This window comes from Bifidobacterium commune, assembly GCF_900094885.1.
GTDB lineage: Bacteria > Actinomycetota > Actinomycetes > Actinomycetales > Bifidobacteriaceae > Bifidobacterium > Bifidobacterium commune.
This window is the reverse complement of the sequence record NZ_FMBL01000002.1, coordinates 1-55,714: the sequence shown is the minus strand read 5'-3', so window position 1 is coordinate 55,714 and position 55,714 is coordinate 1. Positions and strand designations below refer to the sequence as shown.

Below are 55,714 nucleotides of genomic sequence, written 5' to 3'. Positions count from 1 at the left end.
AAGATTATGGAAGCTAAAGCAATCGCTCGTCACGTACGTGTGACGCCGCGCAAGGCTCGCCGCATGGTCGACCTCATCCGAGGCAAAAAAGTGAGCGACGCCGTCACCATCTTGAAATTCGCCCCGCAGGATGCCTCTGAGCCCGTGCTCAAGGTACTGCAGAGCGCCACCGCGAACGCACGTGTCAAGGCTGAAAAGGCTGGCGAGGCGTTTCGTGAGAATGACCTGTATGTGAAAGAGACCTATGTGGACGAAGGCGTGACGCTCAAGCGTTTCCGTGCTCGTGCACAAGGCCGTGCTGGACGCATCAACAAGCGCACCAGCCACATCACGGTCGTTGTCGCCAGCAAGGAAGGAGCCCGCTAAAGATGGGTCAGAAGATCAATCCGTTAGGCTACCGCCTGGGCATCACAGAAGACCACCGTTCAAAGTGGTTCTCCGATTCCAACAAGTCTGGTGAGCGTTACAGCGACTTCGTCCTCGAGGACGACAAGATTCGCAAGGCCATGAGCAAGGACCTTGAGCGTGCGGGCGTGTCTCGCATTATCATCGAACGCACCCGTGACCGTGTGCGCGTGGACATCCACGCCGCTCGCCCGGGTATTGTCATTGGCCGTCGTGGAGCTGAGGCCGAACGTGTTCGCGCTAAGCTCGAGAAGATTACGAGCAAGCAGGTTCAGCTCAACATCTTTGAAGTCAAGAATGCCGCTCTGGACGCCCAGCTTGTTGCTCAGTCCATCGCCGAGCAGCTGACCAACCGTGTCACGTTCCGTCGTGCCATGCGTAAAGCTCAGCAGGACGCGATGCGCGCTGGCGCAAAGGGTATCCGCATCAAGCTTTCCGGCCGCCTTGGAGGCGCCGAGATGAGCCGTTCCGAGTTCTATCGTGAAGGTCGCGTTCCGCTGCAGACCCTCCGTGCTCTTATTGATTATGGCTTCTTCGAAGCTCGTACGACCTATGGTCGCATCGGCGTGAAGGTCTGGATCTACAAGGGCGATATGACCGAGCGTGAATTCGATGAGCAGCAGGCTCAGCAGGACAACAACCGCGGACGTCGCGGTGGCGATCGTCGCCCGCGTCGTGGTGGTCGTCCTTCCGGCCAGCGTGGTTCGAAGACCGAAGCCAAGGCAGCAGCCCCGGCTAAGGCCGAAGAGCCCGCTGCAGCAGCACCTGCAGCCTCGGAAGCAAAGGAGTGAGCAGATATGCTTATCCCAAAGAGGACTAAGTACCGTAAACAGCAGCGTCCGAAGCGTCGCGGCATGTCCAAGGGCGGTAACGAGATTTCGTTCGGCGATTTCGGCATTCAGGCTTTGGCCCCTGCCTACATCACCAACCGTCAGATCGAGGCTGCTCGTATCGCCATGACCCGCTACATCAAGCGTGGCGGTCGTGTGTGGATCACGATCTTCCCTGATCGTCCTTTGACCAAGCACGCACTCGGAAGCCGAATGGGTTCCGGTAAGGGCACACCCGAGTCCTGGATTGCCAATGTGCATCCTGGTCGAGTGATGTTCGAGATTGGCGGCGTCGATGAGACTGTCGCAAGAGAAGCCCTTCGCCGAGCTATCGACAAGTTGCCGATGAAGTGCCGCATTATTGCACGTGAAGGCGGTGATCTCTGATGTCAGTCGGAACTGCAGACTACACCATCAAGAATCTCAATGAGAAGACCAATGACGAAATTGAAGGCTTCCTGAAGAAGTCTAAGGAAGAGCTGTTTAACCTGCGCTTCCAGAACGCCACTGGTCAGCTTGACAATTCCGCAAGGCTCAAAGCCGTCAAGCACGACATCGCAAGGATGTACACCGTCCTGCGTGAGCGTGAACTCGGCATCAGCCAGGAACCTGAGTCGGGCGACACGAAGACTGAGGAGAAGTAAGCATGGCTGAAAAGCAAGAGCGCAACTTCCGCAAGACTCGTACTGGTTATGTCGTGTCCGACGCAATGGACAAGACCATCACCGTCGAGCTCGAGCAGCGTTCGACCCACCCGCTGTATGGCAAGGTCGTCCGCTCCACTCGTAAGGTCAAGGTTCATGACGAGCACAACGATGCCCACAGGGGTGATTTGGTGCGTATCATGGAAACGCGGCCTTTGAGCAAGACCAAGCGTTGGCGTCTCGACTCCATCGTCGAACGCGCCAAGTAACAAGTTCGGCAAGGCTCCGCTGCACACCCTAACCGGTGGCAGGGGAGAACCAGCGCGGCTAAGGAGAATCAATGATTCAGCAGGAAACGCGGCTTCATGTCGCCGACAACACGGGTGCCAAGGAGATTTTGGCCATCCGAGTGCTCGGCGGATCGAAGCGACGCTATGCCGGCATTGGCGACGTGATCGTCGCCTCCGTCAAGGACGCGATCCCTGGCGGGTCGGTCAAGAAGGGCGATGTAGTCAAGGCTGTTGTCGTCCGTACGGTCAAGGAGCATCGTCGTAAAGACGGCTCATACATCAAGTTCGACGAGAACGCTGCGGTTATTCTGGGCTCCGGCCATGAACCGAAGGGCACTCGTATCTTCGGACCGGTCGGTCGTGAATTGCGTGACAAGCGCTTCATGAAGATTGTGTCCCTCGCCCCGGAGGTGATTTGAGATGGTAGCCAAGATTAAGACCGGCGACCAGGTCAAGGTCATCCGCGGCAAGGATCGCGGCAAGGAGGGCAAGGTCACCCGAGTTCTCCCCAACGATCGTTTGATTGTCGAGGGTGTGCAAATCGTCAAGAAGCATGTGCGCGCTACCCAGCAGGGTCAGCAGGCCGGCATCGTCTCCGTTGAGGCGCCGATTCATCGCTCGAACGTGATGGTCATCGACCCGGAGACCAAGGAACCGACCCGTGTTGGCGTTAAGATCACGACTGAGGCCGTAGACGGCAAAGTCAAGACCGTGCGCACACGCATCGCAAAGAAATCAGGAAAGGAGCTGGCATGACCGATACATCAGTCGAAGCGCCGGCAACACCGCGCCTGAAGCAGCAGTACATCGACAAGATTGTGCCCGAACTCGAGAAGGAATTCAAGTATTCCAACCCGATGCAGGTCGCAAAGGTTCAGAAGGTCGTTGTTTCCATGGGTGTTGGCGCCGCGGCTCGCGACTCCAAGCTCATCGAAGGCGCGGTCAAGGACCTCACCGCGATTACCGGCCAAAAGCCCAAGATTACCAAGGCAAAGAAGTCTGTCGCGCAGTTCCATCTGCGTGAGGGACAGGCCATCGGTGCGTATGTCACTCTTCGTGGTGATCGTATGTGGGAGTTCCTAGATCGGTTGCTCGTTCTGGCTTTGCCGCGTATTCGCGATTTCCGCGGTATCAGTGGCAAGCAGTTCGACGGTCAGGGTAACTACAACTTCGGTCTGACCGAGCAGTCTATGTTCCATGAGATTGATCCAGATCAGATTGATCATCAGCGTGGTATGGACATCACCGTAGTGACCAGCACCAAGGATGACAAGGAGGCTCGGGCATTGCTCAAGCACCTTGGATTCCCCTTTAAGGAGAACTGATATGGCAAAAACTGCTCTCAGAAACAAGGCTGCTGCCAAGCCAAAGTTCAAGGTGCGCGGTTACACGCGTTGCCAGGTTTGTGGCCGTCCCCACTCCGTATATCGCAAGTTCGGCCTGTGCCGCATCTGCCTTCGTGAGAAGGCACACCGTGGCGAGCTGCCCGGAGTTACGAAGTCCAGTTGGTAAACATCGACGCTGAAGGTCCTCGGCCGGGGCAGATCATTACGATTTGCTCCGGCGGAGGAAACCACGGCGAGAAAGGGCGTTAGCCCACATGACAATGACAGATCCAATCGCAGACATGCTTACGCGTCTGCGTAATGCGAGTACAGCGAAACATGAAACAGTTTCCATGCCGTACTCCAAGTTCAAGGCGGCAATTGCCGAGATTCTGAAGCAGGAAGGTTATATTGAAAACTTCACTGCTACGGATGCTCGTGTTGGTCAGAATCTCGAGATTACGTTGAAGTATGGTCCTAATGGCGAACGTGCCATTCAGGGAATCAAGCGTATTTCGAAGCCAGGCCTCCGTCGCTATGCCAAGTCGGACGCACTGCCTATGCCCCTCGGTGGCATGGGCGTTGCGATTATCTCGACCAGTGCAGGATTGTTGACCCAGAAGGAATGCCTCGACCGGGGCATTGGTGGCGAAATCGTCGCCTTCGTTTGGTGAGGAAGGAGAGCTAAACATGGCATCACATATTGGCAAGCTCCCCGTCGCCATCCCGGCTGGCGTGGAAGTGAAGATTGATGGACAGAACTTCAGCGTCAAGGGCGCCAAGGGTTCTGATTCCTACATCATTCCCGATGGCATTACTGCACGGATCGAAGACAACACCATCTTCTTCGACCCGAAGGATGAGCAGGTGCAGACTCGTGCAAATCACGGTCTCGCTCGTTCCATCGTCGCTTCGAAGATTCAGGGTGTGAACGAAGGCTTCACGAAGACCTTGGACATCGTAGGCACGGGTTACCGCGCTCAGATGAAGGGCCAGGGCATCGAGTTTTCGCTTGGTTATTCGCATACCATCACCGTCAACCCGCCCGAGGGCATCACCTTCGAGCTGCCGAACGCAAACCAGGTTGTCGTCAAGGGTACTGATAAGCAGGCGGTCGGTCAGGCTGCGGCTAATATCCGCGCACTGCGTAAACCTGAACCCTACAAGGGTAAGGGTATCAAGTACTCCGATGAGCACATCCTGCGCAAGGTTGGAAAGGCTGGTAAGTGATATGACAGTCAAGATTTTCGGTAAGGGCAAGACAGTCGCAAGACTTCGTCGTCACGCCCGTCTGCGCAAGCACATCAACGGAACCGCACAGCGGCCGCGTCTCGTGGTCACTCGTTCCAATCGTCACATGGTCGCTCAGATCGTTGACGACACTAAGGGAACGACGCTGGTCAGCGAGTCCACCATCACCCATGATTTCGATGGGTTCAAGGGCACCAAGACTGAGGCTGCCCAGAAGGTTGGCGAGCTGATTGCCAAGAAGGCCAAGGATGCTGGTATCGACTCCGTGGTCTTCGACCGTGGCGGTAACAAGTATCATGGTCGCGTCGCAGCTGTTGCTGAAGGCGCCCGTCAGGGAGGTCTTGCACTTTGAGCGACAACGAGAAGGAAACCCAAGTGGCTGAAGAAAATCAGAACACGCAGGCATCCAACGACAACAAGCAAGGCCAGCGCAATGATGACCGTCGCGGTTCGCGTCGCGGTGGTCGCGGTGAAGGTCGTCGTGGAGAGCGTCGTGGTCGTCACGAGGAAAATCGTGGCGATGAGTTGCTCGATCGCGTGGTGACCATCAATCGCGTTTCCAAGACCCGTAAGGGTGGCCGTAGCATGAGCTTTGCTGCTCTTGTTGTGGTCGGAGACGGTAATGGCACCGTGGGCATTGGTTATGGCAAGTCCCGTGAGGTTCCTGCCGCAATTGCCAAGGGCCAGCTTGATGCCAAGAAGCATATGATCACGGTTCCGCGCGTTCGCGGCACTGTGACTCACCCGGTCATCGGCCATGACGCTGCAGGTACTGTTCTGCTTCGTCCGGCTGCACCTGGTACCGGTGTAATCGCCGGTGGTGCTGTTCGTGCCGTTATGGAATGTGCAGGCATCACCGACATCCTTACCAAGTCGATGGGCAGCGCCACCGCAGTCAATGTGGTTCGTGCCACCATTGACGCATTGAAGCAGCTCGAAGAGCCGGAAGAGATTGCTGCTCGTCGTGGTCTGACGGTTGAGGAAGTTGCTCCTGACAACCTGCTTCGTGCTCGCGCCGAAGGCATTGCCGAGGCTCGCAAGGCCCGTGAGGACGCCAAAGCCGAAGCTGAACAAGCTAAGGATGGTGAGGAGTGATGGCAGATTTGAAGATCACGCTCATAAAAGGTCTGGTCAACCGTAAGCCGGCTCAGCGCGACTCCGTTCGCACGCTTGGTCTGCACAAGATCGGTCAGACGGTCGTTCGTGAGGACACCCCCGCAACCCGCGGTCTGATCAATACGGTTCGCCACTTGGTCACGGTTGAGGAGGCCTGATATGGCAGAACAAGAAGAAAACACGATTTTGCAGATGCATGATCTGCGTCCTGCTCCGGGTGCCAAGAAGAAGCGCACTCGCGTGGGCCGCGGTGAAGGTTCCAAGGGTAAAACCGCGGGACGTGGCGCGAAGGGTACGCTGAAGCGTTATCAGGTTCGCCCAGGTTTCGAAGGTGGACAGTTGCCGCTGTACATGCGTTTGCCCAAACTTCGTGGATTTAAGAGCCCCTTCAAGAAGGAATTCCAGGTCGTTAACGTCGCTACTCTTGCGGAGCTGTTCCCCAAGGGTGGAGAAATTACTGTTGAAGATCTGGTCAAGGCTGGCGCGGTTCGCGACGGCTATCCGGTTAAGGTCTTGGGGGATGGCGAGATTACTGCTGCTTTCACTCTAAAGGGTGTGAAGGCTTCGAAGACCGCTCAGGCTAAGATTGAGGCTGCAGGCGGCACCATTTCCGAATAGTTTTCGGAATCCATGTTCTCAAGCTGTAGTTTGAAAGCATGGTTTGCATGGTCCTCTTTGCGAGAGCAAAGAGGACCATCTTGCTGATAGTGGGAAAGTATATTGTGCTATCGAAACTTTCGACAGGATTATTGGTAGCGGTGTTGTGGTCGTAACATATGATTGGTAGATGGATAACGCTACCATTGTCATTTAGTATGTTTGCATTGGCACATAAGGTGTGCTGAAGAGGGGGAGGAAATCCAGGTGAGGACGTTAATCCAGGCCCTAAAAACGAAAGAACTTCGCCATAAGATTTTCTTCGTGCTAGGTCTTATTGTCATTTACCGTATCGGATCATTCATACCGACACCGGGAGTGGACTACAGAGTGGTTCAGCAATGTGTTGGCACAATGAAGACGACGCAGGAGAATTTCGTAGGGTTGGTCAACCTCTTCTCCGGTGGAGCTATGCTTCAGATTTCCATCTTTGCGTTGGGTGTGATGCCGTATATCACCGCATCCATCGTCATTCAGTTGCTGCGTGTCGTTATTCCGCGCTTCGAGGCCTTGCATAAGGAAGGCCAGTCTGGCGAGACGAAACTGACGCAGTACACTCGTTACCTCACCATTGGTTTGGCGATTTTGCAGTCCACCACGATTTTGGTCACCGCTCGTTCAGGTGCGTTGTTCAACTATCGCTGCGGACAGGTCATACCTGACGGTTCTGTATGGAATCTCGTCGTCATGGTGCTTGTTATGACAGGTGGAACTGGTCTGATCATGTGGATGGCCGAGTTGATTACTGATAAGGGCATCGGCCAAGGTATGTCCATCCTGATCTTCATGTCCATCTGCTCCGGATTCCTTCCTCAACTTTGGGAGATTGGCTGGGGCACCGACGGGAAAAACGGTAACTGGCAGTACTTTGGTATCATCATCGCGGTTCTTGTCGTTATTCTCGTGTTTGTTGATTTCGTCGAGCTCTCGCAGCGACGTATTCCGGTGCAATATACACGCCGTATGATTGGACGCAAGATGTATGGTGGTTCATCCACCTACCTTCCTTTGAAGATCAATATGTCCGGTGTCATCCCGCCGATCTTCGCTTCTTCGATACTTGCTATTCCTACATTGATCGCTCAGTTCGGTAAATCCGATAAGGAGTGGGTCAAGTGGATCAACACCAATTTGGCCAACACCACGTCTGTCTGGTACATCTCGCTATATGCCCTGATGATTGTCTTCTTCTGCTTCTTCTACACCTCAATCACGTTCAATCCTGATGAGACTGCAGATAACATGAAGCAGTATGGCGGCTTTATCCCCGGTATCCGTGCAGGCAGCGCCACGAGCCGTTACCTGAGCTACGTGATGAACAGGCTGAACACGGTTGGTGCCATTTATCTGCTGTTTGTGGCTTTGATCCCGACCATGCTCATCATGATGCTTCATCTCAACAACAAACTTCCGTTCGGTGGCACCACCGTTCTGATTATTGCTGGTGTCGGTCTTGATACCCTGCGCCAGGCGAAGGCTCAGACCGAGCAGTTCCAGTACACTGGTTTCTTGCTTGAAGATACTGACCACGTCGAAGGTAAGTAATCGATCGTATCCAGATATGGGTTTGTCTTTGCATGATTCATCCGTCCATTGCCGTAAGGCAGGGCGGATGAACCTGTATCTGCAGCAGCTCGAGAAAACAAGAATGCTTTGGAAAATCAAACTTTAAAACAACAACGACAAAAGGAAAATGATATGCGCCTTCTTATTATGGGCCCGCAAGGAGTGGGCAAAGGAACTCAAGCCAAGCTGATTGCCGAGCACTACGGCATTCCGCACATTTCCACCGGTGACATCTTCCGCTACAACATGAAGAACGAGACCCCGCTGGGACTTGAGGCAAAAAGCTATACCGACAAAGGTCAGCTGGTTCCGGATGAACTTACAAACAAGATTGTTAAAGATCGTCTTGCCATGGATGACGCGAAAAACGGCTGGATTCTTGATGGCTATCCGCGCAATGCATCGCAGGTAGAAGCGCTTGACAAGATGCTTGAGGAACTCGGCACACCGCTCGACAAGGCAGTGGCTCTTGATGCCGATCGTGATACCCTGCTGGCCCGTATAGCCAAGCGCTCGGCTGAAGAGGGTCGTGCTGACGACAATGCCGAGGCAATTGCACAACGTCTTAAGACCTACGATGAGCAGACGGCTCCACTGCTTGACGTCTACAAGAAACGCAGTTGCCTTGTTTCCATCGATGGTGAGGGTGACATCGATAAGATTTCCCAGAAGATTTTCGACGCTCTCGATTGAACGGGTAGTCAATACCAACAAGAGGGGATTGAAAGCAACACGCCGTGTCGCTTTCAATCCCCTTATTTGCTATGATGTTAAGTTGGTGTGTTCTCAAACATGCCAAAAATGTAATATCGGCCAAAGAACGGAATGAGGCTCATGGCTAAAGACGGTGTGATTGAAGTAGAAGGTCAGGTGGTGGAAGCACTGCCTAACGCGATGTTTCGCGTAGAACTCGAAAACAAGCACATCGTGCTCGCAACCATCTCAGGTAAGATGCGTAAGAACTATATCCGCATCCTTCCGCAGGACCGCGTGGTCCTTGAGATGAGCCCGTACGATCTGAACCGCGGACGTATTACGTACCGTTATAAGTAAGGTACAAGCAAAGGAAAACCATGAAGGTCAGCCCTAGTGTGAAGAGGATCTGCGAGAATTGCCGCGTGATTCGTCGTCACGGTCGCGTCATGGTAATCTGCTCAAACCCGCGCCACAAACAGCGTCAAGGCTGAGCAGAAAACCTAGACCAAAAGAAGGTATTGAGTCGCAGCTGAAAAGCTGAACCCCGGGCACGCAGGCCTGGGCCGGGAAACCGGGTGACTTGGTACAAACCTGCGGAACATAGAAGGAATCGCAATGGCACGTCTTGCCGGAGTCGACATCCCCAATGAGAAGCGCATCGAGATCGCCCTCACCTATATTTTTGGTGTAGGTCGTACTCGCGCGAAGGAAACGCTTGCCGCAACCGGAGTAGATCCGGACATTCGCGTCAAGGATCTGAGTGATAAGCAGCTTATTACGTTGCGCGACTATCTTGAGGCCAATTATAAGATTGAAGGCGATCTGCGTCGTGAAGTAGATGCGGATATTCGCCGCAAGATTCAGATCAACTGCTATCAGGGTCAGCGTCATCGCCACCATCTGCCCGTACGCGGTCAGCGCACGAAGACCAACGCCCGTACCCGCAAGGGACCGAAGCGTACTGTTGCAGGAAAGAAAAAGGCCGTCAAGTAAGGTCTAGCGCTTATGAAGAGGGACGGGGCGTCGCTGTTGTCTGCTGCGTTCCATGCTCTTCTGACGTAGAGAATCATTCGCATTTAGGAAACGAGGATCAATGGCTGCTGCAAAGCAAGCTGCGCGCAAGCCCCGCCGCCGCGACCGCAAGTCGGTACCGGTCGGGCAAGCGCACATCAAGTCCACTTTCAATAACACCATCATCTCCATCACTGATCCCTCAGGCGCAGTCGTTGCTTGGGCTTCCGGTGGCGATGTCGGGTTCAAGGGCTCACGTAAGTCAACTCCTTACGCCGCAGGCATGGCTGCTGAGTCAGCCGCGCACAAGGCGCAGGAACATGGCGTCAAGAAGGTTGACGTCTTCGTCAAGGGTCCGGGTTCCGGTCGTGAGACCGCCATCCGCTCTCTGCAGTCCGCAGGTCTCGAAGTCGGTTCCATTACCGATGTCACCCCGCAGGCCCATAACGGTGTACGCCCCCCGAAGCGTCGCCGCGTCTGAAGCACTTCATTTAACCATCCGTCCAACCTGCTTATGATCAGTGAGTGCACCACCGATCAGAAGCTGAAAGGATAACACAGTGCTTATTGCACAGCGTCCGCAACTTACTGAGGAATCACTGAATCCGCAGCGTTCTCGTTTCGTTATCGAGCCGCTTGAGCCTGGATTCGGCTACACGCTTGGTAATTCGTTGCGTCGTACCCTGTTGAGTTCCATCCCTGGAGCTGCAGTCACTTCAGTACGTATTTCCGGTGCCCTTCATGAGTTTACAACTCTGCCAGGTGTCGAGGAAGACGTGACCGAGATTCTGCTCAATGTTAAGGGAATCGTACTCACCAGTGAATATGACGAACCTGTTGTTATGTATCTGCGTAAGAGCGGGAAAGGCGAAGCCACCGCGGGGGATATCACTCCTCCTTCAGGTGTAACCATCGCTAATCCCGACATGCATATCGCCACTCTTGCTGACGATGGCGAACTCGAGATTGAGTTTACTGTCGAACGTGGCCGTGGGTATGTACCTGCACAGATGAACAAGCAGGACAACGATGAGATTGGCCGCATTCCGGTTGATTCTATTTATTCGCCGGTACTTAAGGTGAGCTATAAGGTCGAGGCCACCCGTGTCGAACAGCGCACGGATTTCGATAAGCTCATTCTTGATGTGGAGACCAAACCTGCGATTTCGCCGCGAGATGCAGTAGCATCTGCCGGTTCCACCCTGGTTGAGCTTTTCGGCCTGTGCCATGAGCTCAATTCGGAAGCGGAAGGTGTCGAGGTCGGCCCCGCTCCGGTAGAAGAAGAGGTCAACCCGGAGATGGCGATTCCGATTGAGGAGCTCAATCTCACCCAGCGCAGCTATAACTGCCTGAAGCGTGAAGGTATTCACACTGTTGGTGAATTGGTATCCCACACCGAGCAGGATCTGCTCGACATCCGTAATTTTGGTATGAAGTCGATCGATGAGGTTAAGGAGAAGCTTGAAAGTATGGGTCTCTCTTTGAAGGCCTCTCCGTTGGGCTTCGATACCCACAACCTTGAAGGTGGCACTTTCTTCTCGCCTGAAGACGAGTAGAACCCAGCTTCATTCTAAGTTCCGGTACTGTTTCGGATGTTCGGGCGTATGCCCACCTGAGCAGTATAGAACCGGAGCGTTAAGGAGTAATAATGCCTACACCTAGAAAAGGGCCGCATCTGGCTTCAAGCCCGGCTCATGAGCGTTTGATGCTCGCGAACATGGCAACTAGCCTGTTTGAGCACGGCCGCATCGTTACCACCTTGCCGAAGGCCAAGCGCCTTCGTCCGGTGGTCGAGCGTCTGATCACTTTCGCAAAGAATGGTGATCTTGCTCATCGCCGTCGTGTGATGCGCGTCATTCGAAACAAGTCAGTCGTCCACAAGCTCTTCACTGAGATTGCGGAGCAGATGCAGCAGCGCGAGGGTGGTTACACCCGAATCGTTAAGATCGCGCCTGCCAAGGGCAACAACGCACCACGCGCCATCATCGAGCTCGTAACCGAACCGGTAAGCGCCAAGAAGTCCGTTGTCAAGGAAGCTGAAGTCGCAGCTGCCGTCGCCGCCGACAAGGCTGAGGTCAAGAAAGCCGAAGCTAAGTCAGTGGAAACCACGGACAAGGCTGACGTTATGGAAACCCAAGTTGACACAGATGTTGCTGCAGCTGATGCAGCAGTCGAAGAGACCGAGGCCAAGCAAGCCGACGAGGAAGAGAAGTGAGTCGCTAGTACTTACTGATTTTCTTGAGAAGACCGGAGACACAAGTCTCCGGTCTTCTTCGTTTCATATTCCATTCAACGTAGGAACGTATCGGAAGTATACTGGCTACGATGAGATTACGAATTGATTTGGCTTATGATGGTGCTGCCTTTCATGGTTGGGCTAGGCAACCGGGTTTGCGTACGGTTCAGGGTATTTTTGAAGAGGTGTTACATACGGTATTGCGTATAGCTGCGGACGACGAAGATGAGCCGTTGCGGCTGGTTGTCGCTGGACGCACCGATACCGGTGTGCACGCCTCCCATCAAGTCTGTCATTTGGATGTCGGGGAGAAGACCATCGAACGTTGTGTCGGGCATATGGAAGTGCCTGCGATTGAAGCATTGAAACGTAGATTAAGGCATGATCTTCCTGATGACATCAACTTGCACGATATTAGCATCGCTCCGGAAGGTTTTGACGCGCGTTTTTCGGCGTTGGAACGTACCTATGTCTACCGGATTGCCGATGGTGCCGGACCAGCTGCCGATCCTCGGTTGCGAGGGTTTGTGTTCAGGATTGAGGATGAGCTGGATATTGCGGTCATGAATGAAGCTGCGGTAAAAACTATTGGATTGCATGATTTTGGCTCATTTGCGACGCCTAACCCCGGCGGCACTACGATACGTGAGGTGAAACGGGCGTCGTGGCGACGTGTGCCAATGACAGGAATGTATGGTGATGCTCTCAGTTCCTGCGCTCGATGCGCAAGGCCGGAAATGCGGAGGGAAGCGTCTGCTGATGTACGCAGTTCAGTAATCGGGAATGGCGTCAATGGCGAATCTTCATCAACCGGTGTAAACGTGGACCATGGCGATCTAAGTCTGCGTGAGACCGAAGAAGACAAGAACGATGGCGTTCAATCGTGTGAAAGCCTCGATGTTGCTGACATCCAGTTGTCGTCAACCTCCCAAGACTATGTTGTTCCATCGATTGAATCGGGACTGATTTGTTTCACGATCGTAGCTGACGCCTTTGCGCGCAACATGGTCCGGTCTCTTGTCAACGCGTGCGTACAGGTTGGTCGTCATCGCAAGTCGTTGGACTGGTTCGCCCAAAAGATCGATGTTCCTGTGCGAGAAGGATCGACCGGCCCGATTGCAGCCTGTGGCCTTACTCTGGAGCACGTCGATTATCCTATCGATGCGGAGTTGGGCAAAAGGGCTGAAGCGATTCGTGCAAGGCGCACCTTGAACGAGTAATCGGTTCAGTATTGCCATCCGTGCTCGTTCGGTGATCTCCCAGTTTGGCTTTTTGAAGTGACAGAGCGGACTCTTATCTTGCCAATGTGTACGTAAGCGAGCATTGTGCTGCTGTTTACTGGGTCGCGTTATAGATTCAATCGGTTTGTTGGTGTCTGGTCGATCCAGAATTGAGCAGCGGAGAATGAATCCGAGGAATTGAGTCTCGAAAACATAAGCCGCGGATTTATTTCACCAATGTTGTGCTCTAGGTTGTGTTTGGAGAAAATCGAAAAGATGGATGGCAAATGGTTGTGCGCCACGCCCGGTTGCGTTGGTTGATGAGTTGCCTTATACTGTGAAAGTTGCGGTTTTACGCAAAGGATAAGTGTCCGAGCGGTCTAAGGAGCACGCCTCGAAAGCGTGTGAGGGGCAACCCTCCGCGAGTTCGAATCTCGCCTTATCCGCATCAAACCTCCGTGGCTTCGGTTTCGGAGGTTTTTTATTTCCCCAGTTGGAACTGTTCAATCTGGAAGAGTCTCAACTGGACCGTAACCTTTCAGCGCGCGATTACTCATCCCAATAGTGCCGCATCGGTTGCCGGGTAACCTTCCGATAGCGCCAGATATGCGCGTGAACTGATTAGATCGGAAAGTACGGCTAGTGAAGTGTTTGTTGCGCCGCCTGTGACATTACCGCGGTGCTTCGTCCCGTCGTCATCACGGGAGTCGGTAAGAGCAGAGGCGAGTGCCGTCAGAGATTCCCGAGCACAACCCATTTCAACGACGGCTATGGTTGGTGCCTGCAGATCCGTGGATGGGTCGGTGATAACATCCGGATGTGCCAGAAGATCACTGGTGTCATAGACTTTCTGCCTCGGATCTTCGACCCGAGCGTTCGACATGTCCTCATGTGGCTCAATCGAAATAAGCCGAGCGGCTACCGCCTTGTGGTCATCGCTCAACCGTAGGGTGGCCCCGTTGACACCTTTGGCCGCCAGGACCTCGGTTTCGAAACCTGCTCGGTCTTCTGCCAAAGCAACGCCGCCAATGGTTTTATTATCGAGACTCAAGGCAACCACTTCATTAAGGTTTGCGATCTGAGCACTGGGATGCACAGTGTTGCTTACACCGATTAATGGTGCAAGATTCTTCTGTATCCATTGCATCTGGACGCTTTTCATGGTGTATATACCGAACTGGGCGGGGCAGGATGCCGCTGCATCTTTCCAAGCTTGCGCTGCGTCTCCGGCAGAAATATATCGCGCGACAAACGGGTTGTCCGCTGTGGTTCGTGAGGTTGAACGCATCGCATTGCTATAAGCCGACTTGCAAGGGCCTGCTTGTTCGGCTTGGGATTCGAGCCTGGGCGGATTGCACGCGGCTAAAGACAGCATTGTGACGATGGCCGTTGCACTGGCGAGGACGCACCGTCCCAGTGGATTCCGCAATAAGGAAAAAATCTGACCTGTCTGCATAAACAACTAAAATACTGGTTGATTGTGACTTAATGGGCTAAAGGGCTCGATAGATAATTTCATATAGGAGGTCTTGCGACCATGGAACTAGACCTGGCAGGTATTCATCAGCTCGCGGCTGGACAAGGAATCGATTCCGAGACACTTGATAACGCACTTTCTGAAGCGTTGTTATTGGCATATAGTAAAACATCTCACCCGGCGAAACATGTACGTGTCGAGCTTGACGATCGTGCCGGTACGTTTACGATTTGGGCGAGGGACGAGAAACCGGTGGAGCCTACCGAAGAAAATCCGCATCCACGTCCGGAATTGGGCGAGGAATATGATGATACGCCTCACGACTTCGGACGTTTGGCAGCTTCGACCGCTCGACAGGTGATTCGACAGCTGTTCCGTGATGCGGAAGACGAGCGAGTGCTTGGTGCATTTGCTGGGCAAAAGGGCAAGCTGATTACCGGCATTATTCAGCAGGATATGAAGGATCCGGCGAATGTGCACGTCGCCGTCGGTGACGTTGAGGCCATTTTGCCCAAGCGTGAGCAGGTTCCGGGTGAGCATTATCGCCATGGGGAGCGTTTACGTGTGTATGTTGTTACCGTTGGTCGCGGACTTAAAGGGCCGGAAATCGTCGTGTCGCGCTCGCATCCGGAATTGGTTCGTCAGCTCTTTGAGCGTGAAGTGCCCGAGTTGGTCTCCGGCGCGGTGTCCATTATGGCTATCGCTCGTGAAGCCGGCGCACGTACAAAGATCGCTGTGCGTGCCAACACCGAAGGGGTCAATCCCAAAGGTGCTTTGATCGGACCCGGCGGCGCTCGCGTTCGTGCTGTGATGGAAAATCTAGGTCCGGAAAAAATCGATATCGTCGATTGGTCGAAAGACCCGGCAAAATTCGTTGGTTCAGCACTGTCTCCTGCAGTGGTAACCGGTGTTGACATCGTCAGCGAGAAGAACAAGACGGCAGTCGCCTATATCCACGATGATCAGCTTTCGCTTGCGATTGGTAAGGAAGGGCAAAATGCGAGGTTGGCGGCCAAACTTACCGGTTGGAAGATTGGCATCGAATCCAGTGAGGCCCGGGCGGCAGCGCAGGGAGCCCAAGGGTTCGAAGAGGCGAACGCTTCGGCAGGAAACGAGCAGTAGCCTTCAATCCAGCATCACGAGTATGCTGGATTGAAGTAATCCGAATGTGGGCACGTAGGGTGTCTGCATGTCGGTTGGAGACGAGGAACACAATCATGGTCGCACGATGAGTCTGGATAAACTCGCCGTAACAATATATTGATCGCGCCATTACGCGCGGTCACAATAGTAGGAGAAAACTGAGTGGCAAAACAGCGCGTATATGAACTCGCCAAAGAGTTCGGCGTAGATAGCAAAACCGTCCTTCAACAGCTGAAGGACATGGGGGAGTTCGTTAAATCCGCGTCCTCCACCGTGGAGGCACCCGTCGTTCGTAAATTGCGGGCTGCATTCCCGCAAAACGGCAATTCTGCACCAGCTCAGGAAACAGGAAAACCTAAGCCAAAGAGCCGTGCGAGCAAACCGGCAAGCAGTCATCAGTCGCAGGATACGGCTGTATCCAAGCCTGGTGAGCAGGCTCGTCCGCATGCGCCGGCCGCCAAGCTTGGTCAGCGCAGTGAATCTGCGCGTACCACTCAGCAGAGGGCTCCACGTCGTAATGACGCAGGTCTTGAACGCGAAGAGCGCAGCCGTAATCGCAATGAGCGTAGCGCGCGTGATCATACGCGCCGCCAGGAGGCCACTCCTGGACCACGCGGCAATCAGCGTTCCAGCAATGCCGGCGGTGCGAAGCCTGGTGCGCATAATGGCACTCCTCGTCCCGGTAGCACGGGCGCACAGTCATCGTCTCATGCTCAGCATCCCGGTGCGGGCCCACGTCCCGGCAACAATCCGTTCAGCCGTAAGCAGGGTATGCATGTACCCATGCCCAACGGAATCCCGCGCCCCCATCCCATGTCTCGACCTACGGTTGGCAATGATCGCAGCGAACGCGGTGGTCGCGGCGGACGTGGCGGATTCCGCAACGGGCGTCCGGATCAGGGTGCAAAGTCAGGGCAGTGGGGACGCAATCGTCCCGGACAAGGCCAAGGACAAGCCCAAGGGGAGTACGGAGGTCGTGGAGGCAACCGTTTCGGCGGCGGCTCCGCTGGCGGCAACACCGGTGGTTTCCAAAATTCCGCTCCTTCCCGTGGCGGTGGACGTGGTCGCGTCGGTGCCGCAGGTGCGTTCGGTCGTCAGGGAGGCAAATCCTCAAAGGCTCGTAAGAACAGACTCGCGAAGCGCCGTGATTACGAGGAGATAAAAGCACCTACCATCGGTGGTGTGCGCATTCCAACCGGCAACGGTCAACCCATCAGGCTTCGTCAGGGTGCCACTTTGGCTGACCTCGCGGAGAAGATTGATGTCAATCCCGCAGCGTTGGTGACGGTTATGTTCCACTTGGGGGAGATGGTTACTGCCACTCAGTCCCTTGACGAGGCGACCTTCCAGATCCTTGGCGAGGAAATCGGATGGAGCATCAAGATTGTCTCTGCCGAAGAAGAAGACAAGGAAATCCTCCAGCAGTTCGACATCGATCTCGATGAGGAAGAGCTGCAGGACGACGAGAACTTCAAGCCTCGTCCCCCAGTGGTTACGGTTATGGGTCACGTTGATCACGGTAAGACCCGCTTGCTCGATACCATCCGCCAGACCAACGTATCGGCACGCGAGGCAGGCGGCATCACCCAGCGTATTGGTGCCTATCAAGTCACCGTCAACCTGGAAGACAAGCCGCGCAAGATCACGTTCCTTGATACACCTGGTCACGAGGCGTTCACGGCCATGCGTGCCCGTGGCGCCGAGCTTACCGATATCGCGGTGCTTGTCGTTGCGGCCGATGACGGTGTGATGCCTCAGACGGTAGAAGCCATCAACCATGCTCAAGCGGCCAAGGTGCCGATTGTCGTGGCGGTCAACAAGATTGACGTCGATGGCGCGAATCCAGAGAAAGTGCGCGGACAGCTCACCGAGTTTGGTTTGGTCGCTGAAGAATACGGCGGTGACACCATGTTCGTCGATATTTCCGCGAAGAACGGCACGAATGTTGACAAGCTGCTTGAATCGATTCTGCTGACTGCTGATGCGGAACTTGATTTGAAGGCAAACCCGGATATGGACGCACGAGGTGCGACCATCGAAGCTAGGCTCGATAAGGGTCGAGGCGCTGTTGCGAGCGTGCTCGTCCAGCAGGGAACGCTTCATGTCGGTGATTCCATTGTGGCGGGCAATTCTTATGGTCGCGTTCGCGCGATGCTTGATGAGAACGGCAAACATATGAAGACAGCAGATCCTTCCACTCCCGTGCAGGTGTTGGGTCTGACTTCCGTGCCCAGCGCAGGGGATCTCTTCCTTGTTGCTCCCGAAGACCGTACAGCCCGTCAGATTGCAGAAAAGCGTCAGGCGTCCGAGCGTGCGGCCCAGCTGGCGAAGCGCCGTAAGATTGTCTCGCTTGAGAGCCTTAAGGAGCAGTTCGCCAAGTCTGAGGTTGACATGCTTAACATCATCATCAAGGGCGATTCGTCCGGTTCCGTTGAGGCGCTGGAAGAGTCCCTGATGAAAATCGAAGTGTCCGATGAGGTTGGTATCCAGGTCATCCACCGCGGAGTCGGCGCGATCAACCAGAATGATGTCAACCTGGCAAGCGTTGACAAGGCCGTTATCATCGGCTTCAACGTGCGTCCGAACCGTCAGGTCGCCGATCTTGCTGAGCGCGAGGGTGTGGAAGTCAAGTACTACTCGATCATTTACAAGGCGATCGAGGATATCGAGGCTTCGCTTACAGGTATGCTCAAGCCGGAGTACGAGGAGGTCACTACCTCTCACTCCGAGATTCGCGAGATTTTCCGTTCCTCCAAGTTCGGCAACATTGCCGGTGTTATGGTTCAGGACGGCGAGGTCAAGCGCGGCACCAAGGCTCGCATCTTGCGCAACGGCGTCACCACGGTCAACGATTTGGAGATCTCCACGCTGCGTCGTTTCAAGGACGATGTGCAGTCCGTTAAGGAAGGCTACGAAGCGGGTATCAATCTCGGCTCCTTCAACGACATTCAGGAAGGCGATATCATCGAGACTTTCGAGATGAAGGAAATCGAGCGCAAGGACATCAAATCCTCCAAGAAGGATGACAAGTCCGCTGATGCCGGAAACGCTTCTAAGTCCTAGTCTGAGGAAGAACAGACATTGAGATATTAACGATTGCCACCTGCTCCGACGTCATACGGCAGGTGGCAATCGTTATGTTTGTATTCTTATTGAAAACAGTACATCAAGGAATTGTTATGGCAGGAACTAATCCAAGGGCCGCGCGTATTGCGGCGTTGATTCAGCGTGTCATCGCCTCGTCGATGGAGCGTACATTGCATGACAAGCGTTTGAAGAACGTGACCATCACCGATGTGCGAGTAACCGGCGATTTGCAGATTGCACGCGTCTATTGGACACAGCTCGGTGACGAAGGTAAAGCCGAAGGTGAGCGCCGACGCGCCGAGCAGGCGTTAAAGCAGTCCAGCGGCAGGCTTCGTACGCTGGTTGGTGCCAAGGCGGGGCTCCGTCTGACACCGCAGCTGCAGTTCGTCTACGATGAGGTACCGAGTGAGGCACACGAGATTGAGGACATTCTCACCGCTGCCCATCGACGCGATGAGGAGTTGGCGAGGACCCGCGCAACTGCTGAATATGCAGGCGATGCCGATCCTTATCAGCAGCCTCGCGAGAAGAAGACGGCTGCCGATTTCGAGGATGATAGTGTCGAAGAAGAGCAATAAGACGGAACATTCCGGACTGGTTGTGGTTGACAAACCACTCGGTGTGACCAGTCATGATGTGGTGGCGGCGATGCGCGGAGCGCTACATATGCGGCGCGTCGGTCATGCAGGTACGCTTGATCCGCAGGCTTCAGGTGTTTTGGTGATTGGTTTCGGTTATGGAACACGACTGTTGAATTACATAGTCGATCACACCAAGTCATATGAAGCGACCATCCGCCTAGGGCAGGCCAGTACCACCGACGATTCCGAAGGTGAGGTCAGGACAGTCGCGCCGTCGGTGCTGGTGGATGAGGAATTGCAATCGACTCCAGACGGCGAACGCAAGAAAAACGGCAACGTTCGTATGCTGACGCTTCAGGAGATTGAGCAAGTCATCAGCGATCATCTGACCGGCGATATCCAACAGGTGCCGAGTTCTTATTCCGCGGTTCGTGTCAATGGACGTCACGCTTACGAGTTGGCCAGACAGGGCAAGGATGTTGAGCTTGATGCGCGCCCGGTCACTATTAATGAATTTACTGTGCTGCATGTTCACAATGCGGTGGCTGTGGCCAATGGCGGTGACCCTGGAAATAGCGCACGGACGATTCCCGTTATCGATGTGGATGTGCGTGTCGGCTGTTCGACAGGTACGTATATTCGTTCGCTGGGCCGTGATTTGGGGCGGCTCTTGGGCGTTGGCGGTTACCTGACCAAGTTGCGCCGCACACGGGTCGGACAATTCGATTTGGAAGATTCTCAATTGGCTTGTCGTGTGGTTACGGCACATGCCGAACCGCGTGCATTTACGAATCGCGATGGCGTGACGATGACGTTGAACAGAGCTGTATTGGATATTGAGGCAGAAGAGCTCGCGGATCGCTCTCTGACGATGTTTGAGGCTGTACAGAGGACGATGCCGGTCATTGCCGTCAGTGATGAGGATGCGAGCGACCTACGTTTCGGATGCAGGCTTCCGATATCGTTGCCCGTCGAGGCAAACAGCGATTCTTCCATCGAGGTAGGCGAAGAAGGCGTTGGTGATGGCATCGCGGCAGCGTATCAGCCGCAAACCGGCGAGGTAGTAGGTATTGTCCAATCGGTCGGCGCTCATGAGTTGAAACCTGTGGTGGTTTTTCCTGGATAGTGGCTTTCGTCTGCGTATAGGATCGCTTTTGCAAGCAGTCGGCGCACTGACTTTCATCGTGCAGACGCATTCAGGGAGACAAAACGGATACGAAGCGGCCCCATGTTTGCTGATTGTCAACCAGTCTCGATGGATTTGATTAAGGTTATGTCTTTCGCGGCTTGGAGAATTGAGGCATGGTCACCGAACATCATGTCATCGCCGTACAGTGTGCGCTTGAGCGCGAAGCTGAACTCATCGTTTCCAAGATGGATGGCGCGCAGACCGAAATTGTGTTGAACAACCGCGTCACCGTGGGTTCATATCAAGGTGTGCCTCTTGTGGTGTGTGTAGGCGGTATGGGTGCTGCCAACGCAGCTGCGGCGGCACAATTCATAGTCGACCGATATGCTCCGAAAGCCTTGATTTTCAGTGGGATCGCTGGTTCCATCAACCCTGGGCTCGCCATCGGTGACATCCTGATTTGCGCCGAGCAACATTATGCGGAAACCAATACGCAGATTATTGCCGAGTGTGTCCCGTTCCTTGAGTATTTTCCGTCAGATGCGACGATGGTTGAGGCTGCCGTAAAGTCGGCGGAGCAAGAGGGATTCGAACGCATCCGTTCACAGTGTGAGTCGGCAAGTGTTTCTCATTCGCAGGACGACCGTCTTCGGGTGGGAAACGAAGGTGTCGAGAGCGAACCTGCGGATACTGCCATGGATCACGCGAATGGAATCGGCCGTCATTATGTGGTGGGCAATGTCTCGACCAGCGACCGGTTCAATACGGATCCCGATGTGCTCAGGGAATTGGTTGATCGTTTCGGTGCCGAAGGGGAAGCGATGGAGGAGGCTCCTGCAGCTCAAATCGCCGCCAAATGCGGTGTGCCGTTTCTCTGTGTGCGCGGCATCAGCAATCCCTGCGGTGAGGCGTACGACGAACTCGATGAACAAAAGTACAATTTGCAACAGGCAGCTGACAACGCCGGAACAGTCACGCTGGGAGTGGTGTTCCGTATCAGTAAACGAGATTTATCGATTGTTTGAGTTGAAACGTGAGTGATGTCAACTAACGCACGTTGTCTTTTCCGGTTGACAGAACTTTGCAAACGTTGCGCAGCGTCGGCAAATATATTTCGCCGCCACATGAAGTCTCGAGAAAAAAAGGGCTTTCACAGGTGCTGCCTGGCTGATAAAATGGACTCCAAGAAACAAAACAAAGGATTTCGATGAAAATCACCAGGTTGACACCCGACGATAGTGGATTGGTGGATTGGCCCACCTTGAGCGCGCACAAGCGCACGGTGATGACGATTGGCGTTTTTGATGGGATGCACAAGGGGCATCAGGCGGTGATTCGCCGCGTTGTCGAGCTGGCCAAGCAGAACGATTCGTTGGCTGTGGTGATGGTGCTCGACTCAAGGCCGGCTCTTGCCCACACCTATGCCGACAAGCACGACGGCATGGATGTGCCTGAAGATTATGTTGATACGCAGGCATTGAGTTCCGTGGATCAGCGTATCCGTGTGATGCGCGATTTGGGGGTGGATCGTGTTTTGGTTCTGCACTATACGATGGCGTTCGCGGCCAAGTCGTTCAGGTTCTTCCTGGGGCAGATGGTCGGCAAGCTCGGCATGCGTACGTTGGTGCTCGGCAAGGATGCGGCTTTGGGAGCCAACCGTGCCGGTGACGTAAAGGCGATTCAGGAGCTTTCTGAAGCCACGGGTGTTTTCGAGCTTGATGTGGTTGACGACCTGGGGCCCGGCTACACGTGGATTCCCTCCCATTTCGAACCGGAGGTGCCGGAAGATGCCGGAGAACCGAAGGACCCTCGGGAGGGGTTGAGTAAGACCGAGTTGCGCTCGTGGACCAAACAGAATAATTGCCGAAAGGTGCGGGTTTGGAGCTCTTCGAATGTGCGTTACCTGCTTTCGCGGGGATGCGTGCAGGCCGCGGCTGAGATCTTAGGGCATGACCACGCCGTCGAGGGTGAGGTGGTCCATGGAGAGCAGCGCGGGCGTGAGATTGGTTTCCCTACGGCGAATCTGGCGCAGGTGGTTGAAGGGTATGTGCCGGTGGATGGTGTTTACGCTGGCTGGTTAATCGATTTGGGGCCGGTAGACGGCGAGGCCGATGAAGCCGTCGGTGACAACGACATCAAAACCACAAAGTTTGCCACATCTTCTGATGTGATGCGCATGGCTGAAGGGTCGCCTTGGCGCTGGCCGGCCGCTATTTCCATCGGTACCAAACCAACCTATAGTGATGAGACGGGTATTAGGGAGCGCGTCATCGAGCCCTATGCGATCACCGAGGATTGGCTGGAACTTTACGGGCATAAGGTTCATGTCGAGTTTGCAGGTTTCTTGCGTCGACAGATCAAATTCAAGGACACGGATGAGTTGAAGGTCGCATTGCAAAGCTATGCCGACCAGACACTGGAGATGACCGGCGGCAAGTGACCTGATATGGCGACCGGCAAACGATGTTTAGCGTCGCTGGTTTGTCAATAGATGCGGTTGAAGGGAAACTTGGAATAAGGAATTACAGATACACCGGACGCCGTGGCCAGTATCGCGTTTTGATGCGTTGATGTGGCCACGGCGTCCGGTGTATCTGGACTGTCAAGACGGCCGCTTGATCGCGTTGTTGAAATGACCAGGCTCGTAGACTTATACTTCGCGGAAGTGGCTGAAGAATTCACGGGTGTCGGGATTCTGAGACTCTTCCATAACCTCTTGCGGTGTGCCGTTCTCGGTGATTACACCTTTTTGAAGCAGTACGATGCGGTCTGCGGCGTGGTGTGCAAACTCCATCTCGTGGGTGGCCATGAGGATTGTGGTGCCACGTTCCTTGAGTTCGGTGACCATGTCAAGCACTTCACCCACAAGCATCGGATCGAGAGCCGAGGTGATCTCGTCCAGCAGCAGCAGTTCAGGGTCTGTCATCAACGCGCGGCAGATGGCCACACGCTGTTGCTGACCGCCGGACAGCTGATCCGGGTAAGCCTTGGTTTTTTCGTTCATGCCGATGCGTCTCAGCAGCTCGTGAGCCTTCGCTTCAGCCTTGTCTTTCGGCCAATGATGCACTTTGATTGCCCCGAGTGTGACGTTCTTGAGTACGCTCATGTGGGGGAACAGGTTAAATTGCTGAAAAACCACTCCGATGCGGGCACGAGAGTTGTCTGCGTTCACACGCGGATCGGTGATATCGGTGCCATTGAGCCAGATCTGGCCATCGTCTACATGCTCAAGCAAATTGACACATTTCATCAGTGTCGATTTTCCCGAGCCCGAAGGACCGAGAAGTGCCACGACCTCATGTGGATTGATATCAAAGGAAATGCCCTTGAGCACCGGATTGACGACCTTGCCGTTGCGATAGCTCTTTTTGACGTTGTCGATATGGAGCACCGGATTGCCGGTCTGGATGCTCGATGCTTGTTGTTCATTGTCGGTCATTGCTGTTCGGCTTTCGAAACTCAAGGATGAACGGACTGGGTTATCTGATGTGCGTTGGAGGTCAGATGAAGACGTCATACCACGCCAATGCCTTGTTCGCGCCCGCGCAGTCGCTTGGAATACCAATCATTGAGCAGGATGAATGGGACGCTGGTGCAGATGAAGAGCACGCTTGCCACGACGTAGGGGGTGAAGTTATAGGTCTGAGCGACGCTGATTTGTGCTGCACGTACCGCGTCGACCGCACCCAAGGTGGAGATCAGGCCCGCATCCTTCTGCATGGAGATGAAATCGTTCATCAACGCAGGGGCCACATTGCGCAACGCCTGGGGAATGATAACGATTCGAACGGTTTGTCCGCTGGTCAGACCAAGTGACCGGGCGGAAGCGCGCTGTGAGGGATGGACATCTTCGAAGCCGGCGCGTAGTACCTCGCTGACGAATGCGGAATAGTCCAAAACAATTGCGATGGTTCCGAGCACGGCCGCAGGAATGCGTCCGAAGATATTAAGTCCGGGAATGCCGAATCCGATGAGATAAAGCAGGACGATCATCGGAATGCCCCGCATCAGAGTCGTATAGAGTGACGCGAGTGCCCGCAGAGGGAAGAGCAACGGCGAGGTGCTGATGCGTATCATGGCCAATGCCGTACCGAGAATCCCTACGCCTACGGTTGCGAACAGAAGGACTTTGAGGTTAAGCCAGAGTCCTTCCAAAACCTTGGGGAACGATTGGGCGAAGTATTTGCCGGAGAAAAACGATTCGCGGACGTTGGGCCAGCCCGGCGAAAGTTTGAGGCTGATGACGACCAGTCCGGCAAGCACAAGGGTGCTGACGATGCTGATGCCAACTGACCTAAGACTTTGTTTTCGCAGATAGCCCTGACGTTCGAGTTCGACGGCGCTGATGTTCTGTGTTGCAGTCTGGAGCATGGGTGACCAATCTTAAAAGAGAAGCCGATGGCCTTACAATGCAAGTATAGAGTGACCCTTCAACCACTGCCGTGAGGCATGGTTGAAGGGTCATGGTCAGGTTCACGGATTCCCGAGAATGCAGGATGTCGGCCGTATTCGAGTGACGACGCAGTTTCAGCGCTTCTCGGTAAACATCCGTGATTGTTTGCTGACGATGGATGACATATGCAGGCTACTTGTTGAGCACCTGCACATTGGTCACATATTCGCTCAGCCACTCGTTTTGCAGCTTGTCCAGCGTGCCGTCCTTTTTCAGATCGTTGATGGCCCTGGTGGCCGGGGAAGTGAGTTTGGATCCTTTTGGCAACACGATGCCATCGCCTTCGGGGTCGTGGGAATCCGGAAGGCGGCCGATGACCTTGCCGTTGCGCACCTGTCCCGATTTGACGATGTTGACGGCCGTGGGTGTGTCTACGACCATCGCGTCGATTTGATTGCTGTCAAGAGCCTTGGCCAATGTGGCGTTGTCGTTGTATGTCTTGACGTCCTTCTTGATTGCGGAGACGGTGAAGTCGTAGCTGGTGGTGCCCACCATCGCGCCGATAGTCGCATCGTTCAGCGCGCTTACGGTATTGGTATCGGCGTATTTTCCGTCATTGAGTACGACAACCGACTGGTCGGCGTTGAAATAGCTGGGGGTGAAGTCCACGGCGTTCTTGCGTTCCTTCGAAATGCCGAACTGCTGGATGTTCATGTCCCAGTCCTTTTGGGTGCCGGGGGCAATAGCTGAATCAAAGGTGGAGCGTACCCATTTGACCTGCGAGCGTTTGAATCCCATTTTCTTCGCTACGGCGTAAGCGACGGCTGATTCGAATCCCTTACCGGTTTCCGGTTTGTTGTCCATTACCCAGGGTGTGTAGGCCGGTTCTCCGGTGGCGATCGTCAAGGTGCCGGGAGTGATGGTCTGTTGAGTGATATCTTTGGGGTCAGATTGCGAGTTGGATGTGGCTCCGCATCCGGCGCCCAAAACGAGCATGAATACCGATGCCGTTGCAACGAGGAATCGGGCGAGGCGTTGTCTGATTTGATATGTCATGGGATGGCTGCTCCTTGTTGGATGAGCGATGCCGCGTCGCCGAATCAGGCACAGAACCAAGGGCCGGAGCGACAGACAGCGGCCTGACACGCCTCAATCTAACGGAATCCCCCAACCGTTCGACGTATGACACGCCGTCGGGATTGGGGGATTATAATTTTGCTCATAGACGTTGCTTATGCCTCGTTATCAGTTCACGGATTGAGGCTCCGGCCAGAACTTGCTGGTTGGCTCAATTTTTGAGTTTGGGAATGTCGGTGGTGTATTCCTTGAGCCATTCTTCTTGTAGCTTCTGGATGGTGCCGTCCTTCTTCAGAGCATCCATGGCTTTGGAGGCTTCCTGGGTGAGAGGGGAGCCTTTTGGCAGCACGATGCCCATACCTTCCTTGTCTTCGGAACCGGGGAGTTGGCCGATGATCTTTGCATCTTTGACTTGTCCGGTCTGCACCATGTTCACGGCATCAGGGGTGTCGATGACGAGCGCGTCTATCTGGTTGGAGCTGAGCGCCTGTGCCAAGGCCGCGTTGTCGTTGAAGGTTTTGATGTCCTTCTTGATCTTGGAAGCCGTGAAGTCGTAGCTGGTAGTGCCAACCATGGCGCCGATCATGCCGTCCTTGAGGTCGTTGACGGATGTGGTGTCGGCGTATTTGCCGCTCTTGAGCACAACCACGGCCTGAGTTTCGTTGTAGTAGCTGGGGGTGAAGTCCACGGATTTTTTACGTTCGGGTGTGATTGAGAACTGTTGGATGTTCATGTCCCAATCCTTCTGAGCCCCGGGAGCCACCGCCTGGTCGAAGTTGGTGCGTGTCCACTTAACCTGTGACTTTTTGAAGCCCATCTTCTCGGCAACGGCATATGCGACGGCGGCCTCATATCCTTTGCCGGTTTCTGGCTTGTCGTCAATGACCCAGGGTTCGTAAGTCGGCTGACCGGTGGCGACGGTCAGTGAGCCCGGTTCATAGGTTTGCTGGGTGATGTCGCCTGACTTGGCACCCGAGTCGTTCGATCCGCCGCAGCCTGCAGCGCCGGCAAGCAATGCGGTAACGCCCAGTGCGGTCGCCAGCGCACGGGTGATTCCTTTGGAAAATGGGAATGACATGTGATCAGCCTTTTTTGAAATCGAGGACATGTCTGTCCAACACTATTAGGTGTTCGGCAGACGTTGACAACAATCATCTTAGCATCTGACGTGTTGTACTTGCAGAAGCAGACATCCCTGGATTATAGGAGAAAGCTATGGCTCGTTATCATTCCCTTTCATTTGAGCCTCCAAACGTTAGATTGCCTCGAACGCTCCATCGTTATAGATCACATGACCCGAGATAATCGTTGCTTTGTTGTGGCCGGAACCATCGCGGATCAGTTCGTCCAGCGTGTGCTCGACCTGTTCTGGTGTCTCGGTTTGTGGAGGTATGTCAATGAAGGAAAGATCGGCCAGTGACCCCGCGTTGATTTGCCCGATGCGTTCGGTTCCGATATGAAGACCCATGGATTCGGCGCCACCTAAGGTCATCATGCGGATAATGCGATGGCTCAGATCATCATGGGTGTATCCCTGCTTGCGTGCCATATCGTAGACGATGGCAGCTTCGTCGAACAGGTCGAGGCTGGGGGAGCTGGATAGCGAATCCGTACCGATGGAGAGCATGTTACCCTCATCCATGTAGTCGCGTACCGGTGCCTCCTTGCCGGTATGAGTAATTTCGTTGGAGCGCGGGCACAGCGCGACGGACACGCCGCGTTGCCTCAGGATTCGTCGGTCCTCGCGATTGGCCCACACGCCGTGTGCAATATGCACATCCGGACCGAGTGAACCGAGCTTATCCACGAACTGTATGGCCGAGGCCCCCTTGCCTTGTTTCTTCAGCTCCCGGTAGTTGGGCCAGTGGTCATCGTTCCAGTCTTTTGCTGTATACGTACTTAAAATCGCTGGGTGTGATCCTGCTTCCATCGGTGTTTCTCCCAGATGGATATGCAGTCGCATATTCAGACTGCGTGCGATGTCCGGAAGATCGATGAATGGTTCGGAATCAAGGGTGTACGGTGCATGTGGGCTGATGCCGATGTTCGGCGGATTCAGTGTCTTGATCTGCGACAGAGATTCCTTGAGTGCGGTTTTGCCGTAATTCTGCCAATCCGCGTTTCGCCAGTTCATCACCTCCCAGTAGGTGATGCCGTGCAGACCTTGCGACGCGAGCGCCCCCGCGGCCTCGATGTCGGTCACGACGTCCGCGGCGGCTGTGGTGCCGCTTTCCACCAGACGGCGAGCTCCGTCGGAGGCCCACTCCTTCCAAGGTTTGGTGTGCTCGGCTTTCGAATAGACCACGTCGAAGGCTTGCTCCCAACTGTGAAAGTCCGGATAGTGGCCTTGCCCGACATCCTGCATTCCCGTGTATTGCAGATGGGTGTGCGCGTTGACCAGACCCGGCATGATGATGCCGTCAAAGTATCGTTCGATGACCTCGGTGGGGTCGATGCCCTCTTCTCGAAGCTCTCGAAGCACCCACGCCCGCGTACCGACATGCAGTACTCGTTTGCCGCGAACGGCAACTGCGCCTTGCCCGATGACTGGTGCCGTCACCGGAATCACGAGCTTGGCTGAATAGAGGTAGATGTTCTTGTCGTTGGTGTCGTGGCTTTCGGAAGTGTCTCGAAGTGGGGAATCCGGATTCATCATGTTGCTTTCATTGTTTGGTATGATTGGTTGCCGCCTATCGGCTGAAATGACGGTGTTTCAATCCCGCATCGCGTCGAAACGCGTGGTCTCCCAACTATAACCATTGTCTTTTACAGTGTGGCTGACGTGGTATCCACGAAGTTGTAACGCAATATTCGCGATTTCGCGATTTGTTTGCTTGTCGAGCTGGATCAATTCGTGTGGAAGCTTTCCCTGGTGCTTGATGAGGTGTGCCACGGCACTGACTTGAACAGCGAAGCTCAGGTCCATGATTTCGATCGGATTGCCGCCTCCGGCTGTGTAGTTAACACCATCGCCTTGCGCAAGCAGACGCAGGGTCGGGCCGTCGGGAACTTCTATGGTGGTGACGTCACATTCCGGATGATGCTTGAACGTGGGGATCTCATCCAGGGCGATTTCATCGGCGATGCCTCCGATGACCGTAACTGTTGCGTTTGTCTTCATGGCACGTAGATGCTCGATCGCAAGTGTATGTCGAACGCCTGTGGCGGAAACCGTCATGTCGGCATCGGATACCGCTTCATTGATATCCTGCGTCGGGAAACCTTCAAACACCGCTTTTAGGCAAGCGGTCGGGTCAATATCACAAATGGTGACCTGTGCCCCGAGCGCCCGGATGCGCAAGGCGAAACCGCGGCCGACGGGGCCATATCCGACAACGGCGATGCGTTTGCCTGTAAACCATTGCGCCCCGAGGATTTCCTGGATGGTGGTGACACAGGTCTCACCGGTGCCGTGTGCGTTGTCGAAGCAGGTTTTCAGCGGGCTGTCATTGACTGCCACGACAGGGTAGGGCAGGGCGTGGTCGTCCTGCATCGCCTGAAACGCACGGACACCGCTTGTCGTTTCTTCCGCCACGCCGATGAGCTTCGCAACGATGTCCGGGCGTTCGCGTGCGGCAAGGCGTGCGAAGCTTGCGCCGTCGTCGATGATGATGTTGGGGTTGAGCGCATCCAGCAGACGCAGTGCACCATCGTGGTATTGCTCAGAGGTCCAGTCGTTTTTGGCTTCCACCGTTATGCCTTCGGTGCGCAATTGTTTGGCCACACGCTCGTCGACGCCGCCGGGTTCGCAGCACACGCCGACCTGCGCGCCAGCCGCTTTCAGCTCACGTAGCAGCACAGCAGTTTTGGGTTCGAGAATAAGGCAAATGGCGATGCGGATGCCGTTGAAATCAATGGGGGCCGGTGAATCGTGGACTTGCGCATCCCCACGTTGGTTGCCTCGGTAACGGGAGATTGTCGCGGTGTCATCGTCTGTGGTGCCGCGCCCGGTCAATCGCCTCATCAGCTCGTGGGTGACAGGCATGTGTTTCTGTGCATAGTCCATCGCTTCGCGGCCGGTGGCCTCGCGCATATCGGCAATCACTGCGTTTTCGGACGTTTTGGCATCGTTATGGTCGCACGATTGGGGAATATATCGATATGCAAACGCTTTCCCGCTACTGTTGATCGGTAGTGCATCTGCTTCGCCTCGATCCTCGGTGCGAGCCTTGTCGGAAACTTCGATGACATTCATTCCCCAGCATTCCGCTTGGTTTTTCAACAGGGCGTTGCGGTCGGATTTGCCGTCGTTTTCGTCGACGAGAAGATTTGCCCCAGCCAATGATTGATTGGTGCGCTGGGAAAACATGCGCGCCCAAGAAGCGAAATCATCGCAATCACAGTGCTGTTCGGTCATGGTTACTGCTCCCTTGGGCGTTATCGGCCGGTAAATTGTTGGGGTGTCGCTGCTCCCCATGCTAAAACGTGAGTTGATATTGAATTAATGCTGGTGGCCGGCGCTCTACTCGAGTGTGAAACCGTCGAAGGTGAATCCGGGGCTCACGACACAGGAAACCAAGGCGTCGCCGTTGCCGGGCACGGTGCGCTGCCAGCAGCCAGCGGGGATGACCACGTGGCCCACAGGCGTGGTGGATGCATCGGGAACGTATCCTTCCGTCTTCGGTGTGGTGCCTGTGGCATTGGGGTCGATTGACGCGATATCCTGTCCCAGCGTGTAGAACGTGCGACCGGACTCGTCGGCTGGAGCGTCGCCGTATCCACCCAATTCGAGACCGACGGTGGCCGGTCCGTGCCAAAGCCAAACTTCCGCTGCATCGACTTTATGCCATGCGCTGGCATCTCCCTGAGCCAGGAGGAAGTAAATCAGCGAGGCCAGTGGTCGTCCTTCCGTTTCCTTCATCGCCTTCAGATCATCCGCGGTTGCCGCGTAGGCTTTTTCGGAATCGGTGGTATCCGTGCCGCGTTGCACGTCTCCGCGTTCGGCGGCTTGCGTTGTCGCGGTTCCGGCAGCGGCCTGAAGGCTCAGCCATGTTTGCCGGTACCAGCCGCCCTCAGGGTGTGCCTCGAGGTCGAGTGTTTTGACCAGATGTTGGGCGTATTCGCTCATATTCTCAAATGCAACGCTCATCGTTCCGTTCCTTTGCCTGTCTCGGATGTGTGTGACTTCCGCGATGAACCGCGAACGTCATGCCGAAGTCATTCTATCAATGCCATTGCCACCAGCGGGCTTCTGCCTTGTCGGCGAATCCGCCCGAACCTGCATGGGGTTGAAGCGTGAGGTTTTCAATTTTCGGAAGCATATTCTCAGGCAAGAACCTCATTCGTTACTGTCTTCGCTCTGGTGGCGTTGTATTTGTTTGCGCAAGCGTCGTCGCATATACTGGCGAGCAAGATAAGAAAAACATTGGATTTTCGGAAGAGTGATATTGCCAGTTCTGTGATGTGTCACAGTCAGGAATGGGTGGGCTTACATGATAAGACCGTGGAGGTCACGGCGACCAGCGCCGACATGCTAGGCGAAGCTGGTTCGAATGTTCCTCGATTCGTCGAAGGGTCCCTGTCGTCGCTTGGGCCAGGCGCAATTGCTGTCAACATCGAGAAAATGGTTCCCTATGGTGATTATCATCTCGGTCAGACGGTCGTATTCTATGGGAAGAACGATTATGTCTATAAGGCGAAAATCGTGGCCGCTGTAGAGATTCCGAAAGGTCTGGGCTCAAATGCCACAATGGATTTCTTTACGCTGGACGGCGACTTCGACCTCAACGGTGTGATTGATGACGGTTTTTGCAGCGATTAAGCGGCGCGAGGGTGTTTCGTCGCAAGCGTTCGCCGATCAGGTCACAAGGCACATGCGACTAGCGGAATCAAGATATGCCGCGACCAGTCCAACAGCAGCGGGGCGCTGGCTCTCGCTAAGCAGGAATACATTGATTATTTTGCAAGGGAACGTCGTTCTCAACAACATGGATTGGCCATTGTCATTGTTGGCGGGGCAGTGCTCGCAGCGATTTTTCTGATTCAATCGTGCGCTATTGTCATGACGGAACGTCGTGAAGAAAACCGGCGACTTCGCAGGCTTGGCGTTTCCCGCGGCTCTGTCGTCCGCGCTGCGATATGGGAGGTCGTGCTGGATGTATTTTTTGGCGGGCGTTGGCCTAAGCGCCGTTTTCGCCGAGCTGGCCATGCAATACGCACGTGAAGGAATATCCCCTTGGGGAGTACCCGTATTGGTGGGGACGTTTGTCGGCATGATTGCCGTTATTCTCGCTGTAGCGGTACTGGCCTCGACTTTGTGCTCGTTCAGGAATTCTGGAAGGATGCAATGATACGGGCACTGAAGTGATTGCCGGCTGCGTTATCTCGATTTTGCCACGCCGAGTGCGTCGAGGGCGTCACGTAGGGAGGAAACTTCCACAATTTGCAGACCTGTGACGGCTTTAATGTCGCGACGGCCTCGATGTGCAGGCACGATGGCTCTCGTGAATCCGAGACGCACGGCCTCGTTGAGGCGGTGGGAGAGTTGCGGGACGGGGCGCACCTGGCCGGTGAGGCTGATCTCGCCTATGGCACAGGTGGTGCGGTCGATGGGTTTTGAGTGGGTGGCGCTCGCCAGCGCGGCGACGATGGCGAGGTCGCAGGCCGGCTCTTTTGCCAGTCCGCCTGCGATGGTTGAAACGTAAAGGTCGTTGGCCAACAGGTTGACGTGACCGTGACGGTACAACACGGCCGAAAGCATGGCGAGGCGATTGGAATCGATGCCGTTGGTGTTGCGGCGCGGGGTGGGCAGCACGGAGTTGGTGACGAGCGCCTGTATTTCGATCGGCAGGCTTCGGTGGCCGTCGAGGGTGAAGGTGACGCAGGTGCCGTCGACCGGCGTCGTTTCCGTTGAAAGGAACAGGCCGGAAGGGTCGCTTACCTCCTCGATGCCCTCGCCGCTCATATCGAAGCACCCTACCTCGTCCGTGGGTCCGAAGCGGTTCTTGGAAGCATGCAGCAAGCGAAGCGCGGTCTGCGAGTCACCTTCGAACTGGCAGACTACATCCACCAGATGTTCCAATGTTCGAGGGCCCGCGATGGATCCGTCCTTGGTGACATGCCCGACCAGCATAACCGGAATGTCAAGTGTTTTGGCGGTATCGATGAGTGCGCTGGCTACTTCTCGAACCTGCGTGGAGCCTCCCGAAATGCCGTCGACATCCTGCGAAACGATGGTCTGCGCCGAGTCCACAATGACCAAGCTCGGCTTTTCCTGTTCGATCATGCCCAGCACGGTGGCGAGATCTGTGGTTGAAGCCAGAAGCAGGTTCTTCTCCAACGCGTTGATGCGTGAGGCTCTCATGCGCACTTGGGCCTGGGACTCCTCACCGGAAATATAGAGAACTGACTTTTCGCTGTTTTCCCGAGCTGCATTGCCGGATGTTTCCAAGAGCAAGGTCGATTTGCCGATGCCTGGTTCTCCAGCGACCAAAACGACGGAACCGGGCACGATGCCGCCGCCGAGTACCCGATCGAATTCCTTGAATCCTGTGGGAATGCGTTTTGTGCTTTCCGTGGATATCTCTGTAATCGGCTTGGCTGCACCGTTACCGGAGAGGGTTGCGGGACTGGCCTGTGTGCGTGAGGTGCGGCCCGGTGCCGCGGTGCGGGAGGTTGCTAAGGGGCGTGCCTCATGAAATTCCTCGATGGTGCCCCATTGGCCGCATTCGGGGCAGCGTCCGTACCATTTGACGCCGTTCCAGCCGCATTCCGAGCATACGTATTGTGTCGCGTTCCTAGTCATGATGCCGACGCTAGCCAATTTTGCCGACAACGGCAAGCTCTGGGGAAAGGAATCAAGAAATCTGTAACAGGGAAGCGGATGTTTAATGGTAGAACAAAATTAGTCGGTTTGTGTGTGTTTGTATTTTTAGGGTTTTGAAACGTGATGGTGGCATTTTCATGTCCTGAGGCGGAGTTGAAAAAAGTGCTGAAATATATGGTGAAAAAGGTGGGAGTCAAGCCAATCGGCTTCGTTGAAGCGTCACCCCAATGTGGAATAATGGCCCTCATGACAAGCGAACAGAAATCTTCATCCCACGGTAAGTTGCTTGCCGTGGTGACTGCCGCGGCATTGGTGATTGTTCTCGCCTTGCTCTCAGCGTTCGTGTGGCCGGGATGGGCCATGAACAAGGGGGCAGGGGGCACGAAGCAGCAGCCTGTCGCCAGCAATCCTGCGCCTTCTCCGTCTATCAAAGCTAAGGAGTTGCCCCAGGACTCCAGTCCACTGTTGAAGGCAATGCCTGATAATGTGCTCGGTTTCGCTCGTACGGAGGCGGCTCCGAGTGCTAATTGGACTGTCGCATCTCCGTTGGAGGAGTATTCCCTTACGTATTCCACCGGCAACATGTCCAAGGACGTCACTCTTGTTGTAGCCCAGTGGGCAGGCAGTGATGCCGCCCAGCGGCAGTACGAAATGCTTACCCAAGCGTTGAAAGGTCAGGATGTGGCAACTGGAGGAGTAAAGGTTTCTGGCACCTCCACGGGTCAGTACATCGTCAAAACCGATGCAAACAAGGGGAAGACGGCGACAGCCATTTGGCGCAATGACACTGTCGTGTTCCAAGCCACAGGTTCCACCGATTCGATTAAGCGCTTTTACCCGAAGTTCCCGCTCTGATTGCTAACCGACAAAGCCGATTCGTGATTTCCTGATTGGCAAGGCAAATCGTGGATAGTGGTGTTTTAAGTCGGCAAGAGCGAGTAGGATAGGTCAAGTTGCAAACTTACAGTTAAGGATTGGAGGCTTCAGATGGGTTCTGTCATCAAGAAGCGCCGCAAGCGGATGAGCAAGAAGAAGCACCGCAAACTGCTGCGTAAGACTCGTCATCAGCGCAAGTAGTATAAAAGCTTTTATGAGGCCCGGGGTCGTAAGATTCCGGGCCTTGCTTTATCGCAAGCATTGTGCGGTTGGACGTTATTTTTGAAACGTCGTTTTGCTGTTTTGAGGCTTTTGGCAGGATGTTCCACTTCATACGGCTGCGTCTTCTGTGGTCAAGGCGAGATGCTTATTTTGTGGGTCATGTGCCGGTATTGAATAGATGGTCAGATACCGCGAGTCTGAGGGCATCGTACGCAAGGGATTGGCGCGCGGGTTAATTCTGTGACACTATGAGAATATGACAGAAATTACTTTGGGTGGCGCGGCCACCAAAACCGTTGGAACTCTTCCCGTAGTCGGCTCTCAGGCTCCGGCTTTTTCTCTTGCGGACGCCGACCTCAATGATTTCGGGCTCGACAAATTCGTGGGTCGTAAGGTTATCCTGAATATTTTCCCTTCGCTTGACACTGAGACCTGCTCAATGTCGGTGCGCAGGTTCAACAAGATGGCCGAAGAGCTCGATGGCGTCACTGTGGTTTGCATCTCGAAGGACCTGCCCTTTGCGCAGGCCCGTTTCTGTGGTGCCGAAGGCATCGGTAACGTCGTTACAGGCTCGGCATTCCGTTCCACATTCGGTGAAGACTATGGCGTGACAATTGCAGACGGACCGATGAAGGGCCTTCTTTCCCGCGCGGTGGTCGTTCTCGATCGTGATGGCAACGTTGCATACACGCAGCAAGTTCCTGAGATTCAGAACGAACCTGAATATGAGGCAGTGCGTCAGGCCGTTGATCAGGTGAAGTAACACAAAGGCCGGCACGCTTGTGACATCCAATGCGTGCCGGCCTGACTGGTGTTTCGTGCCGGCGTCTCGTTGAGATAGCTCTATCGGCGCGAAGGAGAATCAGTCCTCGGAAACGGTGAGGATGCGTGGTCCGTTGGGATCGCCGACGATGACCTTGTCCACGCGGTTCAGGAAGAGTCCATGCTCCACCACGCCGACCGTGTTGATGAGGTCTTCCGCGAGGTCGTGAGGTTGTTCGATGCGGTCCATGTGCAAATCGATGATGAAGTTGTTTTCGTCGGTGCGCACCTCGGTGCCGTCGGCACCCTTGCGCAGAACCGGCTTGTATCCCTTCTCCTCAAACTTCTTGAGAACATGGCCGGAGCCGTAGGGGATCACCTCAACGGGCAGCGGGAACTGGCCGATGAGGTCGACGACTTTGGATGCATCGACGATCCACATGTTGTAGTTGGAGTTTTCGTTGACGATCTTCTCCCAGAGCAACGCCGCGCCGCCGCCCTTGATACCGTTGAAATTCTTATCCACCTCGTCTGCACCATCGATGGAGATGTCGATGTGATCGACGTCATCCACGTCCACGATCTTGATGCCGTAGCCCTTAGCCTGCTCGGCTGTGCGTCTTGAGGTCGTCACGCCAGTAAATTGGAGTCCCTCTTCCTGGGTGCGGCGCCCAAGTTCGTCTACAAGGAATCGCACGGTTGATCCGGTCCCGAGGCCAGCAACCATGCCGTCCTTGATGAACTTGGCCGCCTCGATGCCAGCTGCCTTCTTCAACGCGTCTTGCTGTTGCTTATCCATGCATACTCCTTATTTATCAAGGTCCTATGTCCGCCGTGAAGGGCGGACGCCTTTTCCATAGTATCGGTGTTCCGCTACTTTTTCATTGTGTTTTCCTATTGTTCTGAGCGTTGTCGTTGGCAATAAGGAATTGTGCGTTGTTCAACGTGATGCTACCGTCACCTGCGACGTATCCGTCAACGGCGATGACTCCGCGGATATGGCGGGCCTTGCCATCGTAGGTTGAGCTGGTCTGCGGAGCGGGGAAGAAGTGCAGGGTGCCGTTAACTGTCAGTCCGTTTGCGAGATAGGCGGGTTCAGGTGTTTTCGATGGCTGATCGTTAGTGGCGACAGCGTTTGCATCGCTGGTGTCTTGAGCATCGGTGTCTTCATTGTCAAGATCGGATTGGATGTCTTCATCCGATTCCGGTGCACTTTCCGATGGCTCGGAATCATCGGATTGGGCTGGTGTCTTGTCGGGCGAGTTTTTCACCTCACTGCTTGCGCTTGAAGCGGAATCGTTCCGGCTGTCGGGTAATTCCTCATCGTCGGTATTTGGTTCGGTATTGGTTTGTGCCGCATCGTCGTCCAGTGTGTTCGGCTGTGATGCATCCTTATCTGCGTTGCTCTCTTCTGGCGCCGACAAATCTTCGGCTACTTTGTCTGAAACGACTGCCTCGTTCTGCGAGTCGGTCGCCGCAGGTGTATCGCTGAACAGCGGTCCGTCGTTTCCGGCAGATTGCTGATTGGCAGCTTCCGGTTGGCGCGGGCTGAAATCATATTCCGGTACGCCTTCGGGCTCTGCAAGCAGCTCTTCCAGTGTCGGCTTGGGCTTGCGATGCTCTTCGTTATCGTCTTCAGCTTCACCGCCTCGTCCGAGATGGTACTGCTCTTCGGTGATTTTTCCGTCGATCAGCATCTGCGCGTCAGATGGGATATCAAGACCTTTGGCATAGGGGGAGGCCAACAGCGATTGCCAGCCTTCGAGTGGAAGATAGCCGTCCTTGACACCGCTGCGCGCGTCGCCCGAGTAGGTGTGGGCCAGTTCGTCAACCTTTTCGTTTCCGGGGTTGCCGTTGTGTCCCTTGACCCAGACGAATGCCACCGGTCCTTTGCGTGCGGCGATTTCGGCGTCGATGGCCTTGATAAGCGGTGCGTTCTTCACCGGCTTTTTCTGGGAGTTCTTCCAGCCGTTTTTCTTCCAGCCCTTGACCCATGTCGTTGAGCAGTTGATGGCGTATTGGGAATCGGTCTCGATGGTCAGTGGCTCACTGCCGCGATGCGCCCGCAAGGCTTCAAGCACTGCACACAGCTCTCCGATTTGGTTGGTGCCGTTGGTGGCTCCACCTGCGTCGCTGTCGCCGTCGTGTTGATGCTCCGGCGTTCTCGCCGCATTCGTTGCATGGTCCGCCCAAGCCCAACCCATTGGTCCATTGGGGTTGCCGAGTGCACTGCCGTCCGTGGAAACCGTGATAGTCATAGTCACCAGCCTACGTATTGGCGGCGAAATTATTCCAGACGATGATGAAACGAGCAATGATGACAAGGCCGGCCGATGGTGCCAAGAGAATGCGACTTTCGCATTGTTCGTACAATCGGCCGGCCTATCTTCTATCTGGCGCTAACGTCTGATTCGGGCTTGAGTCTTTCCGGCTACTCGCCCAAGGCGTTGTCGACGACTTCCGTGGCCTCGGAAAGGACTTGATCGAGCGCCTCGGGGGAAACGAACGATTCGGCATAGATCTTGTAGATGTTCTCGGTGCCGGAAGGGCGTGCGGCGAACCAGTTGTTCTTGGTGGACACCTTGAGGCCACCGATTGGTGCGTCGTTGCCCGGGGCACTGGTGAGCTTGGAGGTGATGTCTTCACCGGCCAACGTAGTGACCTGCACCGAATTGGGGGAGAGACCGGCGAATTTCTGCTTCTGTTCCAGTGTGGTCGGCGTGTCGATGCGGCTGTACCAGCTTTCACCAAATCGGGTGACCTGCTCCTGATGCAGCTGGGCCGGGTTCTTTCCGGTTTTGGCGGTGATTTCCGCAGCCAGCAGGTCGGGAATGATGCCATCTTTGTCCGTGGTCCACACGCGCCCGTCGCGGCGCAGGAAGCTCATTCCGCTGCTTTCCTCGCCGCCGAACGCGACTTTGCCGGTGAACAAGGGGTCCACGAACCACTTGAATCCGACTGGGACCTCGACCAACGGTGCATCGATGGATGCGGCGACACGGTCGATCAGCGAGGAGGAAACCAGTGTTTTGCCGACGCCTGCGTCCTCGGGCCAGCCCGGTCGTGAGCCTCCGAACAGGTAGGCGATGCATACCGCGAGGTAGTGGTTCGGATTCATGACTCCCCAGTCGGGGCATACGATACCGTGACGATCGGCGTCTGGGTCGGTGCCACCCACGAGGTCGTATTTGTTCCATGCACCGGCGTTGAGCTCATCGACCAGGCCTTTCATTGCATGCTGGGAGCTGGGGTCCATTCGAATCTTGCCATCGTGGTCGAGTGTCATGAAACGCCACGTCGGATCAACTTCGGGTCGTACGACACCGATGTTGAGGCCATACTTCTCATTGACGAGCGGCCAGTAATTAACCGATGCGCCGCCCAGCGGGTCGATACCAAGGCGAACACCGGAAGAACGGATCAGATTGAAATCGATGACGTTTCCGAGATCCGAGACATAGTGGTCGCGATAGTCGAAGCTTTCCACGAATGGGGACTTGATGGCTTCGTCGTAAGATACGCGCCTGACCTTGCGGAAGTCGCCCAGCAGCTCGTTGGCGCGTCTGGCGATGGCTTCGGTCGCCTCGGCGGGTGCGGGGCCTCCGGTAACTGGGTCGTACTTGAAACCGCCGTCCGTGGGTGGGTTATGCGAAGGGGTGACGACAATGCCATCGGCCAGACCTTCGCCTTCAAACCGTTGCGAGCCGTCGGCTGCACGGTTGTGTGTGAGAATAGCGTGCGAGATGACCGGTGTGGGGACAAAGTCGTCACGTGAGTCGATTCGCACCTTCACCTCATTGGCGACAAGCACTTCGATCGCTGTCTTCATTGCGGGGCCTGAAAGCGCGTGGGTATCCCGACCGATGTAGAGCGGGCCGGTGACCCCCGCTTTTTTGCGGTATTCGGCAATCGCCTGTGTGATGGCGACGATATGTGCTTCGTTGAACGAAGTTTTCAGCGATGAACCGCGATGGCCGGAAGTGCCGAACGAAACGCGTTGCGCCGGATCGGCGGGGTCGGGTATGGCGTCATAGTATGTTCCGATGACCTCGTTGACGTCGATGAGGTCGGCTTGAGTGGCGGGTTTGCCCGCATTGATTGCAACCATGCTTCCCATTTTGCCACAGACGCAGGGTCCAAACCGCCAGTTTGTGCGAGCTACCGAAGAATGGCACAACAAGGCTGTTCGGTTCGATGGATATTAAGACATTCGATAAAGGAATGTCGTATGAATTTTACTCTCAGCGGTAAAGAGCACGGCCGTGCTCCAAAAATCCTACGATAAGTGTGGGGAGAATTGAAGGTCAATCATGTACAAGGGGGTTCTATGACATTTTATGGGATTGATTACCTACAAAATCAACATGGCATCAATCAAGTGGTTCGTTTTGTGCTGATCGGTGTGCTGTGCGTGGCGCTGGTCGCATTCTTCGTACTTTATCTGCGCCACCGACTCAAGACCAAGTACCGAGATCTCGGCATCATCGCTATGTTGCTTGTGGTGCTCACGCTCGGCAGCGGTTTCACTCAGTTCCAACAGAACAAGACCGCCAGCGCGAAAAGCGAGCAGATGGTTAGTTTTGTTCAACACGTTGCAAAAGATCAGCATGTTGCACAAACCGACGTGCTTGTGAACTCGAAATACCTCAATCAGGGTGTAATCGTCAAAATCGGCAAAAAATACTATACGGTGACGCTTAATACCGACTACACATCGTATACGCTCACTGAAACGCACATGCTTGCCGACGTCAAGGTTGAAAAGTAAGGAATCGTCATGCTGATTAACGCTACACTCATCATCAAACTCGTTGTGGGCATCGCATTTTTGATTGTCCATATCAACCTTTTCGGCAAGTCCAACCTCGCGCCAACCAGCGCCATGGACCAGATTCAGAACTACGTTCTTGGCGCCATCATCGGCGGTGTGATTTACAACGATCAGATTACTGTACTTCAGTTCGTCTTTGTACTCATCACATGGATGGTGCTGTGCATGATCATCAAGTTCTGCAAGGAACACAACCGCTTCGCAAAGAAGCTCATCGACGGACGTCCGGTGATGCTTATTTCGCGCGGCAAGGTCGATGTGGCGACCTGCATGCGTAACGGCATCTCCGCCAGCGATCTCATGCTTAAACTGCGCTCGCAAGGGGTTTATGAAACATCTAAGGTGTTGAAGGCCTACTTCGAGCAGAATGGCCAACTTACGGTGATTTGCTACGGCGACGAGAGCCTGCGTCTGCCGATTATCGTTGACGGGCAAATGGATACGGATGTATTGGACGCCATCGGTCGTGACAAGGACTGGCTTGAGGCCGAAGTCAAGAGGCAGGGCTATGAGGGTGTCAACGGTGTGTACATCGGAGAGTATGTCTCCAATAAGGTTGAATTGACCGGGTACGCCAAGTAATCACGAGACCGAACGGGAGGTCAGAGCAGAAGTCTTCGCTGCAAAGAGCTGCTGCGGGAATTACTGCGCGGCGTTCTCCGCTGCAGGGACCCGGACACGCAGCGACCTTGGCTCTACACTGAAACGGATATGGCTTGTCGAGCCGAGCATATCGCCGTCAACCTGAGCCAGCGCCGGTTTCTCAAGTTTGATTTCGGCTGCGGTGCCCTGAACCTGGTCCATGGTGGAGTTGGTGGAAAGCGAACTTTGCTCCACTCTCCCTGTCACCGTCTGGTGAACGACGTCGCCGACAAGGTTCATCCATCCCAGAAGACCTCCGGAGGTATCGATGATTTCGTAATCGAGCAGGCCATCGTCGAACGAGGCGTCCGGCATCAGCGAGAAAACGGGAATCTGCCCGCAGTTTCCGGCAAGGAAAGTACGGAAATGCACGTCGCCGATGGTCCGGGAGGTGCCGTCGGCTTTGGTGATCGTGATGGCGCCGCGGTATTTGGGCGCGAACAGGTTCTTCATTCCGCCGGAGAAGTAGGCCAGCCAGCTGATGCTCTTCTTGAGTTCGGGGTCAGTATCGCTGATCATGTCAGCGTCGAAGCCGATACCCGCGATAATGAGGAACGCATGGGCATGGTCGTCCTCGGGATGGTCCAGCAAGGCCAGACGTCCGGTGTCCACCATGCGTTCGCCGCGTGAAGTCGCGATGGCAAGGGCTGCGTTCATGTCATCGACGGGGATGCCCATGTTGCGGGCGAAAAGGTTGCCCGTACCGATGGGGATGATCCCTAACGTCTGCTGGGTGCCGCTCAAAGCGCCTGCCACGGTGCGCACCGTTCCGTCGCCGCCTACCGCAACCAAGACGTCGGCTCCGTGTTTCAGTGCTTCCTGTGCGCAAGCCAGCCCGTCACGTTCGAGTGTCGTCTCGATGAATTCGATGTCGTCGATGTCATGGCTCTTGCAGAATTCCTCGATGTGAACTCGTGCGCGTGCCGCCTGAGGTTTGGACGGGTTGATGATGAAGGCGTATTTCACCTGGTCGTCGTCACGCTTGTTCAGCAGCTGGACTCTGCGCCAGCGACTCCATCCGCGCCACATCAGCAAGGCGGCAATCGTGAGAACGCAAGCCGTAATGATGGCGATAATGATGAAAAGCGCAGTTCGAGACATGGCTCTATTGTGTCGCGCAATGCTGACGTTGCGCCCAAAGCTGGATGAAAAATCAACGAATCCTACACGCCTTTAAAGTGGGGGTGCATTTGCCTTGTTGTTGTCGAATTTTCGTGGTCGTCTCAAAATGTGTCGTCGGATTTTGTGATTCCGCGATTTTTGAGTACCCTTAGAATCATGTTCAATCCCGAAATGGTGGCCAGTGGCAACGCGTCTTCTGTGCGCGGCCTTTCTGGTACCCGGGTAATGGGCATTCGTTTTGCGACTCGTCGATCGTGCTTGTCGTCGACTGTCGTGTGCAGTGGTATCTCGGACTGATTTAGCTTTTCCCAGTTTTCGCGATATCGCATCCCACGTCGGCATGTTCTGCCCGTGATGCAAAGTGTTCTATGGTTGAATCGGGTAGATGCCCGTCGTCATTCAACACCAAGTAATTCACCATCACTAAAGGGAAAGTGGCAATATCACCATGACGGACAAAGAATATCCGGTGCAATCCAAATCAGGCGTCGGGCAAATCGATGCAGACGTTCAAGAGCGGAGAGGCAAGGCTGTCGCGCTTAAATGGCGTAGTCAGGATACGCGTTGGATGCTGAGCTTGTTTGGTACGGCAATCGGTGCGGGCGTGCTGTTCCTGCCCATAGATGCGGGTGGAGCTGGCATTCTCGGCATTTTGCTCATGCTTGCCGTAGCCTATCCTCTTGCCTATTTTGCGCATCGGGCGATGTGTCGATTCGTGCTTTCGACCGACAATCCCAACGATGACATCACCGATGTGGTCGAGCGGCATTTCGGTTTCGGTCCGGGCATGGCCTTCACTATCATTTATTTCCTTGAAATTCTGGTCATTTTGATGATGTATTCGGTTTCCATCACCAACACCGCGCAAAGTTTCATGGTTAACCAGCTGCATATTGCGGCACCCCCGCGCTGGCTGCTTTCCTTCATCCTCATCGGGGCACTTATTCTTGTCATGACCTGCGGAACCGGTGCGGTCACCCGGGTGATGAGCTGGATGACGTGGCCGGTTATCGCCGTACTGGTGGGGTTCGCGGTCTATCTCATTCCTCGATGGAACCCGTCCATGCTTTCAAGTCTGCCGAAAACAGCGACAGGCGGTTTCGACTTTGGCGCACTCCTGCTTAATTTCTGGCTGCTTATTCCCGTGATCGTGCTTACTTTCGACCATTCCGCCATCGTTTCCCCGTTCTCTGTCAATGTTCGCAAGCGTTACGGCAAGTATTCCGATGAGAAGATCGGTCGTATCCTCAAAGTGGGCGAGCCATTGATGGTTACCGTCGTGCTCTTCTTTGTGTTGAGCTGCGACCTGGCGCTCACACCCGGGGATCTGGTGAAAGCCAAAGCGGAAAACGTGTCCATTCTCAGCTACTTGGCCAACGTGCTCAATACGCCGGCCATCTCCTGGATCGCATCCATCACTGCTTTCGTCTCCATCTTCAAGGCATTCCTCGGGCATTATCTTGGGGCTGAAGAAGGACTTGGCGGCATCATACGCAAGGTGGGTAACGTGCGTAATGTCACCATCAATCAGCGCACGCTTAACATTTGTGTGAGTGTTCTGATGTTCTTGGTCTGCTGGTTCACAGCCTGGGCCAACCCGTCGGCTATCGGCCTGATCGAAACCATGGCGGGTCCGCTGATCGCTTTCGTGTTGTTGCTGCTGCCGATGTATGGCATCCATAAGGTGCCAGCGCTCAAGAAATACTCCGGCAAGGCGAGCAACGTGTTCATCGTGATTGTGGGAATCATTGCCGTGAGCGCGATTTTCTACAACATCGTCAAACTGTTCCTGTGACATTTGTTAGTGGGCGAAAGGGCAACGGTGGTGCCCCGTCATCGCGGGTATTGCCGTTGCCCTTCGACGCTTCGCTGCTGTTTGAACGGTGTCCTTTTACGGAAGTAGGCTTAAAGAATGCTAGATATCCAATTCATTCGTGAACACCCTGATGTCGTGCGCGAATCACAGCGTAAACGCGGAGAATCTGTCGAACTCGTCGATGAGGTCCTCAAGCAGGACGAGGTTCGCCGTACATCGCTGAAATCGTACGAAGACGCGCGTGCCAGCCAGAAGGCCATGGGCAAGAAGGTCGCCCAGGCCGCTCCTGACGAGAAGGCTGCACTTTTGGCTCAAACAAAGGAACTTGCCAACAAGGTTGCCGAATACAAGAAGGTTTCGGACGATGCCTCTGCGGCTTACACCAAGGCCATGTGGCAGTTCTCCAACATCGTCGACCCTGAAGCTCCGGAAGGTGGCGAGGATGATTACGTGGTGGTTCGTAAGGTCGGTACCCCGCGTGATTTCAATGCTGAGGGATTCGAACCCAAGGACCACCTGACGTTGGGTGAGGGCGTTGCCGGCATCGACATGCGCCGTGGCGTCAAGGTATCCGGATCGCGCTTCTACTTCCTGCGCGGCGCCGTTGCACGTATGCAGATCGCGATGCTCACCATGGCCGTCGATCAGGCCGAGGAAAACGGCTTCACGCTCGCTATTACGCCGACGCTGGTGCGCCCCGAAGTCATGGCCGGCACCGGCTTCCTCAATTCGCATGCTGACGAGATCTACCGCCTGCGCGAACCTGACGACCAGTACTTGGTTGGTACGTCCGAAGTGGCGCTCGCGGGTATGCACGAGAACGAAATCCTGGACCTTTCCAACGGGCCGCTGAAATACACGGGCTGGTCGAGCTGCTACCGCCGTGAGGCCGGTTCTGCTGGGAAGGATACGGCCGGTATCATCCGTGTTCACCAGTTCGATAAGGTGGAGATGTTCGTCTACTGCAAGCAGGAGGAATCCCGCGAGATGCACCAGCAGTTGCTGAGCATGGAGGAGCAGATGCTCGCCAAGGTCGAAGTGCCGTATCGCACGATCGACACCGCCGCCGGCGATCTGGGTTCTTCGGCCGCACGCAAGTTCGACAACGAGGCTTGGGTGCCGACGCAGGGCCGTTACCGCGAGCTTACGTCCACCTCGAACTGTACGGAATACCAGGCGCGGCGCCTCAATGTGCGTGAGCGCACCGAGGGCGGTTCGACTCGTCCGGTATCGACGCTGAACGGCACGCTGGCCACCACGCGTTGGCTGGTCGCGATTCTTGAGAACCACCAGCAGAAGGACGGTGCTATCGAGATTCCGAAGGCCATGCGCCCTTACATGGGTGGTCGCGAGGTCATCGAGCCGACCAAGTGGGAAGCCTGAGGCTCTTACTGACGATTTATTTTTCGTGATGTTTTGAACCCGTCGCAATCTTTGTGATTGTCGGCGGGTTCTTTTTGGTCTATGGCTCGTTCTTTTGGCGTCAGAGAGTGATGTGGCCTGTGCCGACTGTGTCAATTCTTGGTTCGTGTTTCGGTTAGGTTTTGGGGATTGTGGTTTGGGGGGGGGCATCGTCCGGCTAGTCTGGTTCGGATTTTGGAATCGCGTTTATTGTGGTTTCTTGTCTCCGGCTGATAGACGAGAGCTACCATCTTTGTTCTTGCCTGCGTTCCCGTCTGCGTTCCGTGCCGTGGCCTGTCTGCGGGAGGTTGCTATAATTCTTGAGTTGCGTTTTTCGATGTATGTCGGCTTGCGCAACATGGACAGGTGTCTGAGCGGTCGAAAGAGACGGTCTTGAAAACCGTTGAGGAGCAATCCTCCGCGAGTTCGAATCTCGCCCTGTCCGCTTTGTAAATGGGTTCCGGGTGATTATCTGGAACCCATTTTTAATTCAACGATTCTAGCTGTATTCCCTCTCAACTTTTGTCCTGTTTACATTGCAAATGATTCTGCAGGGGCTGTTTATTTTCGGCAGATTGCCAACGTTGATAGAGGTGTTGCGCGTATTAGTGAAAAATAGGGTTGAAAGTCCGTTGGGTTGGAGGATGGACTGAATAGGATTCTTGCTCTGCCGATTGAAATGCCATTCCTTGTGGAATGGCATTTTTCGTTGCGCAAGCGACTTTTTCAATCATATCTTGTGATTATTGCTGGTACAATTATCTGTACTATGCTGGGCATTCTCTTTCCTATGACTAAGCATAATCCAATCGCTAGCATCATTGGATTTGCTTTTCTTATGCTCGTCGGCGCCTTGCTTCTTTTTGCTGTAGGCCTGCTTAATTTGAGTGGTATATCTCTTGTTATCTTCTTAATAATTATATTGCTGATAATGGTTCTCTATTCTATTTTTGGTATATACGCACATCAAAGGAGTGTCCGATATGAACACAGCTAAGCATATTCTTACAGCTATCTGTGCGGCTATAGCCCTCTGGCTTATGATTTTGGCAGGAGGACTCATTTATGCTATGTTTTCTACCACTGGCGATATTAAACAGCGTACGGATGCACTTTGGGGAGCCGTTTACTTCCAAACGACACCTTCTTCAAATGGAGTTACGATGCACCTTGGAGTGGGCAATATGCAGGTGGTGCTTTTGCTGTTGATTGCATCTATCATATTTTGCACTATTGCTGTTTTCATAGCTAGCGTTTATAAGCGCAAAAAAGTATTTGTGTCAGTTGATAATGACTCTGTTTTGGATGAAGGTTAGAGCATGCATGCTCGCGCCATTAAGTTTTCCCCCTCTGCTAAATCGTGTGTGACGTTGTTACTTAGTATCGCGATTCCGTCTTTTGTGCCTTTTGCGCCTATGTATTTAATTGAGCTTTTCCGCCGAGCTAAGATGTTTTATAGATGCGGGTTGTGTGACGCAAAAGTTTACGCGTTGGGCTTTTTCATGATCGAAAGTGCCCTGCCTTGAAGGAGTGGGATTCAAAGTCACCGCTGGTATCCCCTGTGCTTTTAATTTCGCAGATTGAAATGCCATTCCTTGTGGAATGGCATTTTTCGTTGCGCAAGCGACTTTTTCAATCCACGCCAAACTGTACTTGGCGACTATGCCATTTTACCTGCATACAAATAAGAATCGGAAAGGGGCGATTTGTCGGGTTAGTGCAAACCGTTCGAAGTCAGATTCAGAGGATTTTCGAATATTGTCAGAAATATGAACTTCAGTCGATTGCGAAATGATAGAATATGTTAATATATAACAAAGCAGGAAATATGTTTCCTTGAAAGGCTATGATGCACAAACCGTTGATGGCGAGGAAAACCGCCGATGGCAGATTGCAGACGCTGCACGACCATCTTCATGAAACAGGCCTTTTGGCGGAGGGGTTTGAAACTTGGTACAGTGATACGGCACGTCTGGTAGGTGAGATTCATGATCTCGGCAAGGCCAGTCAAAGTTTCCAGCGTTACCTGCTTTTGGGGGAGGGGAAACGTGGAGAGATTCCGCACGCCAAGCAAGGTGCGTTCGAGATATCGGAGTTGAATGCAGGCGATGGGTGCTTTGGAGAGCTAACGCAAGACATGACGGAAGCGATTGTGGCGAGTCATCATGGGGATCTTCCGGATTTTCTAGATGCGGAAGGCCAGTATTCGTTTACAGATGAAATATCGGATGAGTGTAAGGAAAACCCAAAATACAGTTGGGCGGAGATTAAGAAGAACTTGTCCGAATTGCAAATTCCTGTGCAAAGGGATTTTGAGCGTAGTGAACGAGATGGTCAGGAACTTGTCAAGTCGATTAGTGGCTATGCGTCAGGTTCATCGTTCGATTTTGCCATGGGTTTGTACGTCAAGTATATGTATTCCCGATTGGTTGATGCCGACAGATTTGATGCCATGTGTTTTGAAAAGGGTATCAAACCTATAAATGATTGCGTTTCATGGGACGTCTATATTGATCACTTTGAGAAGTACATCATGCGGTTTACCTCCCGTTCGTTGATTAACGATATGCGTACACGAATATCGGAAGAATGCTTGAAAGCCAGTGGCAAACCTACGGGAATTTATAAGCTTTCAGTCCCAACTGGCGGGGGCAAGACTTTGGCCTCCTTACGGTTTGCGCTTCATCATGCAAAAAATACTGGCAAACAGCATATTATCTATGTCAGTCCGTACTTGACGATTACTGAGCAGACGACGGCTACGTTCCGTGAAGCGCTGGGGATTTCCGTAAACAGTGATTCGTTGCTGGAGCATTATTCCAGCGTGTCCATCAGCGATGATGATGATCAGCGAGAAAATCGTAGGTTGGCGGCGCAGCGATGGGCCAATCCTTTCGTCGTAACCACGATGGTTCAATTCCTTGAATCTGCTATGGCTTCTCGCGGAACAAAACTGCGCAAGTTTCATAATATGGCAAACAGTGTCATCATATTCGATGAAGTTCAGTCCTTGCCTTTAAACATGGTCAATCTTTTTAACGAGGTGGTCAGCTTCCTCTCCCGTGTGCTTGGTTCCACAATCGTGCTTTGCACAGCGACTCAGCCACTTATAGATACCACGAGGCGCAAGAACCTTGCCTTGAGTGAGGAACCAGACCTTATACAGGTTTCCGAACAGGATATTGCGCAAAGCAGGCGAACCGAAATCATCGTTTCGTCTGAAGACAAAACGGTCGATCAATTTGCTGACGAGGTCTACAAAAGAGCCAAAGAGGGTGGAAATTGTCTAGCTATTGTTAATCTCAAATCAGAAGCCCGTGCCGTTTTCCGACGGCTTCAGCAGTTGAATGCGAACGAAAAATTCAAGCTGATCCATTTGAGTACATCCATGTGCGGCGCCCACCGCAAATATCAAATCGAGTATGCCAGAACACTGCTTGATAGCGGCGAGCCCGTTATCTGTGTAAGCACACAACTCATAGAAGCAGGGGTTGATATTTCCTTTAAGCGTGTCGTGCGCGCCATGGCTGGTTTAGACAGCATCTTGCAGGCCGCTGGGCGCTGTAACAGAAGCGGTGAATCCCCGGTTCCGCAACCTGTGTATGTATTTTCTATACGTGATGAGCGGGGCCTGGATCACCTGCCCGACATCAAAGACGGTAAAAGAATCACGCAAGAACTTGTGTACGATTACCCGGCTGAAGATCTTCAATCTGGATTTATGATACATGAATTCTATAAACGCTATTTCGCCAAAAAAGACCAAGGTTCGTATATGGATTACGTTCTGCCGGATGCAGGCAAAGGCACAACGGTTTATGACTTGTTATCTAAGAATGAAGCCGGAAGGGGGTCCTATCGCAACCGTACCGGCAATGAGTATGGGCGCGCATTTGCTCAAGCCTTCCGAACTGCGGGGAGCAAATTCAAAGTCATCGATCAGCAGGCCAAGAGTGTTGTCGTGGAATATGGCCAGGCATCCTACTATCTGGCGCAACTGCAGGATGACGATTTCAAGGTAAAGCTCGACGCCTTGCGTCACCTGCAGGAATACACCGTCTCTTTGTTTCCTTATGAATATGATGAATTGTCGCGTCAGGAGGCGCTCAGTCAGGTCGACGAAGATTTTGATATTTTCTTGTTGAACAGTGATTTTTATTCTGCGGACTATGGGGTTGTGCTGAAGCCTCAGGGTTTGCCGCTTGAGTTTCTTTCTATCTGAAGGAGGGGTTATGCAAAAATATAGAAATTCCATCGAGTATGAGGTTTCAGGAAGATATGCGTTATTTTCTGAAGTCGTTACCAGGGTCGGAGGTGAGAAGTTCTCCTATCAAGTGCCTACGTATCAAGCGTTGAAGGGGATAACTGAAGGGATATATTGGAAACCGACTCTGATCTGGTATGTCGATGCTGTCAGAGTGATGGGCAAAATTCAAACGGAGAGCAAAGGGATTCGTCCCATCAAATACAACGCCAATCAGAATGACCTTTCCTATTATACATATCTTAAACAGGTCAGGTATCAAGTGCTTGCTCACTTTGAGTGGAATGAGCAACGTGAAGATCTGGCCGCTGACCGTGATGAGAATAAGCACCACAACATAGCGAAACGGGCGGTAAAAGCTGGTGGGCGCCGAGATATTTTCTTGGGTACCAGAGAATGCCAGGGCTATGTGGAACCTTGTGAATTTAATTCAGGAGCCGGCTTTTATGATGATTACGGTGAAATGAGTCTTGGCTACATGTTTCATTCATTCATCTATCCGGACGAAAACCCGAACCAAGACTTTATCTCCCAATTTTGGAGACCTCAAATGAATAACGGCGTCATAGAGTTTCCTCGTCCGGGTAGCGCTGCGCTGGATAGCAGAGTCATTCGTGAACATGAAAGAGTCAAACAGTTTGATCTAGACCAAACTTTACTGCCGGTGGAGGAGGAACAATAATGAGCTTATGGTCCACGTTGCTAGGCACGTACGGCACAATTGAAGCCGCGTCCGGTGAAGTTGTTGAAAACGAGGATTCTTCCTTGAACACCAAGAAAATGTTGTCTCCACTTTTCCATATTCCGCTAAAGACCAGATTGCATGTCATCATCGATTCCCGTGGTGATCTTATAGGGATGGAGATGGACAGCAAGGATGTTTCGGTTATGATCCCGTGCACTGAGCAGTCGATGGGGCGCAGCGGCAAGGACCCCGTGCCGCACCCGCTTTGTGATCAGATTGCTTATCTTGATTCTAAGTTCGATACCAAAAAGCATATGCAGTATGTCGAACTGTTGGATAGCTGGAAGGGTCAAGATCCTAAGCTCAATGCGATATACACATATGTAACGACTCATAGTGTTATAGATGACGCTGCAGAAAAAGGTCTATTACAGTCGAATGAGAACGAAGCTGATGGTGATGAAGGCAAACATGAGGTGATTGTTCAAGTAGATCCTAAAATTGGTGTGCGCTTTTCAGTGCACACGCTTACCGACGAGCCGGACGAAGTATGGATGGACTGGAACTTGCAGAAGCGTTGGATCGATCATCTGATACAGGGGAAGACTCCCTGTGGTTCCGATTCGCTTGGAGAGCCGTTCTTTCAGAGTGCTTCCAACTTTCCCAAGAACATTGTTGGTGCAGCAGGTAACGCGAAACTGATTTCCTCAAACGACAAAAGCAATTTTACTTATCGAGGGCGGTTCCAATCCGCCCAGGAAGCCATTCGGATTGATAGTAACACGAGCCAGAAGGTTCATGCTGCTTTGAAATGGTTAATTGGCAACAATGGCAGGACCGTCGATAAACAGACGGTCGTCGTTTGGGCGGTCGAAGACAATCCGACGCGAGTAGTCCAGCCTTCAGCCAATACTTATGACATTTTGCATCAATACGATGTGTTAGATAAAAGCGATCAGCCCAATCATGTAGAAGAAGCGAAAACTGCTGTCGATACGAATTATGCGAAACAGTTCCACAGGATTGTGCGAGGTTTTGCTGCTGGTCGAAAGCTTTCTGAACATTCTAAAACTGTAGTTGTCGCCATTTTCGATGCTGCGACAACAGGGCGTTTGAGTGTTACTTATTACGTTGAGTTGGCACAAGATGAGTACTTGGAAAGTGTCGCTTCTTGGCATGAAGAGGCATCGTGGCCTCTCACATATTTCGAGAAAAAAGAACAGCAGGGAGCCAATGAGAAAATCAAGACTACAGTCATTCCTTATATCGGCGCACCCTCGTTTTTGGATATAACCAACTGTGCATACGGGCCAGGGGAACATACTGGTGCAGGATATACAAGCTTCCGCAAAAATACGGAAAAGCAACTTATCGAAGCAATGTTCTCAAATGGTGTTCTACCTAGACCGCTTGCCGTTTCTGCCTTCTATCACGTACTTCGTCCGGAAAGTTATGCCAGTTTGGCAGCATGGCGGCATGACTTTGAGGTGGCTTGCAGCATTTGGAAGAAAACGTTAAATCAACATAAACCCGAAAAGGAGCAAATTCCCATGGCATTGGATACCAAAAGGAAAGACAGGGACTACCTGTATGGTCGTTTACTTGCGTTCGCCGACGAATTGGAAAGCGAGATTCTCTACAAGCGAGGTATTGACAGACCGACGAGTGCAGTAAAGTTGCTTACCAATTTTGCGGCAAGACCGTATTCTACGTGGAATAATATCTGTTCTCAATTGGCGCCCTATCTTCAGTCGGTAAAATCTGCGCAACGTTTTGCGTATGAAAACAGCATCGACGAAGTGACTGACATGTTTGAAGATCGCCAGTTCGAGGATAACAGCGCGCTTTCTCCGCTCTTTTTGTTGGGATATTCGTCACAACGGAGGGCGCTCAGAAACAGATTTACCAAAAACAATGATTCTGCTGTAAACAGCAATGAACAAGGAGAATGAAAATGGAAACCCTGCAGAACAAGATCGATTTTGCGATTGTATTTAGCGTAACGAACGCGAATCCGAATGGTGACCCTCTAGGAGGGAACCGGCCTCGAACTACTTCGGAGGGTTTGGGGGAAGTGTCCGATGTGGCGCTAAAGCGTAAGATACGCAATCGTCTTCAAGACGCTGGCGAGTCGCTTTTTGTGCAGTCCGATGAAAGGTCGGATGACGGTGCGAAATCATTGTCAGATAGAATGAGCGGTTTTCTTGCGACTCTTCCCAAAGATGAGCAAAAGCAGAAAAATGCTGTTTTTGATGCGGTTTGTGCAAAATGGATAGACGTACGTTCCTTTGGGCAGGTGTTCGCATACAAGAAAGGTGGGGACACCGATGCTGTTTCGCTGGGTGTCCGTGGTCCCGTGTCAATCCAGTCAGCATTTTCGCTGGAACCAATTGCTGTAGATGGCGTGCAGATTACCAAGTCCGTCAATAGTGAGACCACCAAGGATGGTTCCAAATCCAGCGATACCATGGGTATGAAATATCGTGTTTCAGGTCGCGCGGTCTATACGACATTTGGTAGTATCAGTCCTCAACTTGCCGAAAAAACCGGTTTTACGGCCGAAGATGCTGAAAAAATCAAGGAGGCGTTGGTGACCTTGTTCATCAATGATGAAAGTTCGGCTAGGCCTTCCGGATCAATGGAAGTTCTGAAGGTTATTTGGTTTACCCACGATAGCAAACTTGGTCAGTACCCCTCAGCTGCGGTACACCGTTCGGTGTGCATAGATGACGATGGTGAGCAAACCAAGGTCACGGTCAAGGCAGACTCGATTCCCGGTTTGCATTATGACGAAATTAATGGTCGTTGATCATTTGATTTCATCTTTTTAACCGAATTATGACAGCTACGAATAAGTTGGGAAGCTCGTATGGGTTGGCCGATTATCCTGAGGAGGATTGGCTGGCCCTTGCGGGCATTCAGCACTATACCTTTTGCAAGAGGCAATGGGCTTTGATTCACATTGAGCAGTTGTGGGAGGACAATGTCCAAACGACCTCGGGGTCCTTGGACCACAAGCGTGCTGATGACTACAAACAATCCGAAAGTCGCGGCGATATCCTCCGTATGCACAGTCTTAGGGTTTTTTCGCGTCGTCTTGGGGTAACGGGAATATGCGATGTCGTGGAATTCCGCAGGGACCCTCAAGGTGTTGAGCTTCAAGGACGTAAGGGTACTTGGGCTCCGTATCCTGTCGAGTATAAGCATGGTCATTCTAAAATCGGAGATGAAGATAGGCTGCAGCTTTGTGCTGAAGCCATGTGTCTGGAAGAGATGCTTAGTTGCGATATTCCTCAAGCCGCGCTGTTTTATAAGGAGACAAAACGGAGGGAAACGGTCGACTTAGATGTAGGACTCAGGAATTGTGTAATTGAGACTTATGGACAAATGCACGATCTCTATAGTCGTCAGTCGACCCCAAACGCTCGACGGACAAAATCTTGCAACGCCTGTTCGCTAAAAAATCTGTGTCTGCCTGAGCTGGAAAAGAAACGGTCGGTAAAACGATATATTGAGCAAGCACTTGCCGAAGCATAATCAACTGGAATTGAAATGCGTAGATTATTAAATACATTGTTTGTTCTTACGGAAGAGGCGTATCTTTCGCTCAAGAATGAGAACGTGGTTGTTCAGATTGGGGACAAGAAACTGGCAGCGGTACCACTCAGGTCGATAGAGCAAATATTGTGCTTCTCGTATAAGGGCGCGTCGCCGGCCTTGATGGGCAAATGTGCAGAATTCGATGTGAATCTATCGTTTTATTCTCCAAACGGCCGATATTATTGTTCGATTTTCGGTGAAAAGAACCGGAACGTGTTGCTTCGTAGGGAGCAATTCCGTATCGCTGACAATGAAGCTCAGAGCCTGCCGATAGCCAAATCTTTTATTCTTGGCAAAGTGTTCAACTGTCGGTGGGTGTTAGAACGGACGAAGCGTGATCATGCTTTGAGGGTCAATGTTGAGAGAATAGCCCAGCAAAGTGCTTTGCTGCATTCAGCTCTTGCTGAAATGGGAGGTTGTTCCAACATTGATGAATTACGGGGTTTGGAAGGCAACGCTGCGAAGAACTACTTCTTGGCATTCGACGATTTGGTTTTGCGCAGCAAGGATGACTTTTATTTCGAGGCCAGAAGCCGGCGGCCGCCGCTTGATCGGCTGAATGCTTTGCTCTCGTTTGTGTACACGTTGCTGACTCATGACTGCACTGCTGCATTACAGGGTGTTGGACTGGACCCATATGTTGGATTTATGCATACGGATCGGCCTGGGAGGGTGTCTTTGGCGCTTGATCTGATGGAAGAGCTGCGTCCTGTTTTGGCGGATCGTTTTGCGTTGAGTTTGATCAATACTGGTGTAATTAAGCCTGTAGACTTTGAGGAGCAGGAGAACGGTGCGGTATTTCTGAATGAGAAAGGTCGGAAAGTAGTTCTTTCGGCATGGCAAAAACGAAAAACAGAGGAGTTGACTCATCCGTTTTTGAAAGAGAAAATGCCATGGGGGTTGGTGCCGTATATTCAGGCGCTGCTGCTTGTCCGTACTTTGCGTGGTGATTTGGATGCATATCCACCGTTGATGTGGAAGTGAGGTGGCTGATCGATGATGGTCATCGTCACATACGACGTGAATACTGAAACACCGCAAGGTAAGAGGCGACTCCGGCTCGTGGCCAAGGCGTGCGTCAAATTCGGGCAGCGTGTCCAAAATAGTGTTTTTGAGTGCCTTGTCTCACCTTCCGATTTGCTGCTTTTAAAGAACGAGTTGAATGGCATCATTGATCCCGAGAAGGATAGTTTGCGATTCTATAATTTAGGTACCAAATATTCGAACCGAATCGATCATATTGGAAAGGTACGGCACCTTCCTGAGGATGAGATTATGATGGTTTAAGCTCAAGCAATTGATTTCTTTCATTGTTTGTATTGCAATAGGGTGTGTAGCGTAGTCGTTGCGAGTGCGAAAGTGAAGCACTCATTTTTTTTCAGAAGGTTCGCACCTGTTTTGCAAGGTATTTTCGGACTATCATTTTTAATGATGGGTCTGATGGCTGTTTGATAATTGAAAAGAGAAGAAAAAATAACTGACTTACGGGAATTCTGCAAAGATTCGCAGCTGGTACAATAGCGCTGTTTGCATTTTGGAATATTTGATTTCAAATTTGCAGTCGCTCCCTTCGCGGGAGCGTGGATTGAAATTT

General features: G+C 53.4%; 62 protein-coding genes and 2 tRNA genes. 48 read left to right on the top strand and 16 right to left on the bottom strand.

Annotation, left to right across the window (positions count from 1 at the left end):
* Positions 1-6: 6 nt before the first annotated feature.
* The 25 genes from rplV (at position 7) to GA0061077_RS03995 (ending at position 13,693) form a co-directional block, all read left to right on the top strand.
* Positions 7-366: a 50S ribosomal protein L22 gene (gene rplV / locus GA0061077_RS04115; RefSeq protein WP_091847713.1), complete on the top strand. Its 360-nt coding sequence runs from the start codon at positions 7-9 to the stop codon at positions 364-366.
* 2 nt (positions 367-368) lie between these two features.
* Positions 369-1,196 carry a 30S ribosomal protein S3 gene (gene rpsC, locus GA0061077_RS04110; RefSeq protein WP_091847712.1) on the top strand — a complete coding sequence of 276 codons (828 nt, stop codon included), beginning with the start codon at positions 369-371 and terminating at the stop codon, positions 1,194-1,196.
* 6 nt (positions 1,197-1,202) lie between these two features.
* Positions 1,203-1,622 (top strand): 50S ribosomal protein L16, encoded by a 420-nt coding sequence (rplP, locus tag GA0061077_RS04105; protein WP_091847711.1) that lies wholly within the window; start codon positions 1,203-1,205, stop codon positions 1,620-1,622.
* Positions 1,622-1,879, top strand: a complete 258-nt coding sequence (gene rpmC / locus GA0061077_RS04100; protein ID WP_091847710.1) for a 50S ribosomal protein L29 — start codon at positions 1,622-1,624, stop codon at positions 1,877-1,879. The genes rplP and rpmC overlap by 1 nt, the downstream gene beginning before the upstream one ends.
* A gap of 2 nt (positions 1,880-1,881) precedes the next feature.
* A complete protein-coding gene (gene rpsQ / locus GA0061077_RS04095) occupies positions 1,882-2,148 on the top strand; it encodes a 30S ribosomal protein S17 (RefSeq protein WP_091847709.1) in 267 nt (88 codons plus the stop codon).
* Between the two features lie 71 nt (positions 2,149-2,219).
* The gene (gene rplN / locus GA0061077_RS04090; RefSeq protein ID WP_091847708.1) at positions 2,220-2,588 is read left to right on the top strand and encodes a 50S ribosomal protein L14; all 369 of its coding nucleotides are present in this window, start codon (positions 2,220-2,222) and stop codon (positions 2,586-2,588) included.
* Between the two features lies 1 nt (position 2,589).
* Positions 2,590-2,925 (top strand): 50S ribosomal protein L24, encoded by a 336-nt coding sequence (gene rplX, locus GA0061077_RS04085; protein WP_091847707.1) that lies wholly within the window; start codon positions 2,590-2,592, stop codon positions 2,923-2,925.
* Positions 2,922-3,494 (top strand): 50S ribosomal protein L5, encoded by a 573-nt coding sequence (rplE, locus tag GA0061077_RS04080; RefSeq protein ID WP_091847706.1) that lies wholly within the window; start codon positions 2,922-2,924, stop codon positions 3,492-3,494. The genes rplX and rplE overlap by 4 nt, the downstream gene beginning before the upstream one ends.
* A gap of 1 nt (position 3,495) precedes the next feature.
* Positions 3,496-3,681, top strand: coding sequence for a type Z 30S ribosomal protein S14 (locus GA0061077_RS04075; protein ID WP_091847705.1), 186 nt, complete (start codon positions 3,496-3,498; stop codon positions 3,679-3,681).
* Positions 3,682-3,769: 88 nt separating this feature from the next.
* Complete coding sequence (gene rpsH / locus GA0061077_RS04070) at positions 3,770-4,168, top strand: 30S ribosomal protein S8 (RefSeq protein WP_091847704.1); 399 nt, start codon at positions 3,770-3,772, stop codon at positions 4,166-4,168.
* Positions 4,169-4,184: 16 nt separating this feature from the next.
* On the top strand, positions 4,185-4,724 hold the full coding sequence (gene rplF / locus GA0061077_RS04065) for a 50S ribosomal protein L6 (RefSeq protein ID WP_091847703.1): 540 nt from the start codon (positions 4,185-4,187) through the stop codon (positions 4,722-4,724).
* Between the two features lies 1 nt (position 4,725).
* On the top strand, positions 4,726-5,097 hold the full coding sequence (gene rplR, locus GA0061077_RS04060) for a 50S ribosomal protein L18 (protein ID WP_091847702.1): 372 nt from the start codon (positions 4,726-4,728) through the stop codon (positions 5,095-5,097).
* Positions 5,094-5,840 (top strand): 30S ribosomal protein S5, encoded by a 747-nt coding sequence (rpsE, locus tag GA0061077_RS04055; protein ID WP_091847701.1) that lies wholly within the window; start codon positions 5,094-5,096, stop codon positions 5,838-5,840. Before rplR ends, rpsE begins: the two co-directional genes overlap by 4 nt.
* Positions 5,840-6,019, top strand: a complete 180-nt coding sequence (gene rpmD / locus GA0061077_RS04050) for a 50S ribosomal protein L30 (protein WP_091847700.1) — start codon at positions 5,840-5,842, stop codon at positions 6,017-6,019. The genes rpsE and rpmD overlap by 1 nt, the downstream gene beginning before the upstream one ends.
* A 1-nt stretch (position 6,020) precedes the next feature.
* On the top strand, positions 6,021-6,479 hold the full coding sequence (rplO, locus tag GA0061077_RS04045) for a 50S ribosomal protein L15 (RefSeq protein WP_091847699.1): 459 nt from the start codon (positions 6,021-6,023) through the stop codon (positions 6,477-6,479).
* Positions 6,480-6,725: 246 nt separating this feature from the next.
* Positions 6,726-8,063, top strand: coding sequence for a preprotein translocase subunit SecY (gene secY, locus GA0061077_RS04040; RefSeq protein ID WP_091847698.1), 1,338 nt, complete (start codon positions 6,726-6,728; stop codon positions 8,061-8,063).
* A gap of 153 nt (positions 8,064-8,216) precedes the next feature.
* Complete coding sequence (locus GA0061077_RS04035) at positions 8,217-8,777, top strand: adenylate kinase (protein ID WP_091847697.1); 561 nt, start codon at positions 8,217-8,219, stop codon at positions 8,775-8,777.
* Positions 8,778-8,918: 141 nt separating this feature from the next.
* Positions 8,919-9,137, top strand: a complete 219-nt coding sequence (gene infA, locus GA0061077_RS04030; protein WP_003808114.1) for a translation initiation factor IF-1 — start codon at positions 8,919-8,921, stop codon at positions 9,135-9,137.
* 20 nt (positions 9,138-9,157) lie between these two features.
* Positions 9,158-9,271 carry a 50S ribosomal protein L36 gene (rpmJ, locus tag GA0061077_RS04025; protein ID WP_043164480.1) on the top strand — a complete coding sequence of 38 codons (114 nt, stop codon included), beginning with the start codon at positions 9,158-9,160 and terminating at the stop codon, positions 9,269-9,271.
* 124 nt (positions 9,272-9,395) lie between these two features.
* Positions 9,396-9,773, top strand: coding sequence for a 30S ribosomal protein S13 (gene rpsM, locus GA0061077_RS04020; RefSeq protein WP_091847696.1), 378 nt, complete (start codon positions 9,396-9,398; stop codon positions 9,771-9,773).
* A gap of 100 nt (positions 9,774-9,873) precedes the next feature.
* Positions 9,874-10,272 carry a 30S ribosomal protein S11 gene (gene rpsK / locus GA0061077_RS04015; protein WP_091847695.1) on the top strand — a complete coding sequence of 133 codons (399 nt, stop codon included), beginning with the start codon at positions 9,874-9,876 and terminating at the stop codon, positions 10,270-10,272.
* A 79-nt stretch (positions 10,273-10,351) separates the two neighbouring features.
* Positions 10,352-11,347, top strand: a complete 996-nt coding sequence (locus GA0061077_RS04010; RefSeq protein WP_091847694.1) for a DNA-directed RNA polymerase subunit alpha — start codon at positions 10,352-10,354, stop codon at positions 11,345-11,347.
* A gap of 92 nt (positions 11,348-11,439) precedes the next feature.
* Positions 11,440-12,006: a 50S ribosomal protein L17 gene (gene rplQ / locus GA0061077_RS04005; protein WP_091847693.1), complete on the top strand. Its 567-nt coding sequence runs from the start codon at positions 11,440-11,442 to the stop codon at positions 12,004-12,006.
* Positions 12,007-12,116: 110 nt separating this feature from the next.
* Positions 12,117-13,247 carry a tRNA pseudouridine synthase A gene (locus tag GA0061077_RS04000; protein ID WP_091847692.1) on the top strand — a complete coding sequence of 377 codons (1,131 nt, stop codon included), beginning with the start codon at positions 12,117-12,119 and terminating at the stop codon, positions 13,245-13,247.
* Positions 13,248-13,608: 361 nt separating this feature from the next.
* Positions 13,609-13,693 (top strand) — tRNA-Ser (locus GA0061077_RS03995).
* 107 nt (positions 13,694-13,800) lie between these two features.
* Here GA0061077_RS03995 and GA0061077_RS03990 read toward each other — a convergent pair.
* Complete coding sequence (locus tag GA0061077_RS03990) at positions 13,801-14,535, bottom strand: hypothetical protein (protein ID WP_143249602.1); 735 nt, start codon at positions 14,533-14,535, stop codon at positions 13,801-13,803.
* Between the two features lie 249 nt (positions 14,536-14,784).
* Here GA0061077_RS03990 and nusA point away from each other — a divergent pair, with 249 nt between their 5' ends.
* From nusA to GA0061077_RS03960, 6 genes are all read left to right on the top strand, one after another.
* Positions 14,785-15,846, top strand: a complete 1,062-nt coding sequence (gene nusA, locus GA0061077_RS03985) for a transcription termination factor NusA (RefSeq protein ID WP_091847690.1) — start codon at positions 14,785-14,787, stop codon at positions 15,844-15,846.
* A 183-nt stretch (positions 15,847-16,029) separates the two neighbouring features.
* Positions 16,030-18,930, top strand: a complete 2,901-nt coding sequence (gene infB / locus GA0061077_RS03980; protein ID WP_091847689.1) for a translation initiation factor IF-2 — start codon at positions 16,030-16,032, stop codon at positions 18,928-18,930.
* A 116-nt stretch (positions 18,931-19,046) separates the two neighbouring features.
* Complete coding sequence (rbfA, locus tag GA0061077_RS03975; protein ID WP_091847688.1) at positions 19,047-19,532, top strand: 30S ribosome-binding factor RbfA; 486 nt, start codon at positions 19,047-19,049, stop codon at positions 19,530-19,532.
* Positions 19,507-20,661 carry a tRNA pseudouridine(55) synthase TruB gene (truB, locus tag GA0061077_RS03970; RefSeq protein ID WP_091847687.1) on the top strand — a complete coding sequence of 385 codons (1,155 nt, stop codon included), beginning with the start codon at positions 19,507-19,509 and terminating at the stop codon, positions 20,659-20,661. Before rbfA ends, truB begins: the two co-directional genes overlap by 26 nt.
* A 176-nt stretch (positions 20,662-20,837) precedes the next feature.
* Positions 20,838-21,689 (top strand): 5'-methylthioadenosine/S-adenosylhomocysteine nucleosidase, encoded by an 852-nt coding sequence (locus GA0061077_RS03965; RefSeq protein WP_091847686.1) that lies wholly within the window; start codon positions 20,838-20,840, stop codon positions 21,687-21,689.
* 182 nt (positions 21,690-21,871) lie between these two features.
* Positions 21,872-23,104, top strand: coding sequence for a riboflavin kinase (locus GA0061077_RS03960; protein WP_091847685.1), 1,233 nt, complete (start codon positions 21,872-21,874; stop codon positions 23,102-23,104).
* Positions 23,105-23,314: 210 nt separating this feature from the next.
* Here GA0061077_RS03960 and GA0061077_RS03955 read toward each other — a convergent pair whose 3' ends face one another.
* From GA0061077_RS03955 to GA0061077_RS03925, 7 genes are all read right to left on the bottom strand, one after another.
* Complete coding sequence (locus GA0061077_RS03955; RefSeq protein ID WP_091847684.1) at positions 23,315-24,103, bottom strand: amino acid ABC transporter ATP-binding protein; 789 nt, start codon at positions 24,101-24,103, stop codon at positions 23,315-23,317.
* A gap of 74 nt (positions 24,104-24,177) precedes the next feature.
* On the bottom strand, positions 24,178-25,035 hold the full coding sequence (locus tag GA0061077_RS03950; protein ID WP_091847683.1) for an amino acid ABC transporter permease: 858 nt from the start codon (positions 25,033-25,035) through the stop codon (positions 24,178-24,180).
* Positions 25,036-25,249: 214 nt separating this feature from the next.
* Complete coding sequence (locus GA0061077_RS03945; protein WP_091847682.1) at positions 25,250-26,113, bottom strand: ABC transporter substrate-binding protein; 864 nt, start codon at positions 26,111-26,113, stop codon at positions 25,250-25,252.
* Positions 26,114-26,345: 232 nt separating this feature from the next.
* A complete protein-coding gene (locus GA0061077_RS03940) occupies positions 26,346-27,212 on the bottom strand; it encodes an ABC transporter substrate-binding protein (protein ID WP_091847681.1) in 867 nt (288 codons plus the stop codon).
* A 177-nt stretch (positions 27,213-27,389) separates the two neighbouring features.
* Complete coding sequence (locus GA0061077_RS03935) at positions 27,390-28,787, bottom strand: amidohydrolase family protein (protein ID WP_091847908.1); 1,398 nt, start codon at positions 28,785-28,787, stop codon at positions 27,390-27,392.
* A gap of 60 nt (positions 28,788-28,847) precedes the next feature.
* On the bottom strand, positions 28,848-30,491 hold the full coding sequence (locus tag GA0061077_RS03930) for an adenosylhomocysteinase (RefSeq protein ID WP_091847680.1): 1,644 nt from the start codon (positions 30,489-30,491) through the stop codon (positions 28,848-28,850).
* Between the two features lie 105 nt (positions 30,492-30,596).
* Positions 30,597-31,223: a cupin domain-containing protein gene (locus GA0061077_RS03925; protein WP_091847679.1), complete on the bottom strand. Its 627-nt coding sequence runs from the start codon at positions 31,221-31,223 to the stop codon at positions 30,597-30,599.
* A gap of 309 nt (positions 31,224-31,532) precedes the next feature.
* On the opposite strand from GA0061077_RS03925, the gene GA0061077_RS03920 reads away from it, so the two are divergent.
* Positions 31,533-31,895: a hypothetical protein gene (locus GA0061077_RS03920; RefSeq protein WP_159426909.1), complete on the top strand. Its 363-nt coding sequence runs from the start codon at positions 31,533-31,535 to the stop codon at positions 31,893-31,895.
* 36 nt (positions 31,896-31,931) lie between these two features.
* On the opposite strand, the gene GA0061077_RS03915 is transcribed toward GA0061077_RS03920, so the two are convergent.
* Together GA0061077_RS03915 and radA are read right to left on the bottom strand one after the other, a co-directional pair.
* Positions 31,932-32,348: a hypothetical protein gene (locus GA0061077_RS03915; RefSeq protein WP_143249601.1), complete on the bottom strand. Its 417-nt coding sequence runs from the start codon at positions 32,346-32,348 to the stop codon at positions 31,932-31,934.
* Between the two features lie 105 nt (positions 32,349-32,453).
* Entirely contained in the window at positions 32,454-33,878 is a 1,425-nt protein-coding gene (gene radA, locus GA0061077_RS03910; RefSeq protein ID WP_091847676.1) for a DNA repair protein RadA, read from the bottom strand.
* A gap of 267 nt (positions 33,879-34,145) precedes the next feature.
* Here radA and GA0061077_RS03905 point away from each other — a divergent pair, with 267 nt between their 5' ends.
* The 3 genes from GA0061077_RS03905 to tpx all read left to right on the top strand — a co-directional run bounded on the left by GA0061077_RS03905 (position 34,146) and on the right by tpx (position 35,760).
* A complete protein-coding gene (locus GA0061077_RS03905) occupies positions 34,146-34,754 on the top strand; it encodes a hypothetical protein (RefSeq protein ID WP_091847907.1) in 609 nt (202 codons plus the stop codon).
* A 132-nt stretch (positions 34,755-34,886) separates the two neighbouring features.
* Positions 34,887-34,976, top strand: coding sequence for a 30S ribosomal protein bS22 (locus tag GA0061077_RS03900; RefSeq protein WP_004268639.1), 90 nt, complete (start codon positions 34,887-34,889; stop codon positions 34,974-34,976).
* A 277-nt stretch (positions 34,977-35,253) separates the two neighbouring features.
* Entirely contained in the window at positions 35,254-35,760 is a 507-nt protein-coding gene (gene tpx / locus GA0061077_RS03895) for a thiol peroxidase (protein WP_091847675.1), read from the top strand.
* A gap of 99 nt (positions 35,761-35,859) precedes the next feature.
* On the opposite strand, the gene rpiA is transcribed toward tpx, so the two are convergent.
* The 3 genes from rpiA to pgm form a co-directional block, all read right to left on the bottom strand.
* Positions 35,860-36,558 carry a ribose-5-phosphate isomerase RpiA gene (gene rpiA / locus GA0061077_RS03890; RefSeq protein WP_091847674.1) on the bottom strand — a complete coding sequence of 233 codons (699 nt, stop codon included), beginning with the start codon at positions 36,556-36,558 and terminating at the stop codon, positions 35,860-35,862.
* 82 nt (positions 36,559-36,640) lie between these two features.
* Positions 36,641-38,017: an RNase H family protein gene (locus GA0061077_RS03885; protein WP_091847673.1), complete on the bottom strand. Its 1,377-nt coding sequence runs from the start codon at positions 38,015-38,017 to the stop codon at positions 36,641-36,643.
* A 173-nt stretch (positions 38,018-38,190) separates the two neighbouring features.
* Positions 38,191-39,867 (bottom strand): phosphoglucomutase (alpha-D-glucose-1,6-bisphosphate-dependent), encoded by a 1,677-nt coding sequence (gene pgm, locus GA0061077_RS03880; protein WP_091847672.1) that lies wholly within the window; start codon positions 39,865-39,867, stop codon positions 38,191-38,193.
* Between the two features lie 219 nt (positions 39,868-40,086).
* On the opposite strand from pgm, the gene GA0061077_RS03875 reads away from it, so the two are divergent.
* Together GA0061077_RS03875 and GA0061077_RS03870 are read left to right on the top strand one after the other, a co-directional pair.
* On the top strand, positions 40,087-40,527 hold the full coding sequence (locus tag GA0061077_RS03875; protein ID WP_091847671.1) for a DUF3290 domain-containing protein: 441 nt from the start codon (positions 40,087-40,089) through the stop codon (positions 40,525-40,527).
* Positions 40,528-40,536: 9 nt separating this feature from the next.
* Complete coding sequence (locus GA0061077_RS03870) at positions 40,537-41,172, top strand: DUF421 domain-containing protein (RefSeq protein ID WP_091847670.1); 636 nt, start codon at positions 40,537-40,539, stop codon at positions 41,170-41,172.
* Positions 41,173-41,232: 60 nt separating this feature from the next.
* Here the strand turns inward: GA0061077_RS03870 and GA0061077_RS03865 are convergent, their stop codons facing one another.
* Positions 41,233-42,333: a diacylglycerol/lipid kinase family protein gene (locus tag GA0061077_RS03865; RefSeq protein WP_091847669.1), complete on the bottom strand. Its 1,101-nt coding sequence runs from the start codon at positions 42,331-42,333 to the stop codon at positions 41,233-41,235.
* Positions 42,334-42,802: 469 nt separating this feature from the next.
* Between GA0061077_RS03865 and GA0061077_RS03860 the strand changes: the two genes are divergently transcribed.
* The 4 genes from GA0061077_RS03860 (at position 42,803) to GA0061077_RS03840 (ending at position 46,887) form a co-directional block, all read left to right on the top strand.
* The gene (locus tag GA0061077_RS03860) at positions 42,803-44,149 is read left to right on the top strand and encodes an SLC5/6 family protein (RefSeq protein ID WP_234696502.1); all 1,347 of its coding nucleotides are present in this window, start codon (positions 42,803-42,805) and stop codon (positions 44,147-44,149) included.
* A 117-nt stretch (positions 44,150-44,266) separates the two neighbouring features.
* Positions 44,267-45,553, top strand: coding sequence for a serine--tRNA ligase (gene serS, locus GA0061077_RS03855; RefSeq protein ID WP_091847668.1), 1,287 nt, complete (start codon positions 44,267-44,269; stop codon positions 45,551-45,553).
* Positions 45,554-45,931: 378 nt separating this feature from the next.
* Positions 45,932-46,016, top strand: a tRNA-Ser gene (locus GA0061077_RS03850).
* A 538-nt stretch (positions 46,017-46,554) separates the two neighbouring features.
* Positions 46,555-46,887 carry a hypothetical protein gene (locus GA0061077_RS03840; protein ID WP_183193118.1) on the top strand — a complete coding sequence of 111 codons (333 nt, stop codon included), beginning with the start codon at positions 46,555-46,557 and terminating at the stop codon, positions 46,885-46,887.
* A gap of 105 nt (positions 46,888-46,992) precedes the next feature.
* On the opposite strand, the gene GA0061077_RS06950 is transcribed toward GA0061077_RS03840, so the two are convergent.
* Entirely contained in the window at positions 46,993-47,217 is a 225-nt protein-coding gene (locus tag GA0061077_RS06950) for a hypothetical protein (RefSeq protein ID WP_143249600.1), read from the bottom strand.
* A gap of 218 nt (positions 47,218-47,435) precedes the next feature.
* Between GA0061077_RS06950 and cas3 the strand changes: the two genes are divergently transcribed.
* The 7 genes from cas3 to cas2 are packed head-to-tail and all read left to right on the top strand — an operon-like array spanning position 47,436 to position 55,407.
* Positions 47,436-49,793 carry a CRISPR-associated helicase Cas3' gene (gene cas3, locus GA0061077_RS03835; RefSeq protein ID WP_234696501.1) on the top strand — a complete coding sequence of 786 codons (2,358 nt, stop codon included), beginning with the start codon at positions 47,436-47,438 and terminating at the stop codon, positions 49,791-49,793.
* Positions 49,794-49,803: 10 nt separating this feature from the next.
* Positions 49,804-50,517, top strand: coding sequence for a type I-C CRISPR-associated protein Cas5c (gene cas5c, locus GA0061077_RS03830; protein WP_091847665.1), 714 nt, complete (start codon positions 49,804-49,806; stop codon positions 50,515-50,517).
* Complete coding sequence (cas8c, locus tag GA0061077_RS03825) at positions 50,517-52,472, top strand: type I-C CRISPR-associated protein Cas8c/Csd1 (protein ID WP_091847664.1); 1,956 nt, start codon at positions 50,517-50,519, stop codon at positions 52,470-52,472. The genes cas5c and cas8c overlap by 1 nt, the downstream gene beginning before the upstream one ends.
* Positions 52,473-52,474: 2 nt before the next feature.
* Positions 52,475-53,329 carry a type I-C CRISPR-associated protein Cas7/Csd2 gene (cas7c, locus tag GA0061077_RS03820; RefSeq protein WP_091847663.1) on the top strand — a complete coding sequence of 285 codons (855 nt, stop codon included), beginning with the start codon at positions 52,475-52,477 and terminating at the stop codon, positions 53,327-53,329.
* Positions 53,330-53,358: 29 nt separating this feature from the next.
* Positions 53,359-54,057, top strand: coding sequence for a CRISPR-associated protein Cas4 (cas4, locus tag GA0061077_RS03815; RefSeq protein ID WP_091847662.1), 699 nt, complete (start codon positions 53,359-53,361; stop codon positions 54,055-54,057).
* A gap of 15 nt (positions 54,058-54,072) precedes the next feature.
* Positions 54,073-55,104, top strand: a complete 1,032-nt coding sequence (gene cas1c / locus GA0061077_RS03810) for a type I-C CRISPR-associated endonuclease Cas1c (RefSeq protein ID WP_091847661.1) — start codon at positions 54,073-54,075, stop codon at positions 55,102-55,104.
* 12 nt (positions 55,105-55,116) lie between these two features.
* Positions 55,117-55,407 carry a CRISPR-associated endonuclease Cas2 gene (gene cas2, locus GA0061077_RS03805; protein ID WP_091847660.1) on the top strand — a complete coding sequence of 97 codons (291 nt, stop codon included), beginning with the start codon at positions 55,117-55,119 and terminating at the stop codon, positions 55,405-55,407.
* 20 nt (positions 55,408-55,427) lie between these two features.
* On the opposite strand, the gene GA0061077_RS07055 is transcribed toward cas2, so the two are convergent.
* Positions 55,428-55,714: hypothetical protein (locus tag GA0061077_RS07055; protein ID WP_234696499.1), on the bottom strand; the 287-nt coding region annotated here is incomplete at its 5' end.

Coding starts and splice junctions, on each gene's coding strand:
- rplV (WP_091847713.1), top strand. CDS start 7: ATGGAAGCTAAAGCAATCGCTCGTCACGTACGTGTGACGCCGCGCAAG.
- rpsC (WP_091847712.1), top strand. CDS start 369: ATGGGTCAGAAGATCAATCCGTTAGGCTACCGCCTGGGCATCACAGAA.
- rplP (WP_091847711.1), top strand. CDS start 1,203: ATGCTTATCCCAAAGAGGACTAAGTACCGTAAACAGCAGCGTCCGAAG.
- rpmC (WP_091847710.1), top strand. CDS start 1,622: ATGTCAGTCGGAACTGCAGACTACACCATCAAGAATCTCAATGAGAAG.
- rpsQ (WP_091847709.1), top strand. CDS start 1,882: ATGGCTGAAAAGCAAGAGCGCAACTTCCGCAAGACTCGTACTGGTTAT.
- rplN (WP_091847708.1), top strand. CDS start 2,220: ATGATTCAGCAGGAAACGCGGCTTCATGTCGCCGACAACACGGGTGCC.
- rplX (WP_091847707.1), top strand. CDS start 2,590: ATGGTAGCCAAGATTAAGACCGGCGACCAGGTCAAGGTCATCCGCGGC.
- rplE (WP_091847706.1), top strand. CDS start 2,922: ATGACCGATACATCAGTCGAAGCGCCGGCAACACCGCGCCTGAAGCAG.
- GA0061077_RS04075 (WP_091847705.1), top strand. CDS start 3,496: ATGGCAAAAACTGCTCTCAGAAACAAGGCTGCTGCCAAGCCAAAGTTC.
- rpsH (WP_091847704.1), top strand. CDS start 3,770: ATGACAATGACAGATCCAATCGCAGACATGCTTACGCGTCTGCGTAAT.
- rplF (WP_091847703.1), top strand. CDS start 4,185: ATGGCATCACATATTGGCAAGCTCCCCGTCGCCATCCCGGCTGGCGTG.
- rplR (WP_091847702.1), top strand. CDS start 4,726: ATGACAGTCAAGATTTTCGGTAAGGGCAAGACAGTCGCAAGACTTCGT.
- rpmD (WP_091847700.1), top strand. CDS start 5,840: ATGGCAGATTTGAAGATCACGCTCATAAAAGGTCTGGTCAACCGTAAG.
- rplO (WP_091847699.1), top strand. CDS start 6,021: ATGGCAGAACAAGAAGAAAACACGATTTTGCAGATGCATGATCTGCGT.
- GA0061077_RS04035 (WP_091847697.1), top strand. CDS start 8,217: ATGCGCCTTCTTATTATGGGCCCGCAAGGAGTGGGCAAAGGAACTCAA.
- infA (WP_003808114.1), top strand. CDS start 8,919: ATGGCTAAAGACGGTGTGATTGAAGTAGAAGGTCAGGTGGTGGAAGCA.
- rpmJ (WP_043164480.1), top strand. CDS start 9,158: ATGAAGGTCAGCCCTAGTGTGAAGAGGATCTGCGAGAATTGCCGCGTG.
- rpsM (WP_091847696.1), top strand. CDS start 9,396: ATGGCACGTCTTGCCGGAGTCGACATCCCCAATGAGAAGCGCATCGAG.
- rpsK (WP_091847695.1), top strand. CDS start 9,874: ATGGCTGCTGCAAAGCAAGCTGCGCGCAAGCCCCGCCGCCGCGACCGC.
- rplQ (WP_091847693.1), top strand. CDS start 11,440: ATGCCTACACCTAGAAAAGGGCCGCATCTGGCTTCAAGCCCGGCTCAT.
- GA0061077_RS04000 (WP_091847692.1), top strand. CDS start 12,117: ATGAGATTACGAATTGATTTGGCTTATGATGGTGCTGCCTTTCATGGT.
- GA0061077_RS03990 (WP_143249602.1), bottom strand. CDS start 14,535: ATGCGTTCAACCTCACGAACCACAGCGGACAACCCGTTTGTCGCGCGA.
- nusA (WP_091847690.1), top strand. CDS start 14,785: ATGGAACTAGACCTGGCAGGTATTCATCAGCTCGCGGCTGGACAAGGA.
- rbfA (WP_091847688.1), top strand. CDS start 19,047: ATGGCAGGAACTAATCCAAGGGCCGCGCGTATTGCGGCGTTGATTCAG.
- truB (WP_091847687.1), top strand. CDS start 19,507: ATGATAGTGTCGAAGAAGAGCAATAAGACGGAACATTCCGGACTGGTT.
- GA0061077_RS03965 (WP_091847686.1), top strand. CDS start 20,838: ATGGTCACCGAACATCATGTCATCGCCGTACAGTGTGCGCTTGAGCGC.
- GA0061077_RS03960 (WP_091847685.1), top strand. CDS start 21,872: ATGAAAATCACCAGGTTGACACCCGACGATAGTGGATTGGTGGATTGG.
- GA0061077_RS03955 (WP_091847684.1), bottom strand. CDS start 24,103: ATGACCGACAATGAACAACAAGCATCGAGCATCCAGACCGGCAATCCG.
- GA0061077_RS03950 (WP_091847683.1), bottom strand. CDS start 25,035: ATGCTCCAGACTGCAACACAGAACATCAGCGCCGTCGAACTCGAACGT.
- GA0061077_RS03945 (WP_091847682.1), bottom strand. CDS start 26,113: ATGACATATCAAATCAGACAACGCCTCGCCCGATTCCTCGTTGCAACG.
- GA0061077_RS03940 (WP_091847681.1), bottom strand. CDS start 27,212: ATGTCATTCCCATTTTCCAAAGGAATCACCCGTGCGCTGGCGACCGCA.
- GA0061077_RS03935 (WP_091847908.1), bottom strand. CDS start 28,787: ATGAATCCGGATTCCCCACTTCGAGACACTTCCGAAAGCCACGACACC.
- GA0061077_RS03930 (WP_091847680.1), bottom strand. CDS start 30,491: ATGACCGAACAGCACTGTGATTGCGATGATTTCGCTTCTTGGGCGCGC.
- GA0061077_RS03925 (WP_091847679.1), bottom strand. CDS start 31,223: ATGAGCGTTGCATTTGAGAATATGAGCGAATACGCCCAACATCTGGTC.
- GA0061077_RS03915 (WP_143249601.1), bottom strand. CDS start 32,348: ATGCCGACAAACGTCCCCACCAATACGGGTACTCCCCAAGGGGATATT.
- radA (WP_091847676.1), bottom strand. CDS start 33,878: ATGACTAGGAACGCGACACAATACGTATGCTCGGAATGCGGCTGGAAC.
- GA0061077_RS03905 (WP_091847907.1), top strand. CDS start 34,146: ATGACAAGCGAACAGAAATCTTCATCCCACGGTAAGTTGCTTGCCGTG.
- GA0061077_RS03900 (WP_004268639.1), top strand. CDS start 34,887: ATGGGTTCTGTCATCAAGAAGCGCCGCAAGCGGATGAGCAAGAAGAAG.
- tpx (WP_091847675.1), top strand. CDS start 35,254: ATGACAGAAATTACTTTGGGTGGCGCGGCCACCAAAACCGTTGGAACT.
- rpiA (WP_091847674.1), bottom strand. CDS start 36,558: ATGGATAAGCAACAGCAAGACGCGTTGAAGAAGGCAGCTGGCATCGAG.
- GA0061077_RS03885 (WP_091847673.1), bottom strand. CDS start 38,017: ATGACTATCACGGTTTCCACGGACGGCAGTGCACTCGGCAACCCCAAT.
- pgm (WP_091847672.1), bottom strand. CDS start 39,867: ATGGTTGCAATCAATGCGGGCAAACCCGCCACTCAAGCCGACCTCATC.
- GA0061077_RS03875 (WP_091847671.1), top strand. CDS start 40,087: ATGACATTTTATGGGATTGATTACCTACAAAATCAACATGGCATCAAT.
- GA0061077_RS03870 (WP_091847670.1), top strand. CDS start 40,537: ATGCTGATTAACGCTACACTCATCATCAAACTCGTTGTGGGCATCGCA.
- GA0061077_RS03865 (WP_091847669.1), bottom strand. CDS start 42,333: ATGTCTCGAACTGCGCTTTTCATCATTATCGCCATCATTACGGCTTGC.
- GA0061077_RS03860 (WP_234696502.1), top strand. CDS start 42,803: ATGACGGACAAAGAATATCCGGTGCAATCCAAATCAGGCGTCGGGCAA.
- serS (WP_091847668.1), top strand. CDS start 44,267: ATGCTAGATATCCAATTCATTCGTGAACACCCTGATGTCGTGCGCGAA.
- GA0061077_RS03840 (WP_183193118.1), top strand. CDS start 46,555: ATGAACACAGCTAAGCATATTCTTACAGCTATCTGTGCGGCTATAGCC.
- cas3 (WP_234696501.1), top strand. CDS start 47,436: ATGGCGAGGAAAACCGCCGATGGCAGATTGCAGACGCTGCACGACCAT.
- cas5c (WP_091847665.1), top strand. CDS start 49,804: ATGCAAAAATATAGAAATTCCATCGAGTATGAGGTTTCAGGAAGATAT.
- cas8c (WP_091847664.1), top strand. CDS start 50,517: ATGAGCTTATGGTCCACGTTGCTAGGCACGTACGGCACAATTGAAGCC.
- cas7c (WP_091847663.1), top strand. CDS start 52,475: ATGGAAACCCTGCAGAACAAGATCGATTTTGCGATTGTATTTAGCGTA.
- cas4 (WP_091847662.1), top strand. CDS start 53,359: ATGACAGCTACGAATAAGTTGGGAAGCTCGTATGGGTTGGCCGATTAT.
- cas1c (WP_091847661.1), top strand. CDS start 54,073: ATGCGTAGATTATTAAATACATTGTTTGTTCTTACGGAAGAGGCGTAT.
- cas2 (WP_091847660.1), top strand. CDS start 55,117: ATGATGGTCATCGTCACATACGACGTGAATACTGAAACACCGCAAGGT.